56 protein-coding genes and 1 tRNA gene (2 of these 57 cut by a window edge) are annotated in these 57,671 nt (G+C 40.2%); 31 read left to right on the top strand and 26 right to left on the bottom strand.

Annotated features, from left to right (window positions below; translation table 11 throughout):
* The 3 genes from JWQ34_RS12190 to JWQ34_RS12180 form a co-directional block, all read left to right on the top strand.
* A protein-coding gene (locus JWQ34_RS12190) for an LptF/LptG family permease (protein WP_299357549.1) crosses the window boundary here: on the top strand, window positions 1-969 show its 3' portion. It extends 132 nt beyond the left edge of the window; 969 of the gene's 1,101 nt are visible here — the last part of the coding sequence; the start codon falls outside the window, past its left edge; its stop codon occupies window positions 967-969.
* Between the two features lie 3 nt (window positions 970-972).
* The gene (locus tag JWQ34_RS12185) at window positions 973-1,878 is read left to right on the top strand and encodes an EamA family transporter (RefSeq protein WP_299357548.1); all 906 of its coding nucleotides are present in this window, start codon (window positions 973-975) and stop codon (window positions 1,876-1,878) included.
* Window positions 1,879-2,705: 827 nt separating this feature from the next.
* Window positions 2,706-2,990 (top strand): hypothetical protein, encoded by a 285-nt coding sequence (locus JWQ34_RS12180; RefSeq protein WP_299357547.1) that lies wholly within the window; start codon window positions 2,706-2,708, stop codon window positions 2,988-2,990.
* A 12-nt stretch (window positions 2,991-3,002) separates the two neighbouring features.
* On the opposite strand, the gene ispE is transcribed toward JWQ34_RS12180, so the two are convergent.
* Entirely contained in the window at window positions 3,003-3,806 is an 804-nt protein-coding gene (gene ispE / locus JWQ34_RS12175; protein WP_299357546.1) for a 4-(cytidine 5'-diphospho)-2-C-methyl-D-erythritol kinase, read from the bottom strand.
* A 115-nt stretch (window positions 3,807-3,921) separates the two neighbouring features.
* Between ispE and JWQ34_RS12170 the strand changes: the two genes are divergently transcribed.
* The 3 genes from JWQ34_RS12170 to secDF all read left to right on the top strand — a co-directional run bounded on the left by JWQ34_RS12170 (window position 3,922) and on the right by secDF (window position 8,603).
* Window positions 3,922-4,716 carry a thymidylate synthase gene (locus JWQ34_RS12170; protein ID WP_299357545.1) on the top strand — a complete coding sequence of 265 codons (795 nt, stop codon included), beginning with the start codon at window positions 3,922-3,924 and terminating at the stop codon, window positions 4,714-4,716.
* 173 nt (window positions 4,717-4,889) lie between these two features.
* Window positions 4,890-5,405, top strand: coding sequence for a dihydrofolate reductase (locus JWQ34_RS12165; RefSeq protein WP_367278614.1), 516 nt, complete (start codon window positions 4,890-4,892; stop codon window positions 5,403-5,405).
* A gap of 234 nt (window positions 5,406-5,639) precedes the next feature.
* The gene (secDF, locus tag JWQ34_RS12160) at window positions 5,640-8,603 is read left to right on the top strand and encodes a protein translocase subunit SecDF (protein WP_299357544.1); all 2,964 of its coding nucleotides are present in this window, start codon (window positions 5,640-5,642) and stop codon (window positions 8,601-8,603) included.
* A 93-nt stretch (window positions 8,604-8,696) separates the two neighbouring features.
* Here secDF and JWQ34_RS12155 read toward each other — a convergent pair whose 3' ends face one another.
* The gene (locus JWQ34_RS12155; protein ID WP_299357543.1) at window positions 8,697-9,734 is read right to left on the bottom strand and encodes a zinc-dependent alcohol dehydrogenase family protein; all 1,038 of its coding nucleotides are present in this window, start codon (window positions 9,732-9,734) and stop codon (window positions 8,697-8,699) included.
* Between the two features lie 260 nt (window positions 9,735-9,994).
* Between JWQ34_RS12155 and JWQ34_RS12150 the strand changes: the two genes are divergently transcribed.
* From JWQ34_RS12150 to JWQ34_RS12130, 5 genes are all read left to right on the top strand, one after another.
* Window positions 9,995-11,305: an NAD(P)/FAD-dependent oxidoreductase gene (locus JWQ34_RS12150; RefSeq protein ID WP_299357542.1), complete on the top strand. Its 1,311-nt coding sequence runs from the start codon at window positions 9,995-9,997 to the stop codon at window positions 11,303-11,305.
* 84 nt (window positions 11,306-11,389) lie between these two features.
* A complete protein-coding gene (locus JWQ34_RS12145; protein WP_299357541.1) occupies window positions 11,390-11,719 on the top strand; it encodes a hypothetical protein in 330 nt (109 codons plus the stop codon).
* Window positions 11,720-11,729: 10 nt separating this feature from the next.
* Window positions 11,730-12,023 carry a hypothetical protein gene (locus tag JWQ34_RS12140; RefSeq protein WP_299357540.1) on the top strand — a complete coding sequence of 98 codons (294 nt, stop codon included), beginning with the start codon at window positions 11,730-11,732 and terminating at the stop codon, window positions 12,021-12,023.
* A gap of 3 nt (window positions 12,024-12,026) precedes the next feature.
* Window positions 12,027-13,160 (top strand): glutathionylspermidine synthase family protein, encoded by a 1,134-nt coding sequence (locus JWQ34_RS12135; RefSeq protein WP_299357539.1) that lies wholly within the window; start codon window positions 12,027-12,029, stop codon window positions 13,158-13,160.
* A complete protein-coding gene (locus JWQ34_RS12130) occupies window positions 13,160-14,017 on the top strand; it encodes a hydroxymethylglutaryl-CoA lyase (RefSeq protein WP_299357538.1) in 858 nt (285 codons plus the stop codon). The genes JWQ34_RS12135 and JWQ34_RS12130 overlap by 1 nt, the downstream gene beginning before the upstream one ends.
* Before the next feature lie 160 nt (window positions 14,018-14,177).
* Here the strand turns inward: JWQ34_RS12130 and JWQ34_RS12125 are convergent, their stop codons facing one another.
* From JWQ34_RS12125 to JWQ34_RS12105, 5 genes are all read right to left on the bottom strand, one after another.
* A complete protein-coding gene (locus JWQ34_RS12125; protein ID WP_299357537.1) occupies window positions 14,178-14,609 on the bottom strand; it encodes a GNAT family N-acetyltransferase in 432 nt (143 codons plus the stop codon).
* Window positions 14,569-15,072 carry a low affinity iron permease family protein gene (locus JWQ34_RS12120; RefSeq protein ID WP_299357536.1) on the bottom strand — a complete coding sequence of 168 codons (504 nt, stop codon included), beginning with the start codon at window positions 15,070-15,072 and terminating at the stop codon, window positions 14,569-14,571. The genes JWQ34_RS12125 and JWQ34_RS12120 overlap by 41 nt, the downstream gene beginning before the upstream one ends.
* A gap of 88 nt (window positions 15,073-15,160) precedes the next feature.
* Window positions 15,161-16,240 carry a class II fructose-bisphosphate aldolase gene (gene fbaA / locus JWQ34_RS12115; protein WP_299357535.1) on the bottom strand — a complete coding sequence of 360 codons (1,080 nt, stop codon included), beginning with the start codon at window positions 16,238-16,240 and terminating at the stop codon, window positions 15,161-15,163.
* A gap of 174 nt (window positions 16,241-16,414) precedes the next feature.
* On the bottom strand, window positions 16,415-17,863 hold the full coding sequence (locus JWQ34_RS12110) for a RagB/SusD family nutrient uptake outer membrane protein (protein ID WP_299357534.1): 1,449 nt from the start codon (window positions 17,861-17,863) through the stop codon (window positions 16,415-16,417).
* Window positions 17,864-17,882: 19 nt separating this feature from the next.
* Entirely contained in the window at window positions 17,883-21,242 is a 3,360-nt protein-coding gene (locus JWQ34_RS12105; protein WP_299357533.1) for a SusC/RagA family TonB-linked outer membrane protein, read from the bottom strand.
* A 325-nt stretch (window positions 21,243-21,567) separates the two neighbouring features.
* Here JWQ34_RS12105 and accD point away from each other — a divergent pair, with 325 nt between their 5' ends.
* Entirely contained in the window at window positions 21,568-22,413 is an 846-nt protein-coding gene (gene accD, locus JWQ34_RS12100) for an acetyl-CoA carboxylase, carboxyltransferase subunit beta (RefSeq protein WP_299357532.1), read from the top strand.
* A 69-nt stretch (window positions 22,414-22,482) separates the two neighbouring features.
* Here accD and JWQ34_RS12095 read toward each other — a convergent pair whose 3' ends face one another.
* The 4 genes from JWQ34_RS12095 to glmM all read right to left on the bottom strand — a co-directional run bounded on the left by JWQ34_RS12095 (window position 22,483) and on the right by glmM (window position 25,707).
* Window positions 22,483-22,647 carry a hypothetical protein gene (locus tag JWQ34_RS12095; protein WP_299357531.1) on the bottom strand — a complete coding sequence of 55 codons (165 nt, stop codon included), beginning with the start codon at window positions 22,645-22,647 and terminating at the stop codon, window positions 22,483-22,485.
* Between the two features lie 69 nt (window positions 22,648-22,716).
* Complete coding sequence (locus JWQ34_RS12090) at window positions 22,717-22,980, bottom strand: hypothetical protein (protein WP_299357530.1); 264 nt, start codon at window positions 22,978-22,980, stop codon at window positions 22,717-22,719.
* 114 nt (window positions 22,981-23,094) lie between these two features.
* Window positions 23,095-24,231, bottom strand: a complete 1,137-nt coding sequence (locus JWQ34_RS12085; protein ID WP_299357529.1) for a cysteine desulfurase family protein — start codon at window positions 24,229-24,231, stop codon at window positions 23,095-23,097.
* 87 nt (window positions 24,232-24,318) lie between these two features.
* Complete coding sequence (gene glmM, locus JWQ34_RS12080) at window positions 24,319-25,707, bottom strand: phosphoglucosamine mutase (RefSeq protein ID WP_299357528.1); 1,389 nt, start codon at window positions 25,705-25,707, stop codon at window positions 24,319-24,321.
* Between the two features lie 184 nt (window positions 25,708-25,891).
* On the opposite strand from glmM, the gene JWQ34_RS12075 reads away from it, so the two are divergent.
* The 8 genes from JWQ34_RS12075 (at window position 25,892) to JWQ34_RS12040 (ending at window position 30,620) form a co-directional block, all read left to right on the top strand.
* Window positions 25,892-26,464, top strand: a complete 573-nt coding sequence (locus tag JWQ34_RS12075; protein WP_299357527.1) for a phosphatase PAP2 family protein — start codon at window positions 25,892-25,894, stop codon at window positions 26,462-26,464.
* A gap of 38 nt (window positions 26,465-26,502) precedes the next feature.
* Window positions 26,503-26,736: a UPF0175 family protein gene (locus tag JWQ34_RS12070; protein WP_299357526.1), complete on the top strand. Its 234-nt coding sequence runs from the start codon at window positions 26,503-26,505 to the stop codon at window positions 26,734-26,736.
* Window positions 26,714-27,187 carry a DUF3368 domain-containing protein gene (locus JWQ34_RS12065; RefSeq protein ID WP_299357525.1) on the top strand — a complete coding sequence of 158 codons (474 nt, stop codon included), beginning with the start codon at window positions 26,714-26,716 and terminating at the stop codon, window positions 27,185-27,187. The genes JWQ34_RS12070 and JWQ34_RS12065 overlap by 23 nt, the downstream gene beginning before the upstream one ends.
* A 15-nt stretch (window positions 27,188-27,202) precedes the next feature.
* On the top strand, window positions 27,203-28,021 hold the full coding sequence (locus JWQ34_RS12060; RefSeq protein ID WP_299357524.1) for an alpha/beta hydrolase-fold protein: 819 nt from the start codon (window positions 27,203-27,205) through the stop codon (window positions 28,019-28,021).
* A gap of 93 nt (window positions 28,022-28,114) precedes the next feature.
* Entirely contained in the window at window positions 28,115-28,528 is a 414-nt protein-coding gene (locus JWQ34_RS12055; RefSeq protein ID WP_299357523.1) for a transcriptional regulator, read from the top strand.
* A 1-nt stretch (window position 28,529) separates the two neighbouring features.
* On the top strand, window positions 28,530-28,922 hold the full coding sequence (locus JWQ34_RS12050) for a VOC family protein (RefSeq protein ID WP_299357522.1): 393 nt from the start codon (window positions 28,530-28,532) through the stop codon (window positions 28,920-28,922).
* Window positions 28,923-29,031: 109 nt separating this feature from the next.
* Window positions 29,032-29,388 (top strand): YciI family protein, encoded by a 357-nt coding sequence (locus tag JWQ34_RS12045; RefSeq protein WP_299357521.1) that lies wholly within the window; start codon window positions 29,032-29,034, stop codon window positions 29,386-29,388.
* A 5-nt stretch (window positions 29,389-29,393) separates the two neighbouring features.
* Window positions 29,394-30,620, top strand: coding sequence for a DUF6596 domain-containing protein (locus JWQ34_RS12040; RefSeq protein WP_299357520.1), 1,227 nt, complete (start codon window positions 29,394-29,396; stop codon window positions 30,618-30,620).
* Window positions 30,621-30,698: 78 nt separating this feature from the next.
* On the opposite strand, the gene JWQ34_RS12035 is transcribed toward JWQ34_RS12040, so the two are convergent.
* The 9 genes from JWQ34_RS12035 to JWQ34_RS11995 all read right to left on the bottom strand — a co-directional run bounded on the left by JWQ34_RS12035 (window position 30,699) and on the right by JWQ34_RS11995 (window position 36,861).
* The gene (locus JWQ34_RS12035; protein ID WP_299357519.1) at window positions 30,699-31,148 is read right to left on the bottom strand and encodes a MarR family transcriptional regulator; all 450 of its coding nucleotides are present in this window, start codon (window positions 31,146-31,148) and stop codon (window positions 30,699-30,701) included.
* Between the two features lie 31 nt (window positions 31,149-31,179).
* Window positions 31,180-31,338 carry a DUF5522 domain-containing protein gene (locus tag JWQ34_RS12030; RefSeq protein WP_299357518.1) on the bottom strand — a complete coding sequence of 53 codons (159 nt, stop codon included), beginning with the start codon at window positions 31,336-31,338 and terminating at the stop codon, window positions 31,180-31,182.
* A gap of 7 nt (window positions 31,339-31,345) precedes the next feature.
* Window positions 31,346-32,287 (bottom strand): MBL fold metallo-hydrolase, encoded by a 942-nt coding sequence (locus JWQ34_RS12025; protein ID WP_299357517.1) that lies wholly within the window; start codon window positions 32,285-32,287, stop codon window positions 31,346-31,348.
* 105 nt (window positions 32,288-32,392) lie between these two features.
* Window positions 32,393-32,989 (bottom strand): dephospho-CoA kinase, encoded by a 597-nt coding sequence (gene coaE, locus JWQ34_RS12020; protein ID WP_299357516.1) that lies wholly within the window; start codon window positions 32,987-32,989, stop codon window positions 32,393-32,395.
* Window positions 32,989-33,936 carry a CdaR family protein gene (locus JWQ34_RS12015; RefSeq protein ID WP_299357515.1) on the bottom strand — a complete coding sequence of 316 codons (948 nt, stop codon included), beginning with the start codon at window positions 33,934-33,936 and terminating at the stop codon, window positions 32,989-32,991. Before JWQ34_RS12015 ends, coaE begins: the two co-directional genes overlap by 1 nt.
* A gap of 107 nt (window positions 33,937-34,043) precedes the next feature.
* Window positions 34,044-34,367, bottom strand: a complete 324-nt coding sequence (gene yajC, locus JWQ34_RS12010; RefSeq protein ID WP_299357514.1) for a preprotein translocase subunit YajC — start codon at window positions 34,365-34,367, stop codon at window positions 34,044-34,046.
* Between the two features lie 8 nt (window positions 34,368-34,375).
* Entirely contained in the window at window positions 34,376-34,780 is a 405-nt protein-coding gene (locus JWQ34_RS12005) for a DUF1573 domain-containing protein (RefSeq protein ID WP_299357513.1), read from the bottom strand.
* 4 nt (window positions 34,781-34,784) lie between these two features.
* Window positions 34,785-35,732, bottom strand: a complete 948-nt coding sequence (nusB, locus tag JWQ34_RS12000; protein ID WP_299357512.1) for a transcription antitermination factor NusB — start codon at window positions 35,730-35,732, stop codon at window positions 34,785-34,787.
* 43 nt (window positions 35,733-35,775) lie between these two features.
* Complete coding sequence (locus tag JWQ34_RS11995) at window positions 35,776-36,861, bottom strand: Glu/Leu/Phe/Val dehydrogenase (RefSeq protein WP_299357511.1); 1,086 nt, start codon at window positions 36,859-36,861, stop codon at window positions 35,776-35,778.
* Window positions 36,862-36,991: 130 nt separating this feature from the next.
* Here JWQ34_RS11995 and JWQ34_RS11990 point away from each other — a divergent pair, with 130 nt between their 5' ends.
* The 3 genes from JWQ34_RS11990 (at window position 36,992) to JWQ34_RS11980 (ending at window position 39,825) form a co-directional block, all read left to right on the top strand.
* A complete protein-coding gene (locus JWQ34_RS11990; protein WP_299357510.1) occupies window positions 36,992-37,492 on the top strand; it encodes a GNAT family N-acetyltransferase in 501 nt (166 codons plus the stop codon).
* Window positions 37,493-37,572: 80 nt separating this feature from the next.
* Complete coding sequence (locus JWQ34_RS11985) at window positions 37,573-39,366, top strand: ABC transporter ATP-binding protein (protein WP_299357509.1); 1,794 nt, start codon at window positions 37,573-37,575, stop codon at window positions 39,364-39,366.
* 123 nt (window positions 39,367-39,489) lie between these two features.
* A complete protein-coding gene (locus JWQ34_RS11980; RefSeq protein WP_299357508.1) occupies window positions 39,490-39,825 on the top strand; it encodes a DUF3276 family protein in 336 nt (111 codons plus the stop codon).
* 81 nt (window positions 39,826-39,906) lie between these two features.
* Here JWQ34_RS11980 and JWQ34_RS11975 read toward each other — a convergent pair whose 3' ends face one another.
* Window positions 39,907-40,395, bottom strand: a complete 489-nt coding sequence (locus JWQ34_RS11975) for a hypothetical protein (protein WP_299357507.1) — start codon at window positions 40,393-40,395, stop codon at window positions 39,907-39,909.
* A 66-nt stretch (window positions 40,396-40,461) separates the two neighbouring features.
* Window positions 40,462-41,874: a magnesium transporter gene (mgtE, locus tag JWQ34_RS11970; protein ID WP_299357506.1), complete on the bottom strand. Its 1,413-nt coding sequence runs from the start codon at window positions 41,872-41,874 to the stop codon at window positions 40,462-40,464.
* Window positions 41,875-42,063: 189 nt separating this feature from the next.
* On the opposite strand from mgtE, the gene ychF reads away from it, so the two are divergent.
* On the top strand, window positions 42,064-43,167 hold the full coding sequence (gene ychF, locus JWQ34_RS11965; protein WP_299357505.1) for a redox-regulated ATPase YchF: 1,104 nt from the start codon (window positions 42,064-42,066) through the stop codon (window positions 43,165-43,167).
* A gap of 73 nt (window positions 43,168-43,240) precedes the next feature.
* Here the strand turns inward: ychF and JWQ34_RS11960 are convergent, their stop codons facing one another.
* Complete coding sequence (locus JWQ34_RS11960) at window positions 43,241-44,416, bottom strand: metallophosphoesterase (protein ID WP_299357504.1); 1,176 nt, start codon at window positions 44,414-44,416, stop codon at window positions 43,241-43,243.
* A 65-nt stretch (window positions 44,417-44,481) separates the two neighbouring features.
* Between JWQ34_RS11960 and JWQ34_RS11955 the strand changes: the two genes are divergently transcribed.
* Both JWQ34_RS11955 and JWQ34_RS11950 read left to right on the top strand, forming a co-directional pair.
* Window positions 44,482-44,715 (top strand): hypothetical protein, encoded by a 234-nt coding sequence (locus JWQ34_RS11955; protein WP_299357503.1) that lies wholly within the window; start codon window positions 44,482-44,484, stop codon window positions 44,713-44,715.
* Window positions 44,716-44,868: 153 nt separating this feature from the next.
* Window positions 44,869-44,940: transfer RNA gene (locus JWQ34_RS11950), tRNA-Arg, on the top strand.
* A gap of 150 nt (window positions 44,941-45,090) precedes the next feature.
* Here JWQ34_RS11950 and JWQ34_RS11945 read toward each other — a convergent pair.
* The 3 genes from JWQ34_RS11945 to JWQ34_RS11935 form a co-directional block, all read right to left on the bottom strand.
* The gene (locus JWQ34_RS11945; RefSeq protein ID WP_299357502.1) at window positions 45,091-46,752 is read right to left on the bottom strand and encodes a glycosyltransferase; all 1,662 of its coding nucleotides are present in this window, start codon (window positions 46,750-46,752) and stop codon (window positions 45,091-45,093) included.
* A 9-nt stretch (window positions 46,753-46,761) separates the two neighbouring features.
* Window positions 46,762-49,335: a DUF5686 family protein gene (locus JWQ34_RS11940; protein ID WP_299357501.1), complete on the bottom strand. Its 2,574-nt coding sequence runs from the start codon at window positions 49,333-49,335 to the stop codon at window positions 46,762-46,764.
* A gap of 433 nt (window positions 49,336-49,768) precedes the next feature.
* A complete protein-coding gene (locus JWQ34_RS11935) occupies window positions 49,769-50,302 on the bottom strand; it encodes a DUF4251 domain-containing protein (protein WP_299357500.1) in 534 nt (177 codons plus the stop codon).
* 238 nt (window positions 50,303-50,540) lie between these two features.
* Between JWQ34_RS11935 and JWQ34_RS11930 the strand changes: the two genes are divergently transcribed.
* The 5 genes from JWQ34_RS11930 to nagB all read left to right on the top strand — a co-directional run.
* The gene (locus tag JWQ34_RS11930) at window positions 50,541-51,098 is read left to right on the top strand and encodes an RNA polymerase sigma-70 factor (RefSeq protein ID WP_299357499.1); all 558 of its coding nucleotides are present in this window, start codon (window positions 50,541-50,543) and stop codon (window positions 51,096-51,098) included.
* 128 nt (window positions 51,099-51,226) lie between these two features.
* Window positions 51,227-52,216: a FecR family protein gene (locus JWQ34_RS11925; RefSeq protein WP_299357498.1), complete on the top strand. Its 990-nt coding sequence runs from the start codon at window positions 51,227-51,229 to the stop codon at window positions 52,214-52,216.
* A gap of 140 nt (window positions 52,217-52,356) precedes the next feature.
* The gene (locus tag JWQ34_RS11920) at window positions 52,357-55,701 is read left to right on the top strand and encodes a SusC/RagA family TonB-linked outer membrane protein (RefSeq protein WP_299357497.1); all 3,345 of its coding nucleotides are present in this window, start codon (window positions 52,357-52,359) and stop codon (window positions 55,699-55,701) included.
* A gap of 26 nt (window positions 55,702-55,727) precedes the next feature.
* Window positions 55,728-57,338 (top strand): SusD/RagB family nutrient-binding outer membrane lipoprotein, encoded by a 1,611-nt coding sequence (locus JWQ34_RS11915; RefSeq protein ID WP_299357496.1) that lies wholly within the window; start codon window positions 55,728-55,730, stop codon window positions 57,336-57,338.
* 68 nt (window positions 57,339-57,406) lie between these two features.
* Window positions 57,407-57,671 carry the 5' end (the start) of a glucosamine-6-phosphate deaminase gene (gene nagB / locus JWQ34_RS11910; protein ID WP_299357495.1) on the top strand. 1,655 nt of this gene lie beyond the right edge of the window, so the window shows 265 of its 1,920 coding nt (coding positions 1-265); it begins with the start codon at window positions 57,407-57,409; its stop codon lies beyond the right edge, outside the window.

Here is a 57,671-nt window from a genome sequence, read left to right as displayed (position 1 = left end):
GATAATTTCCTATCGCATCATGCTACTATTTATGATGTTGCCTTTAAGTATTATGCCGGGTTTATACCGTTTTATATTAACCTGCTATCGCCATTAATTAACTTTTTGGCCGTAATATACTTTACCGCTAAAATGGCCAATCAAACAGAGATTGTACCTATACTAAGCGGCAGGGCAAGTTTTAACCGGTTTTTAAGGCCGTATTTTGTATCGGCTACTTTAATATTTATAGTATCGCTTTTTGCTAATCTTTACCTTATACCCTACACTAATAAGTTAAAGGTTGATTTTGAAAACACTCACGGCTTTAATGGCGATGAACAAAAAAACCAGGTACATTTAAAGCTGGATACCCGTACTTATGTATATGTTGATTCGTATGATAATACCTCGCACACGGGCTACCAGTTTGTTTTAGAGAAGTTTGACGGTGATAAACTGCGCGAAAAAATAATGGCCAATAGTATCTCTTATGATTCTTTAAAGAAAAAATGGACCTTAAAAGATTACTCTGTACGCTATGTTAATGGTTTAAGAGAGCACCTGGTACAAAATATACCGCAAAAAGACACCACACTACAGCTTTACCCATCTGATTTTGAAACGCAGGACAATATATATACAGCCATGTCGCTGCGCGAATTGAACAAGAATATTGATAAGGAAAAGATACGCGGAGCAGGTAATTTGAAGAAAATGCAGTACGAAAAATGGAGGCGTTACCTATACCCTTTTGCATCTTTTGTGTTGACATTAATAGGTGTTTCTATATCATCCCGCAGGGTGCGCGGGGGTATTGGCTTACCCTTGGGGATAGGTCTTTTCCTTTGTTTTGCCTACATAGTAGTTGATAAATTTGCCCTGGTATTTGCCATAAATAGTGGCTTGCCGCCTATCATGGGCGCGGCTTTACCCAACTTTATGTTTGGTGTATTGGGCTGTTATTTACTCTATAAAGCGCCTAAATAATCCATGGCACAGAGCAGCACAAATGCTTCAGAGCTTAATAAGAACCTGCTTATACTGCATTTTACGGTGTTTATTTGGGGATTTACGAGCATTTTAGGTGCATTAATAACCATTTCAGCCGTACAATTGGTGTGGTATCGTGTGCTTATTGCGATGATTTCGTTGTTTTTTTATTTTAAATTCAACAAAACGGCTTTCAAAGTTAGCCGCAAAACCTTCCTGAAATTGTTCTTTACGGGCGCTTTAGTGGGTGGGCATTGGATACTTTTCTTCGCTTCTATCAAGCTTTCTACCGTCCCGGTGACGCTGGTTTGCCTGTCATCTATGACCTTATTTACCGCCGTTTTAGAGCCATTTATCAACAAAAAACGTATCTCTAAACTCGAAATAATTGCCGGTCTTTTAATAATAGCCGGTATTGTAACGATATTTAAATTCGAAACTCAATACACTAAGGGTATCATTGCAGGGTTGTTAAGCGCGCTATTTGCCAGCATATTTTCTATCATTAATTCGCGCGAGGTAAAGAATATACAGCCCGCAATCATATCGCTATATGAACTGATCGGTGCATTTTTTTGGGCGACCATCTACCTTTTATTTACCCATGGCTTCAACCGGGCCATGTATTTAAAGACTGCCGATATTGGCTATTTACTGCTGCTGGGCACCGTCTGCACATCGCTGGCTTATGTTGCCGGGGTGTCTGTAATGCGCGAGCTTTCGGCCTTTAGAGTGGCGCTTATTACCAACCTGGAGCCGGTATATGGCATCCTGATGTCGTTTCTTTTCTTTGGCGATATGAACAAAATGACTACCGGATTTTGGGTAGGCGCGTTAATAATTCTGTCTACCATCTTCCTGTTTCCTGTCGCCAAAAAGCAAATACAGAAGCGCAATAGTCGTTAAGCATTGCTGCTATTATCATCAAATTTCTAGCCTTATTTCCTTTTAACATCCAGGGTAGGGGATATATTTAGATACGTACAGACGCATTTTAAGCCCCTGTAAGGCACCCTGAATTTTTACCACACTCATATACATTTTACAAAATTGAATCAATTACAGCGCAAATTTAAAGAGGCTATTTGTGTATTGAAATAACATTATTTCAGGGCTCTTAAAATCTGATTATTTCAGTCAAAATATAGTCTATTTTACGCAAATAAAAGTCAATATTTAGATTTATATAAATTATATATATAATTAAAAATCAGATATTTATAAAATTTATATAAAGTAAAAATTTAATATTTTTTAAAAATTAAACCATTACATATACTAACAAAATTAGTATATAAATATAAAGGGCGATAAATTGTAATTTATATTATTAATTATCAGTTACTTACATAGTTTAAACTAAACAATAAAATAACTATAGGATTTTTCTCTAAAAATCAAGGTGGTTAGTGTACTCAAACCATAAAATTAGAATTACATCAAAAAATAGGGCATAGTGACGGGCGGACAAAATTTCAGAAAAACAGGATTTAGGCGCCCGATTTTTGGAGCCACGATTTTTAATTGCAGGCGCCAATACAAAATTTATAATCGCGGTAAAATGAGATGGTAAAAATTAGCCGATTTTCAATTTCTCAAAAAAGGCCAAACCCTCCCTGTTTTTTACTTTATCATTTATTGCATTTTATTTACCGCTATCCTATTTTGAAATGAATTTTTATTACATCTATAAAAATCGGATATTGGCTAAAATTGTAAACACCAAAAAAGTCATGCGTATAAAAACAATGGTCATCATTTTAATTACTGTATTGCTAACGGTAGTATTGATGCAAAATACCGAACCCGTAAAATTTACCATTTTGTTTGGCACGTTTTACATTTCAAAATTAATGGCGCTGGCAAGCTTCGCGGTGGTGGCGTTTATTTTGGGTGTACTGGTTGGCCGTCCCAAAAAAGTAAAAACACTGGGCGGGGGTTTTAATGACGGCGATTATGATGGCAATGAACCCGATACACTAAGTGATGAGGATCGCGATTACATCAGCCACCCGTAAAGAAGAAATATTTTAGATATTATAGAACACCTGATTGTCCTGCTCCAATTCGCCCAGGTCTGGTGTTTTATCAAAGATACCAAACACCGATGCCCCGCTCCCGCTCATACTGGCGTAGATAGCGCCGGCTTGGTACAGAGCAGCCTTTACACCTCTAATCTCCACATGGTTTTTAAAGATATTGGCTTCAAAATCGTTTTTGATCTGATTTTTCCATTGTGATATCGGCTCGAGAATGAGCTCTAGCAAAGATTGCTTAACCATGGCTGGTTTTACGCCACTGTAAGCCTCTGATGTAGATATATGAACCATTGGCATCACCAACACGATTGAGTAGCCTGAGAGGTCTAATTTTATCGTTTCAAACTCGTCCCCTTTCTCAAAAGCGAACACCGGTTTGTTCTCGATGAAGAAAGCGCAGTCGGCCCCCAGCTTACGGGCATAGTTTAATTGTTGATCGATAGTAAGGTCCAAATCAAACTTATCATTCATCAGCCTGATAAAAAAAGCGGCATCCGCTGATCCACCACCCAAGCCCGCGCCTATCGGGATATTTTTATGCAGATGTATTTTTACCGGCGGTATGTCAAAATCTTTCTTCAATAAATGATAGCTTTTGATGCAAAGGTTATCCTCTACCCTGCCCGGGATATCCAAGCCGGATGATTCAAAGCTTAGCTCGGGGGCCTCAATAACCTCCAGCGCGTCCTTGATGTTTACCGGGTAAAAAATGGTTTCCAGATTATGATAACCGTCAGGGCGGCGCTCGGTAATGTTAAGGCCGATGTTTATCTTTGCGTTTGGGAAATTGATCATATAAAAATTAACAACGGCAGGTATTTATACACATCCGTAGGATACCAAAAATAGATTATTTTTATTTGTACGTAGAATTAAACATTCACTCATTCACTAATCACTTATTAAAACAATGAAGCAGTATCTTGACCTTATGCGCCATGTAATGGAAACCGGAGCACAAAAGCACGACCGTACCGGCACAGGCACCATTAGTGTATTTGGCTACCAGATGCGTTTTAACCTGCAAGATGGTTTCCCGTTGGTAACTACCAAGAAACTGCACCTAAAATCTATCATCCACGAGTTGATATGGTTTTTGCAGGGCGATACCAACATAAAATATTTAAAAGATAACGGCGTGCGCATATGGGATGAGTGGGCAGATGAGAACGGCAACCTTGGCCCCGTGTATGGCTACCAATGGCGTTCATGGCCAACGCCTGATGGCGGGCATATTGACCAGATCAGTCAGGTCATTAACCAAATAAAAAACAATCCTGATTCGCGCCGTATAATAGTTTCGGCATGGAACGTTGCGGATGTTAACCAAATGGCGCTGCCGCCATGCCACATGCTGTTTCAGTTTTATGTGGCGGATGGTAAATTATCATGCCAGTTGTACCAACGTAGCGCCGATATATTTTTAGGGGTACCTTTCAACATAGCCTCATACGCTCTGCTAACTATGATGGTGGCCCAGGTATGCAATTTAGAACTAGGTGATTTTGTACATACCTTTGGCGATGCGCACTTATACAACAACCACCTGGAGCAAACTAAATTGCAGCTAAGCCGCGATCCGCGCCCGTTGCCCACCATGAAAATCAATCCGGATGTAAAAGATATTTTCGATTTTAAGTTTGAAGATTTTGAATTGGAGAACTATGATCCATGGCCGCATATTAAGGGGGCTGTGGCGGTTTAGTTTGTAATATATTGCTTATGAATATCGCAGAGCAATGCCAACCACGCGTCATTGCGAGGAACGAAGCAATCTCTATAACAGACAGTCAACAAGGTAATTCTCATTTGGCAATAGCCAGCACGATCAATTTAGGACATTGATTAGCAAATGCAGAGATTGCTTCGTTCCTCGCAATGACGTTTCTATTTATTAAAAAAGTAAATCCCATGATCGTATCCATCGTAGTAGCAATCGCAGAAAACCACGCCATAGGCAAAGACAATAAGTTGCTTTGGCATTTGCCAAAAGACCTGAAACATTTTAAAGAGATCACTACCGGCGGTACCGTTATTATGGGGCGCAAAACTTACGATTCGGTGGGCAGGCCGCTGCCAAATCGCAGAAACATTGTGGTAACCCGCCAGCAAATTGAAATTGCGGGCTGCGAAGTGGTAAATTCTGTCGAAGCCGCGCTGGCTTTATGCGCTGATGAGGCCGAAGTTTTTATTGTTGGCGGTGCCGAGATTTATAAACTGGCTATGCCGCTAACCGATAAAATATTTTTGACCATAGTTCACGAAAATTTTGAGGCCGATACGTACTTTCCTGAAATAAAGGCGAGTATATGGAAAGAAACAGAAAGACAAGACCATGAGCCAGACGAGAAAAACCCGTTGCCATACTCATTTATAACACTCGAACGCGCTTGATCAGTTAGCAGTTGCTAGTTGGCAGTTGGCCAGTCTTTAAAAGGACATTGATTAAATGGCAATAAAAATCACTTCATCTACCTGTTAATCAGCCTCCTTTCACCTTTCGCCTTTAACCTTTCACTTCTCTTTGAAATTGTTTTAATTTAAAGTTTACGGGTTGTAAAATTTTATTAGATTTGCCGTCTTGTTTAAAACGCTTATAAACTAATTAATTACATATTATAATTTACGATGCAAGGTAAAGGGGTTATTAAATTTTTCGCCGTAGTACTAACAATTGTTTGTATATATCAATTGTCTTTTACATGGGTGGCACGCAAAGTTGAAAAGGATGCGGCAGTATACGCCAAAGGCGATACGGCAAAAGTGAAGTCATATCTTGATTCTGTTTCATCATTACCGGCTTATCCTATTTTAGGCCACACTTATCAATATTGTTTAGAAAGAGAACTTGCATTGGGCCTGGATCTTAAAGGTGGTATGAACGTTACCATGCAGATCTCATTAACAGAACTGGTAAAAGTGCTATCAAACAACAATCCTGACCCTGCTTTTAACCAGGCGTTGAGCAACGCTACCGCTGATACAAAAACCAGCCAAAGCGATTACATTACTTTATTTGTTAACGAATATGAAAAACTGGTTCCTAACGGAAAGCTGGCTGCCATATTTGCAACTAAAGACAACCAAGCTCATTTAAAATTCAACGCTTCAAACAGCGAAGTAGAAAAATATTTAAAGGATGAGGCTGATGTTGCTGTAAAACAATCATACACGGTATTAAACACCCGTATTGACCAATTTGGTGTTACACAACCTAACATCCAGTTAGAGACAAGCACCAATCGTATATTAATTGAATTGCCGGGTGTTAAAGACCCCGAGCGTGTGCGTAAATTATTATCAGGAACAGCCAAGCTGGAGTTTTACCAAACTTATGAGAGCCAGGATGTTTATCCTATGTTTAATAACATAGATAATATATTGGCTGCAAAAATTAAAGTTGTTACTAAAGATACTGCCAAAGCGGTGGCTGTTGCTGATGCCAAGAAAGACACTACCTCTAAAAAAGGCGCTCTTGCTTTATTAAACAAGGTTGAAAAAAGCGCAGCTAAGGATACATCATTAACCGCGAAATCAAAACTAAACGCGGCACATCCGCTTTTTAGTGTATTACAGATCCCTACCTATCAAGGTCAGGATGGGCAGCCTCAATTGGCACCTGGTGCAATAGTGGGCTTAACACTACAAAAAGATACAGCTAAGGTTAACACTTATTTACAAAGCGCGGATGTGAAAGCATCATTACCACGTAATATAAAATTTGCATGGGGCGTTAAACCACGCGATAAATCTAAAGTATTTGAGTTATATGCTCTTAAATTATCAGGTGCCGAAAATGGCCCGGTATTAACCGGCGACGTTATTGCTGATGCACAAAACGATGTGGATCAAAAAGGCAGCCCTGAGGTTAGAATGGTAATGAACTCGCAAGGTGCTGAAAAATGGCGCGCTATAACTGCCGAGGCATCACAAGGCAAAAAAGCTATCGCTATTGTTTTGGATAATAATGTTTATTCTGCTCCAAACGTACAGAACGAAATATCAGGTGGTGTATCATCAATATCAGGAAACTTTAAGGTTGAAGATACTAAGGATTTAGCCAATGTATTAAAAGCTGGTCGTTTACCTGCACCAGCCCGTATAATTGGCGAGGATGTTGTAGGCCCGTCTTTAGGTCAGGAATCAATCAATGCCGGTTTGCTTTCATGTTTAATGGGTTTACTGGTTGTATTGGTATTTATGGTTGCTTACTATAACCGTGCAGGTACTGTAGCGGTTGTTGCGGTTATCATCAACGTATTCTTCCTGATGGGTGTATTAACCAGCTTACGTGCTGTGTTAACCTTACCGGGTGTTGCCGGTATTGTGTTATTGTTTGGTATGTCGGTTGATGCTAACGTATTGATCTATGAACGTGTGCGCGAAGAGTTGGCGTTAGGCAAATCAATTCGCATAGCAATTAATGATGGTTTTAAACATGCTTTATCATCAATCTTAGACTCCAACATCAGTACTTTCTTAACAGGTGTCATTCTATTTATTTTCGGTAGCGGGCCAATTCAAGGTTTCGCAACAACGTTAATGATCGGTATCATCACTTCATTATTCTGTTCATTATTAATTTCAAGATTGATATTTGAGTGGATGTTGGAAAAAGGCTGGGATATTAAATTTTCAAACCCATGGAGCTCACACACTTTTAAAAACGCCAACTTCGCGTTCGTTAAAAACCGTTTCAGGTTCTATATTTTCTCAGGTACATTTATTGTTGCCGGTATCATATCCATGTTTGTACAAAACTTTAACTATGGTGTTGATTTCCAGGGTGGCCGTACTTATATTTTAAAGTTCCCTAACAAAAATGTAACTGTAACTGATAATGATGTACGTAACGCTGTTGAAGGTCCTTTAGGCCATGGCACCGAAGTTAAAACTTTAGGATCAGACAAGATCAGTGTTACTACCAACTACCTTATCGAAGATAATTCGACTACGGCTGACGCGAAAGTTGAAAGCACTTTATTAGAGTCATTAAATAAAACAGCGGTGACCCAGGTAAGTAAAAAAGATATACTTGGTCAACAAAAAGTACAGGCTACAATTGCTGATGGTTTGAAAAAATCAGCAATATGGACAGTATTATTTGCCATCCTTGTTATCTCTGCTTATATCTTAATACGTTTCCGCAAATGGCAATTTAGCTTAGCGGCAATGGTTGCGACAGCGCATGATGCTTTAATGGTATTGTCATTCTACTCGTTATTTAAAAACGTATTACCATTTTTGGATATCGACCAATCATTTGTGGCGGCTATATTAACGGTAATAGGTTACTCAATTAATGATACCGTGGTTGTATTTGACCGTATCCGTGAGTTCCTGAGCCTGCACCATGCAAAAACAGATGAGCCTAAAGAGGTTATCAATAACGCAATTAACAATACATTAAGCCGTACCATTATTACCGCTTTAACTGTATTGTTTGTGTTGGTGATATTATTCATATTCGGTGGTGACGTTTTACGTGGCTTCTCGTTCGCGTTATTAATTGGTGTATGTTTTGGCACCTATTCATCAATTTGTATCGCGACACCGGTTATTATAGACTTTGGAAAGAAAGATCTGAGATAACAATCAACATACTTTCATAAAAAAGCCGTCTCCAATATTTGGAGACGGCTTTTTTATTAGAACAAAAACTATAGCACTATTTTTAAAGATGATTTAATTTTCAAGAATCACCTTTAAAGCTTTCTCTTTAGCCGCATTACCAAAAGTATCGTACGCTGCTATTATTTGATCCAGTTTAAAATGGTGGGTAATTAATTTATTAGGTTCAATTTTTTTCGATTGGACTGTTTTTAACAATAACGGTGTAGTTACCGTATCAACAAGTCGGGTGGTAATGGTTATATTTTTAGACCAAAGCGTTTCCAGATGCAGGGTAACACTTTTGCCGTGGACACCAATATTGGCAATATGGCCGCCAGCAGTAATAATTTCGCCGCACAACTCAAATGTAGCAGGTATACCCACCGCTTCAATAGCCACATCAACACCCTTTTTATTGGTAAAGCTCATTATTTTTTCAATAACATTTTCATTGGCGCTGTTAATGGTATGTGTAGCCCCAAATTTCTTTGCCACGCTCAATCTGTTATCGTCCTGGTCAATCATAATAATTTCCGCCGGGGTATAAAACTGGGCTGTCAGTAATGCCGCGATCCCGATTGGGCCCGATCCGACAATTGCCACTACGTCACCGGGTTTAACCTGTCCGTTTAGCACACCGCATTCAAAACCAGTTGGCAAAATGTCGCTCAACATTACCAGGGCTTCCTCGTCTGCACCTTCAGGTATATGATATAGGCTGTTATCAGCATACGGTATTCTTACAAATTCTGCCTGCGTACCGTCAATAGTGTTGCCCAATATCCATCCACCATCTTCACAATGCGAGTACATGCCTTTTTTACAGTATTCGCATTTGCCGCATGATGTAATACATGATATAATGACATGATCTCCCGGTTTAAAACCACTTACGGCAGATCCCACATCCTGAATTACACCAACACCTTCATGACCAATTATTCGTCCGTCTGTAACAGTCGGGACATCCCCTTTCATAATATGCAGGTCGGTTCCACATATGGTTGTTTTCAGGATTTTTATAATCGCATCAGTAGGTTTTATTAATATCGGTTTGGGTCTGTCTTCCCACGCCTTTTTCCCCGGCCCATGATAAACCAGGGCTTTCATAGTTATATTTATTAAATTGCCAGGGGCGTCTGTTAAAAGTACCCTTTTGTCTGAAATTAAATTTTCCATGTCATTTTGTTTAAATAGGTTGTAAAAGAATTGTAAAACTATACCTATTAGTAGGTTGAATAAATGACCGCCGAGCTTATTAATAATGACGTTGCTCACTTATCTATATTTTTTATCACTATACGGAATGATTTTTGTTTTGAAGAGTTAGTTATTTTATGATATAATAGCTTGCTTTTAAATAACATACCATGAGCTCAACTAAATCACAATTCCCACAAGTAGTTATCATAGGCGGCGGCTTTGCCGGCATGGAAGTTGCCAAACAGCTTGCCGATAAACCGGTAGATGTTTTAATGCTGGATAAGCATAACTACCACACTTTTCAGCCCCTATTGTACCAGGTGGCTACCGGCAGTTTGGAGTCAGAGTCTATTGCGTTCTCGTTAAGAAAGAATTTCGCTTCACAAAAAAACTTCAGGTTTCGCATTGCCGAAGTTTCGGGAGTTAATCTGGAAAAGAATACCGTTATAACAGATACCGGCGACATTGCTTATGATTATTTGGTGATAGCAACCGGATCGACCACTAACTTTTTCGGTAATAAAGAGATAGAGCGTTTTGCAATGCCCATGAAATCAATACCCGAAGCATTAAACCTTCGGTACCTTATCTTGCAGAACCTCGAAGAAGCCTCTTTAAAGACCACTAAGGAAGAAAAAGAACCCTATCTATCCTTTGTACTGGTTGGTGCAGGGCCTACCGGTGTGGAGCTTGCAGGCGCTTTGGCCGAATTGCGCAATCATATACTGACGCGCGATTATCCCGACCTGGAAAAAAACCACATGAGAGTTTACCTGGTAGATTTTCTGCCGAAAGTACTCGGGCCGTTTTCTGACCAGGGATCAAAAGCGGCCAGGAAATTTTTAACAGATATGGGCGTTGAGGTTTTACTAAATGTAAAAGTTGAAAGTTACGATGGTGAGGTAATAAAGTTTGAAGGCGGCAAATCCATCAAAACCAAAAACGTAATATGGAGCGCCGGGGTTATGGGTGTAGTGCCTGATGGAATAGGTAAGGATAATATTGAGCGTGGCAACCGCATAAGCGTAGATACTATTAATCGTATAAAAGGTTCTGAAAACGTATTTGCCATTGGCGATGTAGCTGCGATGATAACTGACGAAACTCCGAAGGGTCACCCCGGTGTGGCGCAGGTGGCTATACAGCAAGGCCAACTGGCCGGTAAAAACATTATGCGCCTGATTAAAGGCGAGCCAACCATACCGTTTAAATACAACGATAAAGGATCATTAGCTACTATTGGGCGGAATAAAGCTATTGCTGATCTGGGCAAAATAAAGTTTCAGGGCTTTTTTGCCTGGTTGATCTGGATGTTTGTACACCTGGTGTCGTTACTGGGCTTCAGAAACAAGGTTATTGTTTTTATAAACTGGATAGGCAATTATTTAGCTAATAACGGTGGCAGTAGGCTCATCATCCGCAGGTTTAAAAGAGAAGAATTACCAAAAAAAGATAAACAGTTGGCAAAAGCTGATTAAGCTTTTGATGTGATTTCATTTTGATGTATGTTTGAGTTTATAATGTTGGCTGTAACATTATTTAAACCTAAACATCCAATTGATATGAAAAAAATATTACCTATTTGTATTGCCGGCATTTTACTGGTAAGCGCCTGCGATGATAACAACAACAATAATGACGACCAGGCAAAAACTGTTGATAAGAACGGCAGTGTAGAAGTTACCCTGAGCAGCCGTCACCTTGACTCGCTAAAGGACGAATTAACCACACATTATAAAGTTTGGCGCAAGGGATCTATAATTAACGAGTTCAATAAAAAAGATACCGTTGCCGGGCTTGAAAGTTTCAAAACAGAAGGCGAAAATGATAATGGCGACACGCAGAATATCAAAGTTAAAAAGGATTACGAATTTTTTGTAACTGTAAAATAAGCGCTGTATCATGAAAAAATCAAAAGCTATAACATTGGTTTTGGTTACAGCCCTGTTAGGCTGTAAAAATAAGGATGATAACAGTTGGGATCATAATCGTTTGTATATGCGTACCGATACTACGGGCAGTTATACCCACGGGCATAGTGGCTATCATGGCTATTACATATTCAGGCCTTACGGCACTTATTATGGCGGAAGGTATATACGCCAGGGATACTCAAACGCGGGCGTTCACATGTCTGAGGGTAGCATTTCAAGAGGTGGTTTTGGCAGGTCGGGCGGTTTTCATGTTTCTTCATAAATTATGCAACGTATAAAAATTATGCCACGTAATAACTGGCAAAAAACGGTTGAAGGCCTGGGCTTTGGCTTCCATACGGCGGATGTGCCTTACTGGGACGAATCTGCTTATTATACCTTCACTATGCCCGAAATATTAAAACTGGAAGCCGTTACTGCCGAACTTTGGGATATGTGCATACAGGCCGTACAACATGTTATAGACAACAACTTGTTTAACCAATTCATGATACCGCAGTATATCGTGCCGCATATTGTTGATAGTTGGAACAATGATGCCCCTGCTATATACGGCAGGTTTGATTTGCAGTATGACGGCAAAAACGAACCTAAATTATTAGAGTTTAATGCTGATACCCCCACATCTATCTTTGAAGCATCCATAGTACAATGGTTTTGGTTAAAAGATTTCGATGAGCCAAAGGACCAGTTTAACTCTATGCATGAAAAGCTTATTGAGTACTGGAAATACCTGAAAGACTACCTGTATAAAGACACACTGTATTTTACCTGTGTAAAAGATATTTTAGAAGATTTTACGACAACTGCTTATCTGCAAGACTGCGCTATGCAGGGCGGACTGGATACTAAGTTTATTTATATTGAAGATATTGGCTGGGATAATAACAATGGCTACTTTGTCGATCTGGATAACCAACCCATCCGCAATATATTTAAGCTTTATCCGTATGAATGGATGATAGATGAAGAGTTTGGACAGAACTTAGTTGCAGATCAACTAAAAGCCTGTTGGATAGAGCCCTCTTGGAAAATGATTTTGAGCAACAAGGCTATATTGCCTATATTATGGCAACTGTTCCCCTACCATAACAATTTACTGCCTGCTTATTTTACCCGCAGTAATTTAAAAGATTATGTAAAGAAGCCATTGTTATCGCGCGAAGGCGCCAATATCACCATAGTTGAAAATGAAAAACTGGTTGCATCATCAGATGGCGATTATGGTGCCGAAGGATATATTTTCCAGGAGTTGTGTAAACTGCCTGATTTTGATGGCAACCATCCGGTTATAGGCAGTTGGATAATTGGCCAGCAACCGGCAGGAATCGGTATTAGGGAGTCAAACACGTTAATAACCGACAACCTGAGCCGTTTTGTACCACATTTAATATTGTAATGGAGCAACAAATAAAACTTACTGAATGTCCGCGCGATGCGATGCAGGGTTTACCCAACTTTGTACCCACTGCTATAAAAGCGGAGTACATTAACCTGCTTTTACAAGTTGGGTTTGATACGATCGATTTCGGGAGTTTTGTATCACCTAAAGCCATACCGCAAATGTGGGATACAGCAGAGGTGTTAGCTAAGTTAGACTTGAGCAATACTAAATCCAAATTATTAGCCATTATAGCCAATTTCAGGGGCGCTGAGGATGCTGTTAAACATAACGAGATAACTTACCTGGGCTATCCTTTTTCTATCTCAGAGACGTTCCAATTGCGTAATACAAATTCAACACTGATTGATGCTTTTGATACGGTTAAAAAGATCAAAGCCTTATGTGTTGATAACAACAAACAACTACTGGTTTATCTATCTATGGGTTTTGGCAATCCTTATGGGGATGAATGGAACATGGAGATTGTAAAATATTGGACTGAGAAATTGGTCAACCAAGGCATTAATATTATCGCTTTATCTGATACGATCGGCATAGCTACCCCCGAACAAATAAAGAGCATATATCCGCAACTTTGCGTCCAATTTCCTAAAACAGAATTTGGCGTACACCTGCATAGCACACCTGATACATGGCGTGCAAAAGTAGAAGCAGCCTACCATAGCGGCTGCAAACGTTTTGACAGTGCGTTAAAAGGCTATGGAGGCTGTCCCATGGCCAAAGATGACCTTACAGGCAACATCGCTACCGAAAACTTAATTAGTTATCTTGAATCGCAGAGTGCGCTACAGGGGCTTAATAACGACAAATTAAAGGAGGCGTTGGATTATTCGGTGAGGGTGTTTGGGTGATGTTTGGCTAAAGCCATTTTCTCGATTGGCTGTTATCCGTTGGCTAAAGCCAACGGCAATGAATATGTCAATTTACAAAACTTCAAAATTCATTGCCGTCCCATAAATGGGACGGGTAAAGAAATTATAGAAGGACGGGCTTTAGCCCAACCTATATCAATTACCGCTTCACCATCTTAAAATGCTGTATCCCCGCTTCCTCAAACTGCGGGCCTTCTTTTACAAAACCAAACTTTTCATAAAGGCCTATGGCTAGTAATTGCGCGTTAAGATATATATAATCGGCGTCAGCAGGTAAGTCGGCTAAAACAGTTTTTACCAGTTGCTGCGCTACGCCTTGCCCTCTAAATTGTTTGAGTACGGCAAAGCGCTCCAGCTTATAGCCATTATCTGTTTTGCGCCAGCGCGATGCACCCGCGGGCACGCCATCAACAGTAGCTAAAAAATGGGTGGATTCGTCCTCATGCTCCCACTCAAGTTCGGGCGGGCAATTTTGTTCGCCAACAAAAACTTCGCGGCGTATGGCAAAAACCTTTTCAAGGCTGGCCGGGTCACTTACTTTGTTTACTTGAATCTCTGTGGGCTCTGGCATCTATATAATGCTTTTTTGTTTTAAAGTTACTTAGTTTTAAGTTATGATTCTCTTGCGCAGCATCGATAGAATGCGTACAGGTTAAGTCGTCCTCCATCTCGGCAAGGTCAGACAATTGTACATAAAATTTATGAAGATGATCAAGTTCCATTTCGGTCAGGTCTTCAATATCAACCATGCGGTTACTTGCGCCCTGGTGTGATGCCAGCAACTCATTTAACTTTAGATGTATGGCTTTCGAATCTTTATTTTGTGATTTCTGGATCAGGAAAACCATTAAAAAGGTAACAATCGTTGTACCTGTATTAATAATGAGCTGCCAGGTATCAGAATACTTAAATATTGGCCCTGTAATACCCCAAACCACAATAACGCTTATAGCGGTAAAAAATGCTGCCGAAGTGCCGGTAGCGGCCGTAGCTTTATTTGAAAATCTCTCGAAAAAATTCTTTTTATCCGCCATAATGCAATCAATAATTTATAGGTTCTATAACTAAAAAAAAGCGCCAATGTTTTGCATTGGCGCTTTTTAAAATTACTAAAATTATGTATTATAATTTGTCGGTCGCGTTGATACAATTTAAATCCTCGAAAGCCGCAGTTAAGCGTTTAACAAAGTTCTCCTCGCCTTTGCGTAACCATACACGCGGGTCGTAATATTTTTTATTTGGAGAGTCTGAACCTTCAGGGTTACCAATTTGATCTTGAAGATAAGCTTCTTTAGATTGGTAGTAGTCTTTAATACCTTCCCAGTACGCCCATTGCATATCGGTATCAATATTCATTTTGATGGCACCGTAACCAATAGCTTCACGGATTTCTTCCTGGCTTGAACCAGATCCACCGTGGAATACAAAGTTGATAGGTTTTTCGTCTTTCAGGTTAAATTTCTGTTTAACATACTCTTGTGAGTTATGCAAAATTACCGGTTGTAGTTTTACGTTACCTGGTTTGTAAACACCATGTACGTTACCAAAAGCAGCAGCTACGGTAAAACGCGGGCTAACTTTTAATAAGTTCTCGTAACTGTAAGCCACATCCTCTGGCTGGGTGTATAAACGTGAGCTATCAACATCAGAGTTATCAACGCCGTCTTCTTCGCCGCCGGTAACACCCAGTTCAATTTCTAACGTCATACCCATTTTAGCCATACGGGCTAAATATTTAGCAGATATCTCTATATTTTCTTCTATTGATTCTTCAGAAAGATCCAACATGTGCGATGAGAATAACGGCTTGCCGGTTTCAGCAAAAAATTTCTCGCCGTAGTCTAATAAACCATCTATCCATGGCAATAATTTTTTAGCAGCGTGGTCGGTATGTAAAATAACCGCAACACCATAATGCTCGGCTAATAAATGTACGTGCCTTGCAGCAGATACGCCACCTAAAATACAAGCTTGCAGTTTAGAGTTGTCTAATGATTTACCGGCATAAAACTGCGCGCCACCATGTGATAATTGAATAATCACTGGCGAGTTAACCGCCTTTGCTGTTTCCATTACAGCGTTAACTGTATTGGTGCCTATTACGTTTACCGCAGGTAAAGCAAACTTATGCTTTTTAGCTGCTTCAAATAGTTCCTGCACCTGGTCGCCGTGCAAAACTCCTTTATAATTTTTTAAATCCATTGCCTTTTGTTTGGGCCCCGAAGGTAAAAAATTTATCGGTTTTTAAATAGAAAAAAGTCTATAAAAGTGATAGGATATTGTAAAAGTCACACTGCATTAAATTTTAAGCCGCCCAACAAAAGTGTTAGACGGCTTAAAATTTGGTGTGGCTATAAGCTATCTACTACTATTGCATTAGTACCCTTGCGTTTGTACCAGGTTTTTATTTGCGGCCAGTACCGTTGCAGATAGCGGCCAGAACAACGGCGTTGTCTTGCCCACCAGGTTTGGCACATACGTATAAGCGTTAATAGTACCACCGTAGTGAAAACGCACTATATCGTACCATCGCTTATTCTCAAAAAACATTTCGCGGCCACGTTCATCAAATACGGCACGCTCAACAGAAGCTTTATCTGTTGCACCCGGGTAGTTACCATCCCCTGCTCTAACCCTCACTTTATTCAGGTAGTTAATAGCCTCTGTAGTTTTGTCCAGCCCTGCATAGGCTTCGGCCTCCATTAAGTAAACATCCGCCAGGCGCCACATAATTACATCATTGTCTGATATCCGGTCATCTGCATACTTATTACCCGGCAGCTTTGTAGCCCAGAAATGATTAGCCGCAGCTGTACCATGGCGTTCGGCTATAAAAGTATAAGGTATCCGTTTATCGTTAGTTAAGCCGCTAAACAATTGCCTGGTTTTCAAGCTGATCTCATAACCGCTTTGGCCATTAGTTGATGTTAAACAATAAGGTATGCTATCAATATTTGCCGCACCCTGCACTGTTGAAAGAAACGGCAACGCGTTTAAAGCATAGTTAGCGCCAGTCTCATCGCGTTGGTAATAGGCCGACATGATCACTTCGGCATTAGCACGGGTGGTTGTAACATCTTTAAAGTTTGCTAACAAGCTTACTCCTGTACTTTCGACAGCAGTGGCTGCGGTTAGCGCATCATTAAAATCTGTAGTGCCGCCGCCTGCTACTTTAGCGCTCCATAATTTGGCTTCGGCTTTTAGTGCCTGCGCCGCGCCGTACGAGAAGCGGTACTTATTCGGATAAGTTTTTTCAGGAAACAAACTAATGGCCTGGTCAAGATCAGCAAAGATCTGTTTTAATACATCGGCTGTTTTGGCGCGTGGCAATAGCGGCACTTTATCGTCATTTACAGCGGTTAACATTAACGGCGTATCGCCAATTACACGTACCAGGAAAAAGTAAGTATAGGCACGCTGGCAAAGTGCTTCGGCTATCAGCCTGTTTTTTAATGTCGCATTTGCGAATGCGAAAGGCTGTATAGTCTCTAACAATAAATTACAGCTGCCAATAGCTTTGTACTGCCCGTTATAATTGATAGTACCTGTCGTATTTGTAAGTATTTGCGACCATGCTGTTGTTAGCCGCGCATTTGGCCCTTGCATCAATTCCTCGCTACGCTCTGTACCATAAGTTATTGAGTTTGCAAAGGCACGTATTGATGTATAATTACCTATAACAAATGGTTCAAAATCGCCTTCGTTTTTAAAATACACCTGCCCCGTTATTTGCGATTGTGGTGTAACATCTAACATTCTTTTACAAGCTGTGATGCCTGTCAGCATTAATCCACCTAAGATGCTTGCTATATATATCTTTTTCATTTTCATGGTTTTTTTAGGATTAAAATTTCAATGAAGCGCCAAATGTATATTGCCTTGGCCGCGGATACCCCCCCGGATCAAAACCTACATAGCTTTCGGGATTTTGGCCCTTGTAGGCAGTGAGGTAACCAAGATTAGTTGCACTAACAAACAAGGTTAATCCGGTCGATTTGATCTTATTTAAAAGTTTCTTCGAAAAATCATAGCTTAAATAAAGTTCCCTGAAAGCCAGGAAATCGCCCTTACTTATCATTGTTGAAACGTCAGATGAATAAGCACTGCCGGTACCCACATCAGCAGCAGCCTGCCTTACGAAATTTTTTTGGCCAACATCGGCATCACCAAAAGAGAAACGGGCATATTTTTTACCCTCATCGCCTGGTTTTTGCCAGATATCATTACCTAACGCTTCAATAGGCGCGCCTTCATTATAGGCCCTTCCCTGTCCTAATGAACGCGCCAGGTTACCGTTTGATATTACATGGCCCAATGCAAAGTCGACATTAAAACGCAGCGTAAACGCTTTGTAATTGAACGTATTTTGCATACCGCCGATAACGTTTGGCGTTTTATAACCCATAAATTTTAAATCCTTTGTATCAATTACGCCATCGTTATTAACGTCTTCAAACTGGTAGTCGCCGGCTTTTTTACCAATAGCTAATCCGGCTGTGGTTGATGCCAGGTCTTTATGTGTGGCACTCCAGGCTGCGGCTTCTGCATCGGTAGAGAATACTTTTACCACCTGCCATGCATAATAACCGTATGGGCGCTCGCCTTCTGCTAAGCCGCCAACTTCTATATCTTTGCCTGTAACCGGGTCGGCAATTACGCCGCCGCCTTGTCTGTTTTTAAGGCGCCCGTTATTTGGCAACGATATTATTTTTTGCGAGTTATAAGCATAAGAGAAATTGGTGTTCCATCTAAAATCTTTGGTGCGCAGTACACTTGCCTGCAACTCAATCTCAATACCCCTGTTTTGTAATGAGCCGTTGTTGAATATAATTGAAGAAAAAGGTGCTTCGGCCGGTAGTGGTTTTGAGTCGAGCCTGTCTTTTGTTAACCGGTTATAATAATCAACTGTTAGCGTAATTCGATCTTTAAAAAAGCCCGCGTCAACAGCTATATCAGTAGTTTGCGTGGTTTCCCATTTTAAATTAGGGTTTGATAAGTTAGCCCGCTGGATGCCCGAAAGCTGATCATAAACCGTAGCATTATACCCCCCATAAGTATCGGTATAGCTTAAGTCGTTAGAACCTGCCGCTCCGCGGCTGGCACGCAGCTTAAACGTGCTTACTATGTTATTTACTTTCCAGAAATTTTCTTTATAAACGTTCCACCCTATTGATGCCGAAGGGAAAGTCGCGTATCTGTTACCCGGTGCAAAATTTGAAAAACCATCGCGCCTTATAACAGCGTTTAACAAGTATTTAGCTTTGTAATCATACCCAAATTGTCCAAAAAAACTAGCCGACCTGGTTTCGCTTAACGAAGTGGAGAAATTAGTTACATTAGTTACTGTTGTACCGTTAACCGTAGTTAATGGCGGCTCGCTTATGGTGGTGATATAATCATTAGTCCCTCTTTGCGAGCCGATATCTATTACGTTACCGGTATTGCGGGTATAGTTAAAACCACCCAAAATCATAAAATGATGATCGTCTTTTAAATTATAATCATACTGCAATATCTGATCGATCATTAATTGACGGGTGTTGTTTTGATTTTCTGTTTTTAAACGGCTTGTTGCAAATTGTATGGGGTCAGGAAATGCTTTCCTTGAAAAAATTGTTTTAGCATCACTAACCAAATATGATACCGCCGGCCTATAATGTAAACCTTTTACAATGTTCCAGTCCAGATCAAATTTTGATACCAACCTTTCAGTTGATATATCATTATTATCATACGCTAAGGTGTGGAAACGGTTACGCACGGTAAGCAGCTCGCCAGTAGTTGGTGTGCCATCGTCTTTAAACAATCGTATTAGTGGCGTAATACGCGTTGCCCTTACTATATCATTTGTATAACCATCAACGTAGTTTGGCAATATATTTTGATAGTTAAACATAGCATTTACCTGCACATTATTGCTGGCTTTAAAGCTAAAATTGCCTAACGCGCTGTAGCGTTTGTAATTGGTGCCTACAAAAGTACCTGCCTGGTTAATGTGGTTAAATGATATATTATAACTTGCAACCTCACTGCCGCCATCAATTCCTAAATTATAGTTGTTAGTAACACCGGTGTTCCATAACAAGTCCTGGTAGTGATTGTCGTCAAACAAAAGTTTTGAGCCTGGATTAACCGGGTCGTCCATTGTTTGCCAGCCTTTAGCTATAAGATTATCTACATAGGACTGCCCTTCAATAGCCACAATATTATCATACAATGCCGTGGTATATATTGCATTGCCATATTGGCCTTTAGCGGTATAAACTTTTGTACCTGCAGAATAGCCGGCATTATTAAGGAAAGCATTTTTATCTAACGGATCAGAGGTATTCTTTACTGTAATACGCGCCAAAGCGATGTACTGCGCGGCCGACATATACTTTTCCATACCAGTGGCAACCTCGCGATTGGTGCGGTAGTTAAAAGTTATGTTTGCCTTGCCCGATCCAAACTTGCCGCTTTTTGTTTTTACTACAATTACGCCGTTTGCACCACGGGCACCATAAATTGCTGTAGATGCTGCATCTTTCATTACCTGTAACGATTCGATGTCATCTGGGTTAAGATCATTAAGCGTCCTGAAAACCCCATCGACAACCACCAATGGGCTCGACCCGTCCGAGTTGAGGTAAGGTACACCACCTGTATTACCCGTGCCCTGTCCATAAACGTTTGGTTTTGAACCGCCGCGAATAATAATATTTACAGGAGCCGAACCAGGCTGACCATTGTTTAATGGTATAGACACACCTGCAATTTTACCCTGTATGGCCGCCAGCGGGCTTGGGTTTGCGGTGTTGATGAGTTGCTTTTGATCAAGCTTAGATACTGCCGCCGTATTTTTGTCTTTAGTTTGTTGTGAGTAGCCAACTACCACAACTTCTTGTAATGCTTTGGCGTTTTCGTTAAGTGTGATCTTTAAATTTGCGTTACCATTAAGCGCTATTTCGGTATTGTCATATCCTATAAATGAAAACACCAAAGTAGCGGTTGATGACGGCGCGTTTAAAGTAAACTTGCCGTTTACATCTGTAACAGCGCCTATCGTTGTACCTTTTACAAGCACACTTACACCTGGTAGCACCTCGTTTTTGGTTCCGTCTGTGACCACACCGGAGACTGAAAATGCATTTGATTGTGCATTTACTTTACCAATGGCAAAACATATTGCCAGCAGTAACAAATAAAAAACTTTTTTTCTCATAGTTTGTTTTTTAGTAGTTATGTACTACATAATTTAAAATAAAAGATCATCAACAGATCAATAATTTGTTTAGGGTAAAAAATAATTGGTTTTGTGCGACTAGAGAAGCCGTTAAACAAAAGTATATATTAAGTTGTTATGTAGTACATAATAATTCAATATTTTTTATTTTTTATTCAATATTTTTTCACAACGGTTTATTGGTTAATATTTGCCAGGTTAAATGACGGTGATTGATCTTGTCTGCAACTTTTACAACCAAACCGCAAACCATTCGAAACTTTTTTCGTTTCTTTGCAATATATTGAAAGAGCTAGACATAGATATGGCGTGGTTTAAACGTGAATTAAAAGGGATAATTACGACTACTGAGGAGAAGAAGGAAACCCCTGACGGGATCTGGAACAAGTGCCCTCAATGTAAGAAACCTTTACATTATTCTGAGCAGGTTGAAAATCAATACGTTTGTCATTACTGCGGGTTCCACCTGCGTATAGGATCAAAAGAATACTTTTCTGTATTGTTTGACAATAATGAGTTTACTGAATTATTTCCTGACCTTGTATCAGGCGACCCACTGAATTTTACAGATACAAAAAAATATACCGACAGGCTGGTTGAAACCCAATTTAAAACCGGGTTAAAAGATGCCATACGTGCCGGGGTTGGTAAAATTGACGGACAGGACCTGGTAATTGCCTGTATGGATTTTACCTTCATAGGCGGGTCGATGGGGTCTGTCGTAGGAGAAAAAATTGCCCGTAGCATTGATTACTGTATTGAGCATAAAGTACCTTTCCTGATGATATCCAAATCAGGTGGCGCACGGATGATGGAAGCTGCATTCTCCTTAATGCAAATGGCTAAAACATCAGCCAAACTAGCTTTATTATCGCAAGCTAAAGTCCCTTATATATCTTTATTAACAGACCCTACTACCGGTGGTGTAACAGCATCATACGCTATGCTGGGCGATATTAATATTGCCGAGCCGGGCGCATTAATAGGTTTTGCCGGTCCAAGGGTCATTAAAGAGACTATTAAAAAGGACCTGCCAAAAGGCTTCCAAACTGCAGAGTTTGTGCAGGAGCACGGTTTCCTTGATTTCATAGTAGATCGCCGCGAAATGAAAGCAGAGCTGGCCGCCTTTTTAAAGATGATGAAGAATTAAGATATTATAACCATAAACAAAATGGCCGTGCATTTAAAGTGTACGGCCATTTTTTATAATATTCTATTATTAAATAATTCCTATTCTGGCACCATCAATTGGTGGCATATCTTTTATGAATACAGGTTTTTTGCCTGATGTATTTTGATCTTTTTTAGGCTCGTTAACCTGCTGTTGTTTAATGTTTCCTTTAGGCTGAATGTTGCTTTGAGGACTTTGATCATTGGTTTTCATGATTTTAGTTTTAAGTAAGAAGGCCATTTTTTTAGATGTCCTTCTTGTTAAGAAAATAGACTACCTTGTTTATATACCTTCTGTACCCGGCTCATGGCCTACCATACGTGCAGTCCTGCGAGCTTGCGGTCGGCTTTCAAAATCTGTTTTGCCAGGCCCAACTACCGGAAAATCTTTGTGGTTTGGTGGAGTAACATCATTTTGCTCGCTATACGAAGCCTCGTTACCTTTATTATGCTGTTGCTGCTCACGTTGTGGGGCATAACCCGAACCTTCTTGCTCTGATTGATGCTTTTTATTACCTTTTTCGGAATTTTGATTATTCGTTTTCATAGGTCTATTATTTAATTAGTAATTAAATAATAGCTATAAACGTGCCAATGTTTAAAAGAAAAAAAATAATATAGCGTCAATGCTGTAAAGAAAGAAGCAATGATGTGGTTGGTACTACGCGTTCACCGCAAACAACTCGCGCACTTTGTTTACCACAAAGTCAATCTCGTCCTTAGTATTATACTTAGAGAAGGAAAAACGAACCGATGGCCTGGTACTGCTGGCGCCAATGCCGGTAAGCACGTGCGAGCCAATATCTGTACCCGAACTGCAGGCACTGCCGCCAGACGCGGATATACCGGCAATGTCCAGGTTAAACAATAACATATCGGCCATGTCTGTTTCCGGGAACGAAACGTTTAGTACCGTATACAGGCTTTTAGCTTCATCCGTTTCGCCATTAAATAAAACACCGGGTATGTTTTCAATTAGCTGACCTTTCATATAAGATTTCAAACCTTGAATATATGCCCTATGCTGTTCCATATCGGCATAAGCCAACTCCAATGCTTTAGCCAGGCCCACAATACCGTAAACATTCTCGGTACCTCCACGCATATTACGCTCTTGCGACCCCCCGTATATTAATGGTTTAATTTTTATTTTATGGTTGATGTGCAGAAACCCCACCCCTTTAGGTCCGTGGAATTTATGCGCCGCACATACTAAAAAATGGACTTTAAGCTTTGTCAGATCATGCGGGAAATGCCCCATGGTTTGCACCGTATCGCAATGAAAAATGGCATTGTATTGCTCACAAATATCTCCCACCCTTTCAATATCGGTAAGGGTACCTATCTCGTTATTAGCGTGCATTAACGATACAAAGCTGCGTTCGTTGTCCTGCAATAATTGCTCTAAATGGGCATAATCTATATTGCCTTTGCTATCAATATTAACAAAGCTCAATTTGATAGTACCGGCTTTTTGCATGGCCTCCAGCGTATGGATAACCGCGTGATGCTCTATGCTGGTAGTTATAGCATGGGTAATGTTATTATCCACAATTCCGCAGCGGATAGCGGTATTATCGGCTTCGGTGCCGCTGCTGGTAAAAAAGATCTCGGCAGGCGAAGTATGCAGCAGGTTAGCTATTGTTTTGCGCGATTTCTCTATCAATGCCCTCGCCTCACGGCCATACGCATGGATAGATGATGGATTACCGTAATTGTTTTCCATTACCGTACACATAGCTTTCATCACTTCTGCATCCAACGGTGTTGTAGCAGCATTATCAAGGTATACCCTCATCAGTTAATTAATTATTGAATTAATGAGTTATTGAATTAATGAATTAACTGAAAAATCAATAATTCCTTAATTCAATAATCCAATAATTTAGCGTAGTTGTAAAATTTCCTTTATGTCTGCGATGATCTTATTGGCCAAATTGTTGGCTACTGTTTCAGAATCACCTTCGGAGTAGATACGGATTATCGGCTCCGTGTTCGAACGGCGTAAATGTACCCATTGTTTATCAAACTCTATTTTAAGCCCGTCTATAGTTGAATGTGGCTGGTCTTTGTATTTATCCTCAACCTTTAACAATAATGCGTCAATATCCATCTCAGGTGTAAGTGTGATCTTATTTTTTGAGATAAAATAACCTGGATATGATTGGCGTAATTGCGATATCGATTTGCCATATTTAGCCAGGTGCGTTAAAAATAAAGCTATTCCGGCTAAAGCATCACGGCCATAATGGAGTTCAGGATAGATGACCCCGCCGTTACCTTCGCCACCTATAACAGCGTTTACTTCTTTCATTTTATTAACCACGTTAACCTCGCCTACAGCGGAAGCATGGTATTCGCCACCAGCATCCTCAGTAACATCGCGCAGCGCACGAGTTGACGATAAGTTAGAGACCGTATTACCTTTATTGTTTTTCAGGATATAATCAGCAACAGCAACCAGCGTATACTCCTCGCCAAACATATTGCCATCCTCACAAACAAAGCAAAGACGGTCAACATCCGGATCGACAGCTATGCCCAAACTGGCATTTTTGCTCAATACTTCTTTTGATAATGCTACTAAATTTTCCGGCAAAGGCTCCGGGTTATGCGGAAACTCGCCATCAGGCTCACAAAATAATTTATGTACGGTTTTTACACCTAAGGCTTCCAATAAAGCAGGTACAAATATGCCACCGGTAGAGTTTACGCAATCAATAACTACCTTAAAGTTTGCTTTGGTTATGGCATTGACATCAACCAATGTCAGGGCCAATATCTGGTCTATGTGTTTTTGCAGATAGCTATCATCAAATCTCACTTTACCTAAAGCGTTAACATCAGCGTAGCTAAAAGCGCTGCTTTCGGCAATTTCTAAAACCTCTTTACCATCGGCATCATTAATAAATTCGCCGTCTGCATTTAATAATTTAAGGGCGTTCCATTGTTTGGGGTTATGGCTGGCGGTAAGGATGATCCCTCCGGCAGCTTTTTCTAAAGGCACGGCGATCTCGACCGTTGGTGTGGTAGACAAGCCAATATCAACCACATCAATACCCAAGCCCATTAAAGTACCCGTAACCAAGTTATTAACCATGCTGCCCGATATACGCGCATCACGACCGAGAACTATCTTTTTTATACCGGTTTTTTTAACGGCCCAGGCACCATAAGCCGAAGTGAATTTTACAATATCCAATGGCGTTAAACCATCACCAGCCGCGCCCCCAATGGTGCCACGTATACCCGAAATTGATTTTATTAATGTCAAAATTCTTACTATTAATTATACCGCAAAAGTAAGGATATTTATCCACTAGTTTGAACCTCGATTTACCGTATCCTGTGATTTTTTTGATTTAAAAATCACTTAAATAAATCATATCTATCTATTATCTTAAAATCTTCTAATCCTAAGAATCTTAGTTTATATTTACACTTTACTTTAAACGCCCATGCCCGATTATCTTCTGCAACTTGACCGGCACTTGTTCCACATCATTAACCACGACTTTGGCAACACGTTTTTTGATGTGCTGATGCCTATTTTACGCAATCGCCTGGTATGGATACCGCTTTATGTTTTCATTTTTATTTTTTGCCTTTGGCGATACAAAAAGCAGGGGCTAATAATCATTGTATTACTGGCCTTAACATTTGGCCTGGCCGATTTTGGTAGTGCTACCATTATTAAATCATTTTACAAACGGGTACGCCCCTGTAATGACCCTGCAATGGCTGCAACAATAGTAAGCCGTGTGCCGTGTGGCACTGGCTACAGCTTCCCCTCTACCCATGCCAGTGACCATTTTGCTATAGCTGTTTGCTTATCCATCGTATTTTATAAACGTTATAAATGGGTATTACCTGCAACGTTATTGTGGGCCGCGGCTATTTGTTTTGCACAAGTATATGTTGGGGTGCATTATCCTATTGATGTAACCGCAGGGGCAATTTATGGTACTTTGGTGGGGCTTTTGTTCGGGTGGATATTTTGGAAGTATTGGCCAAATTTCAAGCTTTCATAAATTATTGTGTATATTTATATTATTAAATATTTAATGGCATGACTACAATAACACTTGAGGTTCCTGATTTTCTGGAAGAAAACCATAGCGATACTGTACGTTTTTTAGCAGCTAAATTATACGAGTCTGGTAAATTATCATTAGGCCAGGCAGCAGATATGGCCAGCTTAACTAAGCAAACCTTTGCAGATATTTTGGCCGATTATGGTGTTAATTATATTAATTATTCTTTTGAAGATGTAATGGCTGATGTCGCACGAATTTCAAAATGAGTATGCAGTAATTACTGATACCAGTTGTTTTATTCTTCTCAATAAAATTGACGCATTTCCAATTCTGAATAAACTTTATTCTAATATTCTTACTACTACAGAAATTGCTCACGAATTTGGCAAGCCATTACCCAAATGGATACAAATACGAACTGTGAGTGATAGAACATTGCTAGCCAATTATGCAGAAAAAGTAGATATTGGTGAAGCTAGTGCAATTGCTCTTGCAATGGAATTATCATCGCCTTTACTAATACTAGACGACTTAAAAGGAAGAAACCTGGCGTCCCAATTAAATCTAAAATATACAGGAACTTTAGGTATTTTGATATTAGCAAAACAGCAGGGAATTATACCAATGTTAAAACCTTATTTTGAAAGAATAAAGCTGACGGATTTCAGGGTATCGTTAACACTTTTACAAACTATATTAGAAGCATCGGGCGAATAATGGTTAACACCAAGCATGAAATTTAGAATAACGCTTATATTATTTATTACTAGGGTGTTGTTATCCTCAACCATAATCTACGCCCAGCAGCCAGACACAGCAACGGCCCGATACGAAGCTGCGAAGTTGGAGATACCCCAATTAAAGCGGTTGCGCACCATACGCATCTATTTACCCAAAAGCTATACAACTTCCCATAAAAAGTATCCTGTAATTTATATGCAGGATGGCCAGAGCGCCTTTAGTAAAGGCGCTAAAGATGGTGACAACTGGTATGCCGATTCACTGGTGAACCTGATGCCTGCCGACAAGCAATGTATTATTGTTGCCATACATTCGGGCAATAATAGTAACCGGATGAATGAATATAATCCGTATTTAATCAATAATGAGGGCGCTATATATGCCCACTATGTAGCCAAGATTGTAAAGCCTTATATCGATTCTAACTATCGTACTAAAAAAGACCCTAAATACTCGGTTGTGGTTGGTAGCTCCATGGGTGGTTTAATCACCCTATATATCGCGGCAAGGTATAGTAATATATTTGGCGTGGCGGGTGTGTTTTCTCCGGCGTTTTGGTATTCGGCGGGTGCGTTTGATGCCATTGTTAAACAACCTATCAGCCTAAAGTCTAAGTTCTTTTTTGCTTGCGGCGATGCCGAAGGTAACGAGATAGCGTATGTAAACAGAATGGACACTATCCTGCTTCATAAAAAATTCGTCATAAAAAATGTACCCGCGCCGCTGGTTATTAAAGGCGGTAAACACGATGAGAAACAATGGCGCATAGCTTTCGAAGCGTTTTATAGATGGTTCACTGACAATACGTAACTTGTCCCAATCACCACCCTAAGTTGTCCCTTCCTGCCGTTACTTTTGTTATACCCATAGCCTAACTTTGAATAAACCATTTAATTAACAGATATGGAAACTATAACATTCGATAAAGACATCAAGGTGTTTTACATCACCGCTAAATCATTTCCTGACGGGGTGTTAGAAGCCCATCAAAAATTGCATGCGTTGATCCCATTCTCGACCGAAAGAAAATACTTTGGCCTATCGCGGCCAGAAAATGGCGGACAAATAATTTATAAAGCCGCTGCCGAAGAACTGCAACCAGGTGAAGGTGAAAAACTAAATTGCGAAACATTGGTTTTAAAAACAGGAAATTATCTAAGTGTGACCATTCATGATTATATGAAAGATATACCATCTATTGGCAAAACATTTGAGAAATTAACTTCGCAGCCGGATATAGATCCACAGGGTTATTGTGTAGAATGGTATATTAGCGATAAGGATCTGCAATGTATGATAAGATTAGCTGATAAATAAAATGCAAAAGTTCACCACCTTTTTAATGTTCGAGGGCAAGGCCGAAGAAGCGATGAATTTCTACACTACCCTCTTTAAAAACTCATCGATATTAAACATCACTCGTTATGATAAGAATGGCCCCGGTGCCGAGGGAACTGTAATACATGCCACATTTAGTTTGAACGGCCAGGAGTTTATGGCTATCGACAGCGCCGGCAAGCACGCGTTTACCTTTACCCCATCCATATCCATATTTGTTAATTGTGAGGATGATAACGAAATTGAGCATGCATACGCCACATTAACCGATGGCGGCAGTGCCATGATGACATTGGGTAATTACGGTTTTAGCAGGAAATTTGGATGGGTGAGCGATAAATTTGGTGTGTCGTGGCAATTAAATTTGGCATAGTATCAGATTTAAAATTACTAAGTTTCTACTGCCGTATGTCCAATATATAAAACCTGATTTGTTATGTCTGTATAATTAATTATCAGCTAACATTTAAAATTAAAAAAAGATGAAAGAGTACATGTTAATTTTCAGGCACCAGGATGGCAGTAAAATAGCATCGCCAGAACAAATGCAGATATGGATGGAAGCAACCATGAACTGGCTGAACGGCATAGCCGCTAAAGGCAAGTTTGAAGGCAAAGGCGATGGTTTGGTATTTGACAATGCCAAAGTTGTGCACCATAATAACGTGGTTACTAACGGCCCGTTTGGCGAGATCAAAGAAACCCTTGGCGGTTATGTAATTGTAAAAGCCGACTCGATTAATGAAGCTGTAGAGTTTGCCAAGGGCAGCCCCATTTTAGGTGGTGAAGGAAACACTATCGAAGTGCGCCTATTGGCCAAAGGAGATGGCGTGCATTAAACCCCATGAACAAAGAGGAGATTATCCCCCATTTATTCAGGACAGAGTACCGGAAAATAGTTTCGGTACTCTGTCGTTATTTTGGGTTTGACCAAATAGAAACTGCCGAGGATATTACAAGCGATACATTTGCTACTGCGGCCCAAACCTGGGGTATAAAAGGCTTACCGCCAAACCCTGCCGCCTGGCTATACATCGTAGCCAAAAACAAAGCAAAGAACCATTTGCAGCGTAATACTTTATTTGACAGTAAGATCTCGCCGGAAATACAAAACGCAGGCATTGGGTATTATGAAACAGAGATAGACCTGTCGCCACAAAATATTAACGACAGCCAGTTACAGATGATGTTTGCTATTTGTCACCCAGCTATCCCGCCCGAGGCTCAGATAGGATTATCCCTGCGGATACTTTGCGGGTTTGGCATTGATGAAATTGCCGATGCTTTTTTATCTAACAAAGAAACTATCAATAAACGTCTGTATCGCGCTAAAGAGAAGCTACGCAGTAAGAGGATAAAGATCGAACTGCCAAACGAAACGGAGATAAACCAACGCCTTGCCCCTGTTTTAACCACTATTTATTTGTTATTTAATGAAGGCTATTATTCGGTTAGCACCAACAAAACCCTACGTAAAGATCTTTGCCTGGAAGCCATGCGTTTGTGTACCATGCTGGTTGAAAATAAACAAACCAACAAACCGCCGGTTAATGCTTTGCTGTCACTAATGTGTTTTCATGCTTCGCGATTTGAGGCGAGGATAAAAAAAAACGGGGAACATGTTTTATATGACGACCAGGATACAAGCCTTTGGGACACCGACCTGATAAGCAAAGGAGCTTACTTTTTAAATCAATCTGCCAGCGGTACTGAAATATCTAAATATCATTTAGAAGCTACCATTGCGTACTGGCGCACTAAAAAGACCGACACTTTACATAAATGGGAAACAGTTTTGAATTTGTACAATCAATTGCTACAAATTAAATATTCGCCGATAGGGGCTTTGAACCGGATTTATGTATTATCGAAAGTCGCCGGAAAAGAAGCGGCTATTATTGAAGCCGAGCAATTAGGTTTAACTGATGACCAGTTTTACTTTACTTTGTTGGGCTATTTATATACCGATATTGATAATGAACAAGCCAAACGCCATTTGCAGAAAGCCATCGCGTTAGCAAAAACAGATATGGATAAACTGGTTATTCAGAAGAAGATCGATAACCTATAATTCTTTTTGTCATTCTGAACGGAGTGACAACTTAAACAAAATTAAATTCGAAATCGAACATCCGAAATCCGAAATTATTTACCCTCTCAACTTATCCAGCAGATCACTTAACTGCGCGGCTTCTTCGGAGGTAAGGTTGTTTTTTAGGAAATCCCTGGTTTTAAATTCGGCATCCATGGTGGCCAGGGTTTCAAGGCCCTTATCGCTAATGCGGATATCAACGGCGCGCCTGTCTTTATTGTTGGTGCAACGGGTTATCATATCCTTTTGCACCAAACGGTCAACAATGCGTGAGGCATCGCTCATCTTATCTATCATGCGTTCTTTTAGCAGGTTAACCGTGGCCGGTTTTGGGTACTGGCCTCTTAATATGCGCAAGATATTAAACTGTTGTTGCGTTAAATTATGTTTTTCAAAATGGCAGTTAAAGGTATTCTTTAACCACCCATCGGTGTACGCGATGTTGATAACCGCCTTTTGGTAGTTATCTTCAAACTTTGAACTTTGTATTTCGTCATCTATTCGCATAACTTATATTACTTCAACGATGCAAATATCTTTATTTTTTCTGTGATTTAATCTCTTCGTCTGTTTTTCCGAAATTCCATGGGCAATGCTTGCACTTATTTTGGCAGCAATAACCCCGTTTTAGATGATATGCTTCGGTAAAAACAAAGTTGCCGTCTTCGTTAATATAGTAATCTATATTTTCTTCCATTGCTGGTTTAATTAAGCAATTTAACTAATATATCTTTTCCTAAATGGGCTTTTAAATGATAACCGTTGCCATGCAGTGTCCAAACCTGCTTGGGGTTAACCCGTTTAACAGCCTCTAAAATATCGTTCCAATCAACATGGTCTGATATAAACAGCGTGTCCTCTTTATTAACCTGCAAATTTTTCCAGCCCGATGCAAACAACCGTTTCACGCCGGTAGCCTTTATATAACTATTAAACGTAAAAGGCGGCACAATATATATAAACTCATCCTGCACCTTCATCAATTTACGCCCATACATCTGGTGCTTGCCAAGCTTAATACCTGCCTGCTCATATATCTGGTTAATGGGCATGATTTTATGATGTACCAGCACTTTTTTCTGCGGGGCATGGTCATTTATCATCCTGATTAAACGCTGGCTCTTACCTAAGCCATACGCACCTAGCAGGATATTACTTTTTATACCATTCAATTTTTTTATCTCCTCAACCGGGTCGGGATGAATGATTTTCGGATCTGCAAAAGTACTTTCTGTTATCAGCACATCGGCATTGACCCACTCGATAGGGTCGCAGGTGGCATCGGGTTGTATTTTATAATCGCCGGTATATAGATAACTTGATCCTTCGTATTCCATCAGCACCATTGCAGAGCCCAGCATGTGCCCGGCTGATACAAAAGTTATAGTGACACCTTTTATGGTAAATGGCTGATTGTAGCCGACAATATTAAACACCTGTGCCGCCGACCTATGGTATCGCAAATGCATAAACTCGCGTGTGGGCCTGGTGCAATAAACGTCTTTATTGCCACTAACCGCATGGTCTGCATGAGCGTGCGATATTACGGCTGTTTGCACAGGCTGCTGCGGGTCCAGGTAAAAATCACCGTATTTGCAGTAGATGCCGTTGGCGTTAATAGCGATGAAGTCGTTGAGGATACTCATATTAGTGTTGTCATTTCGAGCGAAGGGAGAAATCTATACATAGCTAGGTTACCAAGCACGTGTATAGATTTTTCGCTATGTTCAAAATGACATGTTTTATTTATTTTATGGGGTTGCAAGTTGTAAAAACGCTTCATGCAATTCCAATATCTGCGGTATCAGTAACTGCGTTTCGTTATTTTCAATTATATAATCTGCCAATTCACGTTTTTTGGCTTCTGTAAACTGTTTGGTTTCGCGGGCCTCAACTTCGGTGCGGATTATGTGGTCGCGTTTGGTTACGCGGTCTATACGCAGCTCTAAAGGCGCTGTAACTAACAATGAATAATCGCACATTTTATAGGATGTGCTTTCAAACAACAAAGCAGCTTCCTTGATAACATAAGGCACATTTTTAATATCGGCCACCCAGGTATCAAATGCCCTGAATACCGCAGGGTGTGTCAATGCGTTTAACTTTGCCAGTTCTTTATCATCGTTAAAAACAATGTTAGCTATGTATTTACGGTCAAGGTTGCCATCGGCCAGGTAAGCGGCATCGCCAAAGGTTTTTTTTATGTCGGCTATCAATACAGGATCGGCAGTCATTATGTTTTTAGCTGCGGCATCTGCATAAAAAACAGGGATGCCTAATACCTCGAACATTTTGCTGACCGTAGTTTTGCCGCTGCCTATATTACCGGTGATACCTATTTTAAGCATTACTTTTTAACAATAAAGTCAATATTGCGGGGTTCGACATTTACAATTTTACAATAGGCAGGCAGCCGGGTAACCTTAACCGGCAACGTGTTATAGCCATACACGCGCCATAAGTTAAGATCGGCTTGTGCTTCAAAAAGATCTTCATCAAGCTCGGTATATCTGTTTAAAGAGGTTGTAATAGTTACTTTTACCTTTTGGGGGAATACCTTCACATTAAAAAAATCAACATTGCCCACCAGCTTAACCGGTAACTCCAGAGTTTTCTCGGTAAATTCATCAACCGGTATATTTACTTGTACCGTTTTTGGGTAAATGCTGATATTACCTTCGGCAGATGCTTCCAGGTTAATTTGTGTGCTTACGTTTTCGCCAATATTTTTTAGCGATAAGGAGTCTGTACGCCAATATTTAATCTTATCAATACGGTTACTGGGGCCGCTTATAGTAACATAAGCCGGTTTAATTACCACATCGCCAGATTGGGTGTACTGTTGTTGGTATTTTACTGATTTTACCAATTGCACTGGTACACGGCGTACGCTGCGATTTGTAAAATCAAAATAAAGTGTATCAGGCGTAATAGCGGTTATTTGATTATCCAACGCTTTTTCCGAGTTAATTTCTGCCAGTTGCGCGCTCAATACAACATAGGCCTCGCTATCCAACTTACTCAAATCAACCTTAATTATATGATTCTGCTCGTTTATTTTCGAAAGCAGCATTTGCCAGCCGCTACCCTTTACAGTAACACTAACCGTATCAGATTGCAATGAATGAAATGCCCGTTTTAGCGGAGCATTTTTAAAGGCCAATATCTCCCTTACGTTATAATTATAAGTGGTTGACAAGGTAACAACTATCCAGGCACAAAGCGCCAGCACCAGGCACGTAATAAATGCCGATGCCCGCCTGCGTTCTGTTGCTGATAGTTTTATTATGGCCATATTATTTAGCTAAAAGCCGAAAGCGGAAAGGTAAAAGCTAGTATGCTTTTCTTTCCGCTTTGTTAAAATTTATTCTATACAAAAGCTTTATGCTTTAAGCCCTTTGCTTATTTAGTAGATACCGGCGTAGTTAAAGCCTTTGAGTCATCTAAAGATATTGCAGATTTATTAAAACGAAGTTTGTGTCCTCCTTCGGTTTCAATTAAAAAGGTTGCATCAGCAACTTCAATAATTTTACCGTGCATGCCAGATGTAGTGATAATCTTATCGCCTTTTTTTAAATCGTTAACAAAATTCTTTTGATCTTTTTGCTTTTTAATTTGCGGACGGATCATGAAGAAATAAAACACTACAACGATTAGTATTAGTGGCAAAATTGAGCCGAAACTGCCCAGGGGCCCGCTGGCTTGTAGTAAAATAGTTGCTATCATTTTAATTATTATTTTGTAAGTACTTCGCCAATTAAATGCACAATGCTTTGTGGTGGTTGGCTGTTTGCGGTAACTGTTATTAATTTATCTTGTAAGCCAGATTTGCCGGCACTGTCAAACGTTACGGCTATTGAAGCTGTATCGCCAGGCATTACCGGTTTTTTGGGCCATATTGGTGTAGTACACCCGCATGATGCTGTTGCATTGGTTATGATGAGTGGTGATTTACCGGTATTGGTAAACGTAAAGCTATGCGACACCTTTTCGCCTTGTTTTATTTTACCAAAATCATAGCTATCTTTTTCATACCTGATGTCAGATCCATCGGTAGTAGCTACTACAGTTTTTTTGTTAGTTTGATTGCAAGCCATTAACGCGCTTGCCATAAATAAGCTTAAAATCAGTTTTTTCATGCTGCTATTCAATTAATCCTCTACCTATTTTATTAATTTTCTTTTCGGCTTTTAGTTCGAATAAAATCTTGTCTAATATACCGTTAATAAACGAATTGCTTTTTGGCGTACTAAACTCTTTTGATATCTCCAGATACTCATTAATAGTAACCTTAACGGGGATAGATGCAAAGTTAACAAATTCGGCAATAGCCATTTTCATTAACAGGGTATCCATCATAGCAATACGTTCCGGCTCCCAATTTTGGGTTTTCGCGCTTATTAGCGCCTGGTAATCTTTATCGTAACGTACAGAAGTTTCTAATAACTTAACAATAAAATCTTTATCCTCTTCCCAGTTACCGGTTACTTCGGCCAGTTTGTTTTTTACCGGCTCATCAAAAGCAAAGTTTTTAAACGTTTTAGCTATAAGCGCTTGTAATACATCTTTATCAACCGGCCAAAAAATAAACTTCTCTTCAAAAACCTGGTCGGCCAGGGTTGATTTTAGTATGATTTTTTTAAAAATAAATTTAATAATATCCTTATCCGTTTGGATGGTATCGCCTGTTTTCTGCAGGTATTCTGCATATTCGGGCGCGGCTTTAAGATTGGTAAATAAGGTCTTAACCAATTCGGGCTCAAAGGTCCACTCTACTTTATATTTTTTTATACCGGCCAAAAACTCTTTGTTTTGGTTTAATGATATGGCAAACCTGTTGGTGAGTATTTTAAGGTTGGCATTCAAATCATCGGCAGTAGGCAGGTGCTTGTGTGCACGTTCTGTTGCATCCCTGTCTGCGTAACCTACCACTTCTGATATCAGGGATAGCATCCAAATATACATTTCGTATACCTGGTCTATACTTTGCAATAAGTTTTTTTCCTGCTGTTTAATATTAACCGCATCAGTTTGATGAAATGCGTATAATGACTGTAATACTTTTACCCGTAGGTGCCTTCTGTTTAACATTTTTGTAAGAACGATTTAGGAATGAATCCTGTTTGTGATTTATTTAATAGCTAGATTTTACTTTGTTAATGTCTGTAATACGTTTTTCAACAATTTTGTTTGCAGCTTGTATGGTAGAAATACTTTCGGCCTTTGAAAGTTTTAAAACATTGCGCGTAGCTTCATAAATATTTTCGGTTAGCTGTAATGAGCGTTTTTTTGTAAAGCCCATCAACTCCGAGTAGCAGTTAATAACCCCACCTGCGTTTATAACGTAATCCGGGGCAAATATTATGCCTTTGTCCAATAATAATTGTCCGTGTATTTCTTCATCTTCCAACTGGTTATTGGCCGATCCGGCTATAATAGCGCATTTAAGCTTGTTTATAGTTTCTGTATTAATAGTACCGCCCAACGCGCATGGCGAATAGATGTCGGCATCAATATCAAAAATGGTATTGTTAGATATGGCTTCGGCACCATATTTTTTTGATATCTGCCGTGTACGGTCCTCGTCAATATCGCTTATGTAAACTTTTACATTTTCATCGCGCAGCAACTTTACCAGGTTTTCGCCTACATGGCCTATGCCTTGTACTATAACCGATTTACCGGTCAGGCTATCCGTACCAAAAACTTCTTTTACCGATGCTTTTATGCCCATAAAAACACCCATTGCGGCTATTGGGGCCGGGTCGCCGCTGCCGCCAATACTTTCTGGTAAACCGGCAACATGCTCGGTTTCCATACGGATATACTCCATATCGCGTGGATTGGTGCCTACATCTTCGCCGGCAATAAACTCGCCGTTAAAGTTTTTTACAAAGCGGCCAAACTTACGCATCAGTGCTTCGTTCTTGTCTTTGCGCGAGTCGCCGATAATAACCGCGCTGCCGCCACCCAGGTTAAGGCCTGATATGGCTGCTTTATAAGTCATGCTTCTTGAAAGACGCAAAACATCGGCAAGAGCTTCGTTTTCGGTTTTATAAGTCCACATGCGGATACCACCCAAAGCAGGGCCGAGTATAGTATTGTGTATTGCTATGATTGCTTTTAAGCCGGTATCGGGGTCGCTGCAGTAAACAACTTTTTTATGCCCACAGTCTTCCAGCTGGCTAAAAATTGAATCGGTGGCGTTGGTGCTCGGCATGTATTGTTTTTAAGGCGCAACAAAAGTAGCTATTTTTTTTACGCAACAAAGGTTTTTAATAGGTAAATGTAGCGATGGGTTTAAAACACATTGCTACGGGTGAGCTAAAAAATAAATTTATATTTGATGTATGAGCGTTATCACCCAAACTGCCCGACTGATTATCAGAGAGTTTTTACCCGAAGAAATGGAGACTTACCTAACCCATTTTACAGATGAAAAGGTTGCACTTTATCTACCAAAAAGGAGTCGCGAGGAGCGTATTAACATTTTTAATAATGCTTTAAGCCAATATCCCGTAACCAAAACCGCAGGCATTTGGGGGATGTTTGACCTAACCAGTAACGAATTTATAGGCAGTTGTCTGCTACGCCCTTTTAATGATGACTTAACGATATTGGAGTTAGGCTACAGCATGGAACAAAAATACTGGGGACAAGGCATTGGCACCGAAATGGCCCTTGCAATGGTTGACCACGCATTTGCGGATGAGTCCATAATAGCAATTGTGGCGGTTACTACATTAGAAAACATAGGATCGCAATGTGTACTTGAAAAAGCAGGGTTAAAGCGTGAGGGTGATTTGGTTAGAGGTGGAGAAGAATTGGCATTTTTTAGTTTAAAACGTTAACAACAGCTTTCTTTACACAACCATTTACTGTATTTTTGCTTACGGGCTTCCAGTCTTATCGGCCCTCCGAACTATAATTAATGAAAGATCTCGCATACCTAAATAAATTCTTTGTTAAATATCGGTGGCACCTTATACCGGGTGTGGTGTTTGTTATTATATCCAATATTTTTAGTGTGTTACCTGCCCAGGTTATCCGTGTGGCGTTTGATCTGGTTACAGAGAATATTGGCACCTACCAGCTATTTGCCGGCTTTAACCGCCAGAGCATGATCTATGATATTTTTGGATCGAGCTTATTATTGTTTGGCGCTTTAGTTTTGGTGCTGTCGCTGATAAGAGGTTTGTTTTTATTTTTTATGCGACAAACCATCATCCTCATGTCGCGCCATATTGAATACGACCTCAAGAATGAGATCTATAGCCATTATCAGGATCTATCCCTGGCCTTTTATCGCCGCCACAATACCGGCGACCTGATGAATCGTGTGACCGAGGATGTAAGCCGCGTGCGCATGTACCTGGGGCCGGGCATTATGTACACCATTAATACCGTAGTGCTTTTTGTGCTGGTTATTTACGCCATGCTTACGGTAAACGTTAGGCTGGCTGTTTTTTCGGTATTGCCACTGCCCATATTGGCGGTTATTATTTATTATGTAAACAACATTATTAATTTCCGCAGCGAGAAGATACAAGAGCGGTTATCTGCCCTATCCAGCTTTGTGCAGGAAAATTTTTCGGGTATCCGTATCATGAAATCGTACGTGCGCGAAAGCTCTGTTCGTGAAAAATTTGCTTTAGAAAGCGATGATTATAAAATGCACTCCATGGAACTGGTAAAAGTGCAGGCCGCCTTCTACCCTACCATGTTGTTATTGGTTGGCCTTAGCAACGTTATTACCATATTTATTGGCGGCATTGAGGTAATGAAAGGCACTATCACCCCAGGTAATATTGCCGAGTTTTTGGTATATCTTAACCAACTTACCTTCCCGGTAATGGCGTTGGGTTGGGTAACATCGCTGATTCAGCGTGCCGCGGCTTCACAAAAACGTATTAATGAGTTTTTGCACCAGGAACCGGAGATCATATCGCCCGATGTACCTAAACGTATTATAAATGGATTGATCGAGTTTAAAAATGTATCATTTATTTATCCCGATACCGGCATACAGGCTTTAAAGAATGTATCATTCACCGCGCACCCCGGCGAGATGGTAGCTATTATCGGCCGTACGGGTTCGGGTAAATCAACCATTGCTAATTTATTGCTGCGGATGTATGATACTACCAGTGGCGAAATATTAATTGATAACGAACCTGTAAAACAGCTTAACCTGGAAGGTTATCGCGCGCAAATAGGTTTTGTACCGCAGGAGGTATTTTTATTCTCGGACACTATTGCCAATAATATCGCCTTTAGTGCCGATGTATTAAATATGCCCATAGTTGAGCAAGCTGCTAAGGATGCCGCTGTTTATAATAATATTATAGAGTTAGACAAAGGTTTTGAAACGCTGATTGGCGAGCGCGGCATTACCTTATCGGGCGGGCAAAAGCAGCGGGTATCTATAGCACGGGCCATTGTTAAGCATCCGCAGATATTGGTTTTTGATGATTGCCTATCGGCTGTTGATACCCGGACGGAGGAAGAAATATTGCAAAACCTGGGATATATTATGCAAGGTAAAACAAATATTATTATTGCGCATCGCATATCAACCATAAAAAATGCCGATAAAATATTAGTGATGGATAACGGCGAAATAATTGAACAAGGCCACCACGAATACCTTATACAACAGAAAGGAACCTACTTTGAACTGTATGAAAAGCAGCTACTTGAGGAGGAAGAGGTGCCCGGCAGTTAAAATTATAAGTAACATTTATATATAAATGTTTAAAAAAAGACAATAATATTTGTTTTAATACTTGCACTTTAAAAATTTATTTATATTTATGCCTAACAAAACTAAACTACAACAACAATAAGCATGGGAGATTTTGACAACAGAGAGCGCGAAGAGGTTTTTTCAAAGAAGGTAAGGGCAGGTAAAAGGACTTATTTTTTTGATGTAAAGGCAACACGGTCAAACGATTACTACGTAACAATTACTGAGAGCAAAAAGAGATTGGAAGACGGGGTATTTATCAAACACAAAATATTTTTATACAAAGAAGATTTTGAAAAATTTGTTGAAGGACTAAACGGAACAATTGACTACATTAAAGAGAACCAGGAAGTAGTTGAAAAACGTTACGAGTTTAGTGAATCTGGCGAACCGGCCAAAGCAACCGCTGACGATGATTTTTCATTTGATAACTTATAGAGTAAAACCAAACTAAAACTTATTATAATCCTAATAAAAAAGACCTGCCAATTGGCGGGTCTTTTTTATGTTTATGTGTTTTTACCGGTGCATTATAAAAGCAGCTATTATTATACCTCCTATTATTATTAAGCCATACAGGCACAAAACAGCAATCAGTATGATACCTTTGATCTTAAAAAATAATTTTAGTTTGCCGAATGCAATGCTTAGCTGTATAGAATCTCCAAGCTCTACAGCTTGTTTTACACCGTCGCCAAATTGATATAGGTTAAGCGAGATAAAAAAGTATACAACTGCAAGTGATCCATATAAAATAAAACCGCCTACACCGCCAATAATAGCCGGAAAATGTCTTGTGCTTTGAGAATATGGTGACAAAGTTGACATAGCAGACATAAATGCCCCGAAAAAAAAGGCTAGTAACATTAAAAATCCCGAACCTATAAAGCCCATTATGCCCAGGAACTTGGCCCATCTGCCGGTTTCATGTAAAAAAAATTGTGCGTCTTGTAATAATACTAGCCCTACTGGTTGGGCAGGGATAATTGGTTCATTAGTTTCTTCCATTGTTTTAGATTTAAGTTTAGCTAAAGTTATAAACTATTTAAAAAGAAACAAGCTAACTCACTAAAATTAAGGCTGTAGCCTATGCACCACCGCGGCATGCTGTACAACAGGATGCAAAATATCATGCATAATGATAGATGCTATACTGAAATAGATAATCAGCCCGGTTACATCTACCAGGGTAGCCACAAACGGCGCGGATGATGTTGCCGGGTCGGCACCTAATTTTTTTAATACCAACGGCAGCATAGAGCCTGCTAATGAACCCCAAAGTACAACACCTATTAATGCAAATCCTACTGTAAATGCTATAAGCAGCCAGTGCGGCCCGTAAACGGTGCTAAACATGCTCCATACACTTATCCTAAAGAAACCTATGATCCCTAAAATCATACCCAACATCAATCCCGAAAGCAACTCGCGGCGCATAACACGCCACCAATCAGCAACAGTTACTTCGCCTAATGCCATGGCCTGTATAATTAATGTTGATGCCTGCGAGCCGCTATTACCCCCGCTTGATATGATCAGCGGTAAAAAGAAAGCTAAGGCAACAACCAAACCTATTTCATCGCCAAAATACCCCATGGCGGTGGCAGTTAGCATTTCGCCTAAAAATAAAACAATGAGCCAGCCTACACGCTTTCTCACCAGTTTAAACAGGTTAATATCCAGGTAAGGCTCATCCAATGCCTCGGTACCACCAATTTTTTGGATATCTTCGGTATACTCCTCATTAGCTATCCAAAGGATATCATCCACGGTAACAATACCTAGTAATATGTTTTCATCATCAGTAACCGGCAACGCGGTACGATTGTTCATCCTGAAAATATTGATGGCTTCCTCCTGCGGATCAGTAGCTTTTAATGCGATGAGCCTGCCATCCATCAACTGGCTTATTTTGGTATCGGGGTCAACCAATAATATTTCGCGTATGCGGATATCGTCCAATAAAACGCCTTTATCGCCCAAAACATAAATTACGTCAATGGTTTCAGAGTTTTTACCAAATTTTCGGATATGCTCCAGCACGCGGTTAACGTCCCAGCTTTTTTTAACAGCGATGTAGTCGGGCGTCATTAAGCGGCCCACGCTATCTTCTTTATAACCTAACAGAGATAATGTTTCTTTCCTATCGGCCGGCGAAAGGTGTAGTATCAGCGCTTTTACCGCATCGCCATGTAATTCGCCCAGGAAAGCGGTACGATCATCGGGCGGCAGTTCAGTAATGATCTCAGAAATTTTTGTACCGGGCAGTTTTTTTATGATACGTTCCTGCGTAGGGAAATCCAGGATCCGGAACACATTAACCGCGCGGTTAATGGATAAAATTTCAATAAACAATGGGCCATATTCCGGAAGTTCGTCTATCAGTTCTTCAACGTCTGATATATTAAGGTTGTTAAGATAGTCGCGCAGCGGTTGTTTATCGTTTTGCTCCAGCAACAATTCTATTTGTTCAACCATTTCTTCCATAATATCGCCTCTTTTTTACATGGGTTTACTGTTCCTGTTTAACTGCTGCAAAAGTCGTTTATTTTTTCAAATTATAAGGTAGTATTTTCTGTTATCTTTGCGTTTTTTAAAAGATACAAGGATCAAGAAACAAGAGCCAAGACTTGTCCTGATTCTTGCATCTTTACTCTTGATTCTTAAAATAAAAATATGGCTTTACAATGTGGTATAGTAGGTTTGCCAAATGTGGGTAAATCAACTCTTTTTAATTGCTTATCAAATGCTAAGGCGCAGGCGGCTAATTTTCCGTTTTGTACCATCGAGCCAAATGTGGGCGTAATTACTGTTCCGGATGAGCGGTTGGTAAAACTAACAGAAATAGTACAACCAAAATCAATTGTGCCAAACACAATTGAAATTGTTGATATAGCCGGCCTTGTAAAAGGTGCCAGCAAAGGCGAAGGATTGGGCAACCAGTTTTTAGGTAATATACGCTCAACCAATGCTATTTTACACGTATTGCGTTGCTTTGATAATGACAATGTTATACACGTTGATGGCAGCGTTGATCCTATCCGCGATAAAGAAATTATTGATACTGAGCTGCAATTAAAAGACCTTGACAGTATTGAAAAGAAAATACAAAAGGTTGAGAAAATGGCTAAAACCGGTGGCGACAAAGAGGCAAAGAAAACCTTTGATGTGCTTACCGTTTATAAAGAACATTTGTTAAAAGGCAAATCAGCCCGTACTGCCCCGGTTGCTGACGAGGACAAAGAATACATTGCCGACCTATGGCTATTAACCGCGAAACCGGTACTCTACGTTTGTAATGTTGATGAAGCATCTGTAAATACTGGCAACGCTTATGTTGATAAAGTTAAAGAAGCTGTAAAGGATGAGAACGCGGGTGTATTAGTAATATCGGCACAAATTGAAGCCGAAATTGCCGAGCTGGAATCTTTCGAAGAACGCGAAATGTTTTTGAATGATATGGGCCTGACTGAGTCGGGCGTTAATAAGCTGATTAAAGCCGCTTACAAGCTGCTTCACCTGGCTACCTACTTTACCGCCGGTGTGCAGGAAGTACGCGCCTGGACCATAACCCAGGGCTTTACAGCCCCACAAGCGGCAGGTGTTATCCATACCGATTTTGAAAAAGGCTTTATCCGTGCCGAGGTGATTAAATATGATGACTTTGTAAAATACAACGGATCTGAAGCAGCCATAAAAGAAGCCGGAAAATTAGGTATTGAAGGCAAAACCTATGTTGTGGTGGATGGGGATGTAATGCACTTCCGTTTTAACGTGTAAGTTAGATTCAAGAATCAAGAGATAAGAATTAAGACTGATCTTTTTCTTGACTCTTGATTCTTAACTCTTAACTCTATCCTCTCTTTAATGTAATCACCGTAATCTCCGGCCAGATCCCTACCCTGCCTTTAAGGCCCAGGAAACCAAAGCCGCGGTTAACGTACAGGTATCTGTCTTTTTGTTTGTAAAGGCCTGCCCATTGCTTATAAACATATTTAATGGGGCTCCATTTAAAACCAAACAACTCAATACCAAACTGCGCGCCGTGGGTATGACCCGCAAGTGTTAAATGGATATGTTTTAAATGATTTAATGTTTTGGCCTCCCAATGCGATGGATCATGCGACATCAGAATTTTAACCTGATTATCGTCAACATTTTTAACAGCGTTTTCCAAATTGCCGTATTTATGGAACCCGCCCTTGCCCCAGTTTTCTACGCCTATTAAAGCTATTGACTGACCATCTTTTTCAATTTTCACTGATTCATCCAACAGTAGTCGGAAACCAATTTTTTTATGAACGCCTTTTAAATCAACTAAATTATTGGCTTTTGCAGCTTCACTATCCCATTTCATATAGTCGCCATAATCATGATTGCCTAATACGGAATATTTGCCGTAAGGCGCTTTTAATTTGGCGAATGTGGTTATCCACGGGTCCATTTCGGATGCCTGATTGTTTACCAAGTCGCCGGTAAACAGTATCAGATCGCTATGCTGGGCGTTAACCAGGTCGATGCCTTTATTAACCCCTTTTTCGCTGGTAAAACTGCCGGCATGGATATCAGATAGCTGCGTTATCTTAAAGCCGTCAAAAGCTTCGGGCAGGTCAGGGAAATATAGGGTTTCCTTATGTACCTGGTAATGGTGTCTTCCTCTTGTCAACCCAAACAACAAACCAACAAACGGAATAGCGGCAACAATCAGCGCAAGCTCACTCACCCAAACACTACGCGGCGGGAAACCTTGAAATAGCCGGACAACATCTTCAATAAGCAGAACCGGTGTCCCCAATATCTTCGGAACTGCGGATAACAACAGCAGCGACATCAGCCAGGAAACCGCACGTTGCGCACTGCCCCTTTTGCGGCCGAAGATGGTGAAAACAACTCCGGCCAAAATCAAAATATCAGCCGACCAATAAGCCCAATGCCAGGCCGGAATTGCTGTCAACGTTTCGACAGCGGTGTAGAAATAAACATCGGCAAACAGCCAAAGTAGTATTATGTAGAGAACTCTTTTCTTCATTATATAGGGGTAGACGACTGACTACCGATAATATTTTAAATTAAATCAAAAACTTGGTCACACCTGTGTCATTGCTTTTACCGGTAGTAAAAATTACCATTTATCGGGCATTGGGCGTTTTACCGGTAGTAAAAAATGGCGTTTTCCGGGTATCGGGCTTAATACCGGTAGTAAAAAATGGCGTTTATCGGGCATTAAGGTTTATATCGGTAGTAAACATTTTAGTTAAGTTGTTTAAAATCAAATATTTAACAAAACAAGCCGTGGCTTTTACCGGATTTACCAATTGTAAAAATTGATGCATAAAGTATTACAAAGTACGTTTTGGGGAATCAATCAAAGATACGAAAAATGGGTCGCTTATAAAAGTAGAGCTGCCCTGCCCTTGTAATTTTATATTTAAACCCGAACCCATACAGGTAAAATCAATTTTATATATTTGCCCCACAATTGCTCCCGTAGTTCAATGGATAGAATTATGGTTTCCGGTACCATCGATATGAGTTCGAATCTCGTCGGGAGCACAAAAGTTACTATGAAATAAAAGATTAATCGTATTTAATCGTATCAACCAAGTAACCATTGGGGGATGATCAAATAGTTCTATTGAAGTTATTCGTAGGTTGAATAATAAAGCTTTTTTAATTTAATATTTAATCTTATAACAGTATTAATTAATCAGCGTAATAAGTCTGAAGTGTTTGTTTATACAGATCAATCAACTTGGTTTTTATTTCTATTTTATCAAACTCCGTGATCAATTTCGCAGAAATTTGAACACTTTCTTCATAAAATGAACTGTCTGCTAAAAGGCGATGTGTTATCCTTATAAAATCATTCGTATCGGCCGCTTTAAGGTATGGGCTGGTGTATAAACTTGTATACTCCGGAATATCCCTGAATACTACCGGTAAACCCGCTGCTGCTGCTTCTAAAGGTGCCAAAGGGCAATTTTCCTGGTAAGAAGGAAATAGAAAAACATCTGCGGCTGCATACATAGGCGACATATCTTCCAACGCCTTTAAACCGGTAAAAAATATATTGGAGGGGGCGTTTTCTATCCGATTGTTGATCCGCTGGATGCCTTCAGTGAACATGCCCCAGGGGCGACCGCCAACCCATACAAATTTATGGTTCGGCATGGCCGCAGCCATATCAATAAAATCTTCCACCCCTTTTCTTTCCTGTAATTGCCCAACCCCTAATATTAATTTTTCATCTAACTTAATCCCTAATAGCTCCCTGCCTTTTTTTCTGTTTTCAATTGTTCTTGCCCAATTTTCTGTCAATACCGGGTTATGGATTCGTATGATGTCAGATTTTACACCCAAATCCTTGATGGCTTTTTCAACCGTAGGTGAAATGGCGATCACGACATCGGCAAAAGAATAAACCAGTTTTAAGTATAAGCTGGTCAGTGGTAACAGTTGTTTCCAAAAAGGAATAGTACCCTTACTCGAGTCCGGTATAACATGGGCAGTTAGTATCCGTCTTCCTTTATAGTTTCTACCCTTCCAGAAATAATAAGGCCCGTAAGTATGCGAATGGAAAACATTCCCTTTTCCTTTCCCATTGATAGTGAGGATAATATCCCGATCACCGGCCAGCAGTTCCATTAATTCAATATAGGCGGTATGTACGCCCTGCCCTTGAGTGACCCAGGCGGTTTCGGAAACCATATGCAGCCTGATCAACCGCTCCTTTTCATATTGCAGCTTTTCCTTGATCTTCTTTTTTTCCTTTAAAACGGTGTTTAGCTTAGATATGCTATAGATGGATATGATCAATAAGACTACGGCTAAAGCCTCATATCGAAAAGTGTTCAGTTTAGCCACAACTTCATTCCAATAAGGGCCAAATATTTCTCCAAGCGTTACATAGGTTGTGCATACCAGGACGGAGGAGATACAGGCGATAGGAATGAACCATTTCGGCTTTAAGCGTAAAAGCCCGGAAGCTACGGAAGTATAACCCCGTATAAAGGGCGTAATCCTGAACAAAAATACTGCCCACCAGCCGCCTTTAGTAACTTTTACCTCTAACCGGTCAAGTGTCGCAGTTGATAAAGGAATCCATTTCGGCTTATGTGCCATCAGGTAATTGCCGAAAAAATAAAACAGGAGGTACAAGGTCATCGTTCCTGTAAAATCTGCACCTATAATGGTCAGCAGAACTAAAAAGAAAAAAAGTATCCCTTTATAGGATAAGTAACCAGCGAATAACATCAGCAGCTCATTGGGTAAAGGAATAGGTACGCCTATTTCCTGCAAATAAATTAATAGAAATATAGCCAGGTAACTATAGTCGCTGATATATTGAACGATTTGTGGGGGCATGTTTATAAATTAAAAATCGGGACTAAAACTGAAACGGAGGCCATAAGGAGTTGTGCCGGGATGATCGAGATAATTAAATCTGCGGATCACATCGATCCGTATCAATTTAAATATATTTCCTATACCAACTCCTGCTTCTATATAAGGCGTGCTACCTAATGAATAGGTTCCCGATGAGCCATTTAAGCTGGCCGGGAATTTATATAAATTAGTGGTATAGCGCGGATTATTTTCATTGCGCAGGCCCCCATATAAAATTTTAAGAGAAAAAAACTCCCTGAGTTTAAGATGATCTACTAATGGTATTTTATTTAGAAAAAAACCATCAAAACTATGCGTTAGGTTTAACCCAACGTAATGATCGCTGACGAACTCTAAAAAGTTCATCATATTGTAAGCGTTAGGGTCATACAGGTAGGTTTGATTGGCGGGAATAATATTCAGCAAGGGGAACGGAACCTGGCCGAGTAAAACCCCTCCCTGGAGCGTAATATCGGTATACCCCAACTGTGATAAATAAAAGCGCTTAAAGATATTTGCGCTTACATTCGTATAACTATAAGATCCGTTAAGCAATCCGCTGAACGCGTGGTTAATTTGCAGACTAAAAATGGGGTATTTACTTTCGATGGTATGCCGGTACATGGTACCCTGCATAATATGTTCATTAGGTGCATACTTTAGGCCCAGATCAAGTTCAGTAGTGGTTAAACTTAGTACCGGGCTGTTTGCTTGATTATTGACCTGGTAATTTAGGGCCCCTGCAGGTCGCTGGTTCCAGTTCTTAAATTCAACATTATAGGAAAAGTGATTTTCGAAATCCTTTATATAATCGATTCTGAAAATTTTATTATATAACCAAAAATCACTCGTCCCCCTTCGGATCGATAACAGTATACTTTGCTCTTTTTCAATTAAAAAGTTTTGCCCAGGTATATCCATGTCATACTGGTAGCTTACTTTCAGATAATCATTGGGGAACTGGTAATAAGGTTTTTGGTTAAAGGAAAAGGAACCACCAAAGTAATATTTTAATTGCTGATCCTTAATGCCATAAGCGGAATAGCCTTCTAAATATATGGACTTATTAAACAAAGGTGTTGTTCTGCCGCCTATCCGGAACCTGGAGCCTTCGACAGAATTAAAAGAATAGGTGGCATCGAACGGTCCCGCCTGTACCGCCCCTAAATCGGCATAGCCCCCGGTAATTGTTGATGCGATCCAGGTCGCCCTTTTAAAGGATGGCATATTTTCCAATCTATTGAAATCGGCATATACTTTAACTTGCCGGGAGGTAAGGGTATCCGGACGATGTTTTTGCCAATAGCCGGAATCAGCCTGGTTTGAATTTATGGCAGTTTGAGAACTTTTACCCTCATAAAACAAGGCAGGTAGCGGTGTGTTCAATTTATAATGCTCATAAAATACCGCCCGTTCACCAAATAACCCTATACCTTTATCTTTCAAAATACCAAAATCAGTTTTTACATCACTTTTAGTAAGATAATAACGCCCATCAGGATACTTTTTAAAATCCTGGCGAACCTTCAGACTTCGCATGAAATTGATATTGATTTGTTTATTGACGTTTAGCTCACAGGACTCCACAGCATAATGCCCGTCCATGGTGACCATTAATTTTCCTTCAAATAACAGGTCCCCTTTATTTCGGGGTGTAAAACTAATCTCGACCAATTTTTCTTTGCCCGATTGTACAGTATCTGTAATAAAGAACTTGTAAAAATCTGGGGCATGATTAGCAACCGGGCTTAGGAACTGGTTAGTAAGGATGAAAATATTATTGTTATAAATATCTATATTGTTACCATATAATCGGTTAAGGTAGGTGTCCAGGCCAACAGTATCGACAAATTTGATGATGTTGATTTCCTTTTGCGCATTCAACACCTGTACAGATTTGATCGGATTTTTTCGATAATAATACTGGTAGCGTTTTTCACTAAAGTAAACCGGCAGCGATGTTTGTGCTTGTCCGTTGATAATTTGTGCTGTATCCAGCATAAATTTGTATTTACTGAAAAAATGGCTGTTAAGCAGTTTGGGCGAAAGATGGAAAAGGGATAACGCTAATCGTTCGTATTGATCATATTGCAAATAATCCGCGCTTTCCATCCTGTTTTGGTCTTTATGATTAATCACCTGCTGAATGAGTTCAACGGCCGGGTTTCCTTTGTTTCGATATCGTTTACTTTTGCCCGAAGTAATCATTACCTCTTTAAGCTGGGTTTGGCTCCTCTGGAGCCGGATTTGCAGTCCAGTAAGCTGGCCCGGTTTTATTGTTTTTGTTACGATTTGATAGCCTATATAGGAAATAGTAATGCTGCTGAATGAACCAGGCGCACTTAAAACGAACTTGCCCTGTCCGTCAGACATGGTTTCATAACTGCTGCCGGTAAAGCCTATACTAATAAAAGGAAGTAATTGACCTGAAACAGCATCAGTAACCTGGCCGCTCACGCGGGTAACTTTTAAACTATCCTCCTTTTTTATAAGAGTGTCTTTTTGCTGGGCTGCACACCATAAAGGAGCAATAATCAACACAAAAACATATAATTCTTTCAACTTATTATGGCACACAAAATTCAAACTCGGAAACATAGCAGATCATTTATATTTAGTTCTATTGCACCTCGTTAGTAATTCATCAATTAAAGTGAATTGTTAGAAGCAAAAAGACCGTTGCGTATCTGTATTGTCAAATAAGTGTTTGAAATGTATAATAAGAATATATTGGCCCAAATATATTTGCCAATTCTGTACTAATATTGAATTATTAGGGCTGCCCATATTTCGGCGTGGCGGGTTACTACTTATAACTGAATAGGATTTAATTGCCTGTTTGGACATGATTCTGTCCTTGTTAACGGAAATACGGAGCCATTGACCACCTTATGATCGTAAGAAAAAAATCAAAAAAATGCAGTCTGCTTTATCCTACCGTTTTTTACTTCATATGTTAAAGCCGCTCGGAGGGAACGGCTTTAATAATGGATCTTTAATTCCTCAGAACGGATGCAGAGGCAGGCGGAAATTCAGCGCCATGCTGTTTGATATAACCATAACAGGAAATAGGCTTGCGGCCGCTAATGGATAAAGTTGCATGGCCTAAGTCCGAAATGTCCAGTTTCAGTTCCCGAACGGCACCAAAATCACCCACATTGGCCCCGGACGGACGGATGGTTACCAACCAGCCTCCGTTCTTTTCGGGGATTGCCTGGTAAGTAAACCGCGTACAGGTCAACGAACTGTCGGCGGCCGCCGCCTGCGTGTTGGCGCGCTTATAGCCCGGCAGGTGCGCTACAAGGGTATCTTTGGAAATATCGAGGACGTATCCGACGGGTAATGCCTCGCCGCCTCGTTTTGTATCCGTTCGCTTAGATGCAACAAATGTATAACTTCCACTGTTAACCAGGCTTTTTACTTCCTCCATCTTGGTGGCCTTGTCACTTTCGGTGACCTGCGCACCTGCATGTTTCGCCCCAAGCAATGCCAGGGCAAACACCGTCAATAATTTACCGATGCTTTTCATAGCTTCTTATTTAACTTCATAAAGTCGCGCAAACACCGTTCCAGTAAGTATCTTAAAGCTGGTCGGGGGGGCTTCTTTTTTTATTTTCCCCTGATTTAAGTTGAGATCTCTTTTTCAAATATTTGCTCATCCCTATAGTTGCACCAGACAGCCGGCGCACCAGTGATATCATTATTGATTTAAAGGATTTATCACCTTCGTTAATTTTATGTTATATTCGTTTTAAATTAAAAACTCTGTGAGCACTATTCATTTACTTGACGATGATGGATTAACCCAACTGCTTCGGGATGGAAATGAATTAGCATTTACAGAGATCTATAACCGGTATTGGGATAAGTTATATTACGTTGCTTATAAGTTATTAAAGGATACAGAAGCAGCCGAAGAAATTGTTCAGGATGTTTTTTTTATCCTTTGGAAAAAAAGAGAAACGCTGGCAATAAAATCTTTAGCTGCTTACCTGGCTTCAATGACCCGCTACTCGGTTTATCGATTTATCTCAAAAGAAAAAAATACTAAAAAGCAGGAAGATATTATTGGACGATTAGGCATTGCGGCCACATCCGAAATGGATGTCGACAATAAAATACTCTTAGAAATAATTACAGAATTATCAAATAAACTGCCAGAGAAATGCCGCCTTGTATTTCAATATAACAAACTACAGGACATGTCGCTTGCTGACGTTGCCGAGCAATTAAACATGTCACAAAAAACTGCCGAAGGACACCTAACAAAAGCGCTAAAAGTAATACGGACCAGCCTGGGTAATTTTTTAATCTTCATATTGTAGGCAACCTCCCTATAATTTGGCCTAACTGCACAGGCCCTCTATTTAATTTCAAAAAAAATCATTTTGCACCAAGGGTATTTTGCCCCCACCATACTCTATAGTATAAAATAAGGTAATAAAGTTTTGAAATGAGCACGAATGAATTAAAGCGCCTGGCACAAAAGTATTTTGCAGGTACCGCGTCTGCAGAAGAAAAAGAAATGCTTCATCAATGGTATGATGCTACAAACGATGGCTGGGTTGAAGTTGTGGAAACCAATTTGCCCGACACGGAAGAACAAATAAAACAACGCATATTTAAAAATCTGCAACAGCGCATACAACTTGATAAAGAAGCGCAGCAACAAAAAGTTATAAAACATAATTTTTCTTTAAGGCGCATATTATTGCCGGTGGCTTCTATAGCGGCAATTTTGCTGATAGGTATTTTTATTTTTCAATCTGCCGACAAGCAAATATTGCCTGTTGAAAAACAGATAGTTAAGGCTCCGTCAAACAAAGTTATCCAGATCATTTTGGCCGATGGATCAAAAGTTTGGTTAAATGCAGGTTCGGTATTTAAGTATCCTAAAACCTTTAACGCAAAAGTACGTGAGGTAGAGTTGTTAGAGGGACGTGCCTTTTTTGATATTAAACACATGGCCGACCATCCGTTTATTGTTAAAACCAATAACTTAAATGTAACTGTTTTAGGTACGTCGTTTGACATTCGCGCTTATAAACGTGAGGGAACAACCAAGGTTAGCGTAGTTACCGGCAAGGTTGGTATTACTATACCTAACGAACCTGCAAAACCGGCTATTATGCTTACAGCTAAAGAAGAGATTGTTTTAAGCAGAACAACTAAACACGTGGTTAAAGCGATAACCAAAGAAGCGGTGGTAAACCTATGGTGTAAAAACGTGCTGGTGTTTGACCAGGAAGATCTGAGCAATGTATTTAAAGCGATAGAAAAGAAGTACAATACCAAAATAACGGTTGAGGACAAAGACCTTTTAAAAGAACGCATATCAATAACACTGGGCAATCAACGCCTTGATACTATAATGGAAATATTAAGCTTTACCAAACACTTTAACTATAAAATGGCCAATGACAGTACAGTAGTTGTTAAATAAGGCACTTTCTTTCTTAGAAGCTAAGAAAAAAAACCGGGAACATAAATGCCCCCGGAATAAGATTAGCCGGCTGTAAACATGCTTGAGACCCATTAACAGCATAGGCTCAGTTTAATATTAATATTAAAACCATTACAAATATGAAGAATTTTTACGGCAAATTATTGCCTATACTTCGAAAATGCATGCGCATTACAACAATTATCATTGGAATTCAAGTATGCTGTGCCGCTATGTTGGCCGCGAAGGGCACCCGTGCCCAGGAGATGAACTTAAATGTGGATAATTTAAGTATAAAACAAGTATTTAAACGTATTGAGCAACAAGCAAGCGTAACCTTTGTTTATGATGCCCAGATAATTAATAAATTACCTGGCCTTACGTTGCATATAAACAAACAGCCGCTCAGCGAAGTATTAACCGAATTGCATGATAAAACCCAACTGCAATTTAAGCTGGTAGGTAATTTTATAGGCGTTGCGCAAAACTTAGGCAGTATGCCCGTACTTACCCTGGCTAATCCTGAATTAAAAACAGCCATTAAAATAACAGGTGCGGTAAGGGATGCCAGCGGGCAGCCTTTAATTGGTGTAAGCGTTACCGTAAAAGGTACACAAAGCGGTACACAAACCAATGTAAATGGCCAGTTTGACATTGACGCTAATGTGGGCGATGTGTTGGTGTTTAGCTACATTGGTTATACCCGCAAAGAAGTAACCGTTCTGTCGCCAGCTCCAATGAGCGTACTGATGGATGAAGACTCTAGAGAGCTTAGCGAAGTTGTTGTAACTGCATTAGGTATCAAGAAAGAAAGAAAAGCATTAGGCTACTCTATTACCGAAGTAAAAGGGGCCGAACTTACCCAAGCCAGGGAACCCAATGTAATGAATAGCCTGGAAGGCAGAGTTGCAGGTTTAAATATTAGCCCTATAGCAGGTGGCCCAGGCTCATCATCAAACGTTATTATACGGGGTAAATCAAGTTTAACACAAACCACACAACCCTTATATGTAATTAATGGTGTGCCAATGGAAAACAACACCAACAACCCGTTGGGCAGCCAGTATGACAACCAACCGGACATGGGTGATGCCATTGGTAATATTAACCCGGATGATATTGAAACTATATCAGTATTAAAAGGTGCCGCGGCTTCTGCACTTTACGGTTACCGTGGTAAAGCTGGTGTTATATTAATAACTACCAAAAGCGGTAAGGGCAACAGCGTAGAGTTTAACTCTAATTACGTTGCCGAATCTGTTGTAAATTCAACCAACTGGCAATATATTTATGGCCAGGGTGCAAACAATATTAAACCTGCCGATGCTACCACCGCATTTCAATCGGGCCAGTCAAGCTGGGGTGGCAAATTAGATGGAAGCAGCGTTGTACAATTTGATGGTGTTTCGCGTCCGTATACTGCGCAAACAAATAATATCAAGAATTTTTACAGAACAGGTGCAACGGCAACTAATACCATTGCTTTAAACAGAAGCTTTGATGGTGGTTCTATCCGTTTTTCGGCAAGTGATCTTACTAATAAGGCTATCACGCCAAACTCCGGTTTAAACAGGCAAACATTTAACTTTACTGCAAATTATAATATCAATAAAAATTTAACTGCCGATGTACGCGCTAATTATATATTAGAGCAGGCACATAACAGGCCATTTTTAAGTGACGGCCCCGGTAACTCTAACTACAACGTTACGTTATTGCCTACCAGTGTTGATGTTAATGTATTAAAGAAAGCTGTAAATGCTGATGGCAGCGAGTATGGCTACTCTGGCAATACATTTGCAACCAACCCTTGGTTTGCAGCCAACTATTTCATTAATAATACCAGCCGCCAAAGGTTTATTTCATCGGCTAGTTTACGCTATACTTTTGATGATGGCTATTTTATGCAGGCAAGGGCCGGCAGAGATGCTTATAATGACCGTTATACAGCTGTAGTGCCTACTGGTACTGCATACCGCCCTTTAGGTACATTATCAGAAACTACAACAAATTTTTCTGACCTGAATACCGATGTATTATTAGGAAAGACCTACAAAGTAAGCGACCTGACCATCATACCAAATATCGGCGGTAGCTACCGTCGTACCAAATCAGAATCATTTATTATGAGTGGTAATAATTTTATTATACCTTATTTTTATGCTATAAACAATGTTGCCCAACCTAATCCAACTGTAATTAATCCATCAGACCAGGAAGTATTTTCGTTGTACGGAACATTAGAACTTGATTATAAAAATTTCCTTTATTTAACCGGTTCTTCACGTAACGACTGGTACTCTAGCCTGGCTACTCCCGGCGTAAAAAATCCGCTGAATAAGTTTTATCCATCGGTGAACGGCTCATTTGTATTCTCAGAATTTGTACAAAATGATTGGTTAAGCTTTGGTAAGCTTCGTGCAGGTTTTGCACAGGTTGGCCAGGCTACATCTGCTTATCAAACACAGTTAGCTTATAATTTCAATGGCTCAATAAATTCAAGCCCGCTAGGTGTAATTGCTAATGCCAATGTGCCAAACAGTGGTTTAGTAGCGTCACTTGCAACCGAGTTGGAAATTGGTACAGAAATGCGCTTTTTTAAAGACCGTTTAAGTTTGGATGTTACCTGGTACAATAAAAACTCGACAAACGAGATACTTGCTGCACCGGCTTCCATAACTTCGGGATACGGCGGCGCCATACTAAACATCGGAAAACTACAAAATAAAGGTATTGAGGTTTTAGTGTCAGGCACACCTGTTAAATTAGGCAGCTTTAGCTGGACAACATCTTTAAACGGTGCTTTAAACAATAACAAAGTTATTTCATTAGCAGCGGGTCAATCTTCCATAGCCGTATCAACATCACGTACCGGTAACGGGTTTACGCAGAACATTGTTGGTTTACCAACAGACCAGGTTATGGCGTTTGATTACAAGCGCGATGCAAGCGGCAATATTGTAAAAGACGCGAGCGGCATTCCACAGCAAGGCGACTTAAAGGCTTATGGCTCTGCCTATGGTAAATGGACCGCCGGCTGGACCAATGAGTTCACTTATAAAAGATTCACTTTTTCATTCCTGATAGATGGTAAATTTGGTGGCAAAATATTCTCAGCGACAGATTACTATGGTTATTTCTTAGGCCTGCATCAGGCAACCCTGGTTGACCGTGACGTATTAGGTACAAAAGCAGCTACTTACTATCAAACTTTGGCTACGAATGTATCCAGTTTGTTTGTACAGGATGCTACCTTTATTAAAGTACGCCAGGCATTGTTGAGTTATAACTTACCGGCAAACCTGTTCCATGGCGCTATTAAAACTGCATCAGTAAGCGTTGTAGCCCGTAACCTGTTCTATCTTACTAAAAGGACGGATAATATAGATCCGGAGTCTGACTACAGTTATAACGCGCAAGGCCTTGAGCTGGGCGGTGTACCGGCTACCAGGACCTTTGGTTTGAACCTTAATGTTAAATTCTAATATTAATCACTACTAATCTTATTAAGATGAAAAAGATATTTAAATACGCTTCATTGGCTCTGGCCGGCGTAATTCTTTCAACGGGTTGCAGAAAGGATTTCGAGAAAATAAACACCAACCCTGCTACCTATAATCCAAGCACTTTCGATCCAAATTTTCTGTTAACAAGCGCTCAGTTGGGTTATTCAGGAAGTTCTGATTTTAGCTATGATACATGGAGAGGCAATTTAATATACTGCTCAACCATGATGCAAGGCTTATCAACAGTTATTAGTTATTGGGCCGGTGATAAATATATCCTTAACTCGGGCTATACAGCCGCTTATTGGGGATTTTCCGGCGGTACGCCAACATCGGGTGATGGTGCATACCCAGAGCAGGTTAGGCCTATTGTTGACGTAGTACAATCTACCACCGGCATAGCAAAATATAACAACTTGCACCAAATTGCCCGGATCATGAAAGCGATGATCTTTGAACGCATTACTGATCTGTATGGCGATGTACCTTACTCTCAAGCGGGCCTGGGTTATTACAGCAAAACCTATTTCCCGGTATATGATAAACAACAGGCTATATATGCTGATCTGTTAAAAGAGATCTCTGAAGCAATAACTGCACTTGACCCTGCCGGCGACAGGCCAGTTGGCGATATGTATTATAAAGGCGATGTTACTAAATGGAAAAAATTCGGCAATACTTTATTGTTGCGTGTAGCAATGCGTTTAAGCAAAGTAGACCCTGCTACCGCTAAAACCTATATACAAAAAGCTATTGGCAACACGATGGCAAGCAACGCGGATGATGCTTTCTTTTTAGGCGATGCGACTGGTGGCCGTAATACGGTTAACCGTAACAGCCAGATCTTATTAGGCGATGGTGGTCAGGAAAATTTCTACACCCGTTGGTCAAAAACGTTTATTGATTTCTTGAAAACCAATAATGATCCTCGCCTATCAAAAATAGCGGTGACTAATTTATACGTTAACGAGAATACAAAAGCGCAAAACTCGGGGGCTAACTCAAGCTTTGCCGCACAAAAAGGCATGCCTAATGGTAAAGACCTAAGTGGTGTAGCAGCGCAGGATGTGCGTCAGGATGCAAGTTTTACAGCCTTTACAGATTACTCATCGCCTGCCCCGGCTTTGATAAAAAGGAATGGCCCGACCTTCGTACTTACGTATGCCGAGTCTGAGCTATTATTGGCAGATGCCGCGGAGCGATTTGGATTAGGTGGCAGCGCAGCAACACATTATCATGATGGTGTGGTGGCAGCCATGACCTATCTGGGCGAGTATGATGCAGCAGCAACGGTTACAACTACTGACGCGGAAATTTATTTAGTTGCCCATCCTTATATACAAGCTATAGGCTTACAAATGATCAATACACAGTATTGGGCACTTAACAATACTATGCTTGATTTTTATGAATCATGGTCAAACTGGAGAAGAAGTGGTTTCCCGGTATTAGTTCCGGTAAACTATCCGGGTAACAATACAGGGGGTGTTATTCCTCGCCGTTTTCCTTATCCTATTTCTGAGGCTGGCAGTAATACTGCTAATTATAATGCAGCGCATAACGCTGTGGTTGGGGGCGATGTTTTAACATCCCGCGTATGGTGGGACGCCCAATAATAAATTGATTGGTTGGACCCCTGCCGCCCGGCGGGGGTCTTTTTTTAAATTTTAATGCCTACACTATTATGGCCAGATTAAATCTGCTGGAAGAGACCCGTTTTGAAAAATTATCGGTAACGGTATATCCCGATCAACATACAGCATCTATACAAGTAGCTAAACGAATAGCTAGTATCATCTTAAAAAAACAAGAAAACAGCGAGCAAGCCGTATTGGGCCTGGCAACCGGCGTAACCCCAATAGGTGTATATGCCGAGCTGGTGCGCATGCATCGCGAAGATGGTTTAAGCTTTAAAAATGTGATCACCTTTAATCTGGACGAATATTATC

The sequence above is a fragment of the Mucilaginibacter sp. genome (assembly GCF_028288185.1).
In the GTDB taxonomy this organism is placed as follows: Bacteria; Bacteroidota; Bacteroidia; order Sphingobacteriales; family Sphingobacteriaceae; genus Mucilaginibacter.
Note: the sequence above shows the minus strand (reverse complement) of the source record. Positions and strands in the feature narration are given on the sequence as shown.

Coding starts and splice junctions, on each gene's coding strand:
- JWQ34_RS12165 (WP_367278614.1), top strand. CDS start 4,890: ATGACGTTTCTATTTATTAAAAAAGTAAATCCCATGATCGTATCCATC.
- JWQ34_RS11915 (WP_299357496.1), top strand. CDS start 55,728: ATGAAAAAGATATTTAAATACGCTTCATTGGCTCTGGCCGGCGTAATT.
- JWQ34_RS12040 (WP_299357520.1), top strand. CDS start 29,394: ATGAACAAAGAGGAGATTATCCCCCATTTATTCAGGACAGAGTACCGG.
- JWQ34_RS12030 (WP_299357518.1), bottom strand. CDS start 31,338: ATGGAAGAAAATATAGATTACTATATTAACGAAGACGGCAACTTTGTT.
- JWQ34_RS12120 (WP_299357536.1), bottom strand. CDS start 15,072: ATGGCGGATAAAAAGAATTTTTTCGAGAGATTTTCAAATAAAGCTACG.
- JWQ34_RS12070 (WP_299357526.1), top strand. CDS start 26,503: ATGACTACAATAACACTTGAGGTTCCTGATTTTCTGGAAGAAAACCAT.
- JWQ34_RS12005 (WP_299357513.1), bottom strand. CDS start 34,780: ATGAAAAAACTGATTTTAAGCTTATTTATGGCAAGCGCGTTAATGGCT.
- JWQ34_RS12015 (WP_299357515.1), bottom strand. CDS start 33,936: ATGGCCATAATAAAACTATCAGCAACAGAACGCAGGCGGGCATCGGCA.
- fbaA (WP_299357535.1), bottom strand. CDS start 16,240: ATGGATTTAAAAAATTATAAAGGAGTTTTGCACGGCGACCAGGTGCAG.
- JWQ34_RS12130 (WP_299357538.1), top strand. CDS start 13,160: ATGGAGCAACAAATAAAACTTACTGAATGTCCGCGCGATGCGATGCAG.
- JWQ34_RS12085 (WP_299357529.1), bottom strand. CDS start 24,231: ATGAGGGTATACCTTGATAATGCTGCTACAACACCGTTGGATGCAGAA.
- mgtE (WP_299357506.1), bottom strand. CDS start 41,874: ATGGAAGAAATGGTTGAACAAATAGAATTGTTGCTGGAGCAAAACGAT.
- JWQ34_RS11975 (WP_299357507.1), bottom strand. CDS start 40,395: ATGGAAGAAACTAATGAACCAATTATCCCTGCCCAACCAGTAGGGCTA.
- JWQ34_RS12065 (WP_299357525.1), top strand. CDS start 26,714: ATGTCGCACGAATTTCAAAATGAGTATGCAGTAATTACTGATACCAGT.
- coaE (WP_299357516.1), bottom strand. CDS start 32,989: ATGCTTAAAATAGGTATCACCGGTAATATAGGCAGCGGCAAAACTACG.
- JWQ34_RS11920 (WP_299357497.1), top strand. CDS start 52,357: ATGAAGAATTTTTACGGCAAATTATTGCCTATACTTCGAAAATGCATG.
- accD (WP_299357532.1), top strand. CDS start 21,568: ATGGCGTGGTTTAAACGTGAATTAAAAGGGATAATTACGACTACTGAG.
- JWQ34_RS11980 (WP_299357508.1), top strand. CDS start 39,490: ATGGGAGATTTTGACAACAGAGAGCGCGAAGAGGTTTTTTCAAAGAAG.
- JWQ34_RS12180 (WP_299357547.1), top strand. CDS start 2,706: ATGCGTATAAAAACAATGGTCATCATTTTAATTACTGTATTGCTAACG.
- JWQ34_RS11925 (WP_299357498.1), top strand. CDS start 51,227: ATGAGCACGAATGAATTAAAGCGCCTGGCACAAAAGTATTTTGCAGGT.
- JWQ34_RS12135 (WP_299357539.1), top strand. CDS start 12,027: ATGCAACGTATAAAAATTATGCCACGTAATAACTGGCAAAAAACGGTT.
- yajC (WP_299357514.1), bottom strand. CDS start 34,367: ATGATAGCAACTATTTTACTACAAGCCAGCGGGCCCCTGGGCAGTTTC.
- ychF (WP_299357505.1), top strand. CDS start 42,064: ATGGCTTTACAATGTGGTATAGTAGGTTTGCCAAATGTGGGTAAATCA.
- JWQ34_RS12075 (WP_299357527.1), top strand. CDS start 25,892: ATGCCCGATTATCTTCTGCAACTTGACCGGCACTTGTTCCACATCATT.
- JWQ34_RS12105 (WP_299357533.1), bottom strand. CDS start 21,242: ATGAGAAAAAAAGTTTTTTATTTGTTACTGCTGGCAATATGTTTTGCC.
- JWQ34_RS12110 (WP_299357534.1), bottom strand. CDS start 17,863: ATGAAAAAGATATATATAGCAAGCATCTTAGGTGGATTAATGCTGACA.
- JWQ34_RS12050 (WP_299357522.1), top strand. CDS start 28,530: ATGCAAAAGTTCACCACCTTTTTAATGTTCGAGGGCAAGGCCGAAGAA.
- JWQ34_RS12155 (WP_299357543.1), bottom strand. CDS start 9,734: ATGAAAGCCCTGGTTTATCATGGGCCGGGGAAAAAGGCGTGGGAAGAC.
- JWQ34_RS11960 (WP_299357504.1), bottom strand. CDS start 44,416: ATGAAGAAAAGAGTTCTCTACATAATACTACTTTGGCTGTTTGCCGAT.
- JWQ34_RS12045 (WP_299357521.1), top strand. CDS start 29,032: ATGAAAGAGTACATGTTAATTTTCAGGCACCAGGATGGCAGTAAAATA.
- JWQ34_RS12095 (WP_299357531.1), bottom strand. CDS start 22,647: ATGAAAACCAATGATCAAAGTCCTCAAAGCAACATTCAGCCTAAAGGA.
- JWQ34_RS12055 (WP_299357523.1), top strand. CDS start 28,115: ATGGAAACTATAACATTCGATAAAGACATCAAGGTGTTTTACATCACC.
- nusB (WP_299357512.1), bottom strand. CDS start 35,732: ATGTTAAACAGAAGGCACCTACGGGTAAAAGTATTACAGTCATTATAC.
- secDF (WP_299357544.1), top strand. CDS start 5,640: ATGCAAGGTAAAGGGGTTATTAAATTTTTCGCCGTAGTACTAACAATT.
- JWQ34_RS11945 (WP_299357502.1), bottom strand. CDS start 46,752: ATGCCCCCACAAATCGTTCAATATATCAGCGACTATAGTTACCTGGCT.
- JWQ34_RS12170 (WP_299357545.1), top strand. CDS start 3,922: ATGAAGCAGTATCTTGACCTTATGCGCCATGTAATGGAAACCGGAGCA.
- JWQ34_RS12090 (WP_299357530.1), bottom strand. CDS start 22,980: ATGAAAACGAATAATCAAAATTCCGAAAAAGGTAATAAAAAGCATCAA.
- JWQ34_RS11995 (WP_299357511.1), bottom strand. CDS start 36,861: ATGCCGAGCACCAACGCCACCGATTCAATTTTTAGCCAGCTGGAAGAC.
- JWQ34_RS12060 (WP_299357524.1), top strand. CDS start 27,203: ATGAAATTTAGAATAACGCTTATATTATTTATTACTAGGGTGTTGTTA.
- JWQ34_RS11985 (WP_299357509.1), top strand. CDS start 37,573: ATGAAAGATCTCGCATACCTAAATAAATTCTTTGTTAAATATCGGTGG.
- ispE (WP_299357546.1), bottom strand. CDS start 3,806: ATGATCAATTTCCCAAACGCAAAGATAAACATCGGCCTTAACATTACC.
- JWQ34_RS11935 (WP_299357500.1), bottom strand. CDS start 50,302: ATGAAAAGCATCGGTAAATTATTGACGGTGTTTGCCCTGGCATTGCTT.
- JWQ34_RS12145 (WP_299357541.1), top strand. CDS start 11,390: ATGAAAAAAATATTACCTATTTGTATTGCCGGCATTTTACTGGTAAGC.
- JWQ34_RS12035 (WP_299357519.1), bottom strand. CDS start 31,148: ATGCGAATAGATGACGAAATACAAAGTTCAAAGTTTGAAGATAACTAC.
- JWQ34_RS12140 (WP_299357540.1), top strand. CDS start 11,730: ATGAAAAAATCAAAAGCTATAACATTGGTTTTGGTTACAGCCCTGTTA.
- JWQ34_RS12025 (WP_299357517.1), bottom strand. CDS start 32,287: ATGAGTATCCTCAACGACTTCATCGCTATTAACGCCAACGGCATCTAC.
- JWQ34_RS12150 (WP_299357542.1), top strand. CDS start 9,995: ATGAGCTCAACTAAATCACAATTCCCACAAGTAGTTATCATAGGCGGC.
- JWQ34_RS11990 (WP_299357510.1), top strand. CDS start 36,992: ATGAGCGTTATCACCCAAACTGCCCGACTGATTATCAGAGAGTTTTTA.
- JWQ34_RS12185 (WP_299357548.1), top strand. CDS start 973: ATGGCACAGAGCAGCACAAATGCTTCAGAGCTTAATAAGAACCTGCTT.
- JWQ34_RS12125 (WP_299357537.1), bottom strand. CDS start 14,609: ATGCCAGAGCCCACAGAGATTCAAGTAAACAAAGTAAGTGACCCGGCC.